The 57,671-nt window shown below is 52.0% G+C and carries 50 protein-coding genes (1 of these 50 cut by a window edge); 34 read left to right on the top strand and 16 right to left on the bottom strand.

The window, feature by feature from the left end:
• Positions 1-755: the 5' portion of a BaiN/RdsA family NAD(P)/FAD-dependent oxidoreductase gene (locus NOG13_RS00865; protein ID WP_283110437.1), read on the bottom strand. Its footprint begins 475 nt before the window's first position; 755 of the gene's 1,230 nt are visible here — the first part of the coding sequence; its start codon is at positions 753-755; the stop codon falls past the left edge of the window.
• A gap of 315 nt (positions 756-1,070) precedes the next feature.
• On the opposite strand from NOG13_RS00865, the gene NOG13_RS00860 reads away from it, so the two are divergent.
• The 3 genes from NOG13_RS00860 (at position 1,071) to NOG13_RS00850 (ending at position 5,112) form a co-directional block, all read left to right on the top strand.
• A complete protein-coding gene (locus NOG13_RS00860) occupies positions 1,071-2,147 on the top strand; it encodes an LCP family protein (RefSeq protein WP_283110436.1) in 1,077 nt (358 codons plus the stop codon).
• A gap of 124 nt (positions 2,148-2,271) precedes the next feature.
• Entirely contained in the window at positions 2,272-4,212 is a 1,941-nt protein-coding gene (gene metG, locus NOG13_RS00855) for a methionine--tRNA ligase (RefSeq protein WP_283110435.1), read from the top strand.
• A 114-nt stretch (positions 4,213-4,326) separates the two neighbouring features.
• On the top strand, positions 4,327-5,112 hold the full coding sequence (locus NOG13_RS00850; RefSeq protein WP_283110434.1) for a TatD family hydrolase: 786 nt from the start codon (positions 4,327-4,329) through the stop codon (positions 5,110-5,112).
• A gap of 4 nt (positions 5,113-5,116) precedes the next feature.
• On the opposite strand, the gene NOG13_RS00845 is transcribed toward NOG13_RS00850, so the two are convergent.
• On the bottom strand, positions 5,117-7,441 hold the full coding sequence (locus tag NOG13_RS00845) for a SpoIIE family protein phosphatase (protein ID WP_283110433.1): 2,325 nt from the start codon (positions 7,439-7,441) through the stop codon (positions 5,117-5,119).
• Between the two features lie 277 nt (positions 7,442-7,718).
• Between NOG13_RS00845 and NOG13_RS00840 the strand changes: the two genes are divergently transcribed.
• From NOG13_RS00840 to NOG13_RS00825, 4 genes are all read left to right on the top strand, one after another.
• Positions 7,719-8,906, top strand: coding sequence for an aminotransferase-like domain-containing protein (locus NOG13_RS00840; protein WP_283110432.1), 1,188 nt, complete (start codon positions 7,719-7,721; stop codon positions 8,904-8,906).
• 30 nt (positions 8,907-8,936) lie between these two features.
• Complete coding sequence (trpS, locus tag NOG13_RS00835; protein ID WP_283110431.1) at positions 8,937-9,959, top strand: tryptophan--tRNA ligase; 1,023 nt, start codon at positions 8,937-8,939, stop codon at positions 9,957-9,959.
• Positions 9,960-10,049: 90 nt separating this feature from the next.
• Positions 10,050-10,910: a dockerin type I repeat-containing protein gene (locus NOG13_RS00830; RefSeq protein WP_283110430.1), complete on the top strand. Its 861-nt coding sequence runs from the start codon at positions 10,050-10,052 to the stop codon at positions 10,908-10,910.
• A 27-nt stretch (positions 10,911-10,937) separates the two neighbouring features.
• A complete protein-coding gene (locus NOG13_RS00825; RefSeq protein WP_283110429.1) occupies positions 10,938-11,606 on the top strand; it encodes an acyltransferase in 669 nt (222 codons plus the stop codon).
• 49 nt (positions 11,607-11,655) lie between these two features.
• Here the strand turns inward: NOG13_RS00825 and NOG13_RS00820 are convergent, their stop codons facing one another.
• Positions 11,656-13,194 (bottom strand): ClC family H(+)/Cl(-) exchange transporter, encoded by a 1,539-nt coding sequence (locus NOG13_RS00820; protein ID WP_283111197.1) that lies wholly within the window; start codon positions 13,192-13,194, stop codon positions 11,656-11,658.
• 126 nt (positions 13,195-13,320) lie between these two features.
• Complete coding sequence (locus NOG13_RS00815) at positions 13,321-13,503, bottom strand: hypothetical protein (RefSeq protein WP_283110428.1); 183 nt, start codon at positions 13,501-13,503, stop codon at positions 13,321-13,323.
• Positions 13,504-13,731: 228 nt separating this feature from the next.
• Here NOG13_RS00815 and NOG13_RS00810 point away from each other — a divergent pair, with 228 nt between their 5' ends.
• The gene (locus NOG13_RS00810; protein WP_283110427.1) at positions 13,732-14,901 is read left to right on the top strand and encodes an iron-containing alcohol dehydrogenase; all 1,170 of its coding nucleotides are present in this window, start codon (positions 13,732-13,734) and stop codon (positions 14,899-14,901) included.
• A gap of 127 nt (positions 14,902-15,028) precedes the next feature.
• Here the strand turns inward: NOG13_RS00810 and NOG13_RS00805 are convergent, their stop codons facing one another.
• The 5 genes from NOG13_RS00805 to spoIIID form a co-directional block, all read right to left on the bottom strand.
• Positions 15,029-15,886, bottom strand: coding sequence for an FUSC family protein (locus NOG13_RS00805; RefSeq protein WP_283110426.1), 858 nt, complete (start codon positions 15,884-15,886; stop codon positions 15,029-15,031).
• Complete coding sequence (locus NOG13_RS00800; RefSeq protein ID WP_283110425.1) at positions 15,879-16,568, bottom strand: HAD family hydrolase; 690 nt, start codon at positions 16,566-16,568, stop codon at positions 15,879-15,881. Before NOG13_RS00800 ends, NOG13_RS00805 begins: the two co-directional genes overlap by 8 nt.
• Positions 16,569-16,739: 171 nt before the next feature.
• On the bottom strand, positions 16,740-18,329 hold the full coding sequence (locus NOG13_RS00795; RefSeq protein ID WP_283110424.1) for an ABC1 kinase family protein: 1,590 nt from the start codon (positions 18,327-18,329) through the stop codon (positions 16,740-16,742).
• Complete coding sequence (locus NOG13_RS00790) at positions 18,316-18,651, bottom strand: phasin family protein (protein ID WP_283110423.1); 336 nt, start codon at positions 18,649-18,651, stop codon at positions 18,316-18,318. The genes NOG13_RS00795 and NOG13_RS00790 overlap by 14 nt, the downstream gene beginning before the upstream one ends.
• A gap of 224 nt (positions 18,652-18,875) precedes the next feature.
• Positions 18,876-19,154, bottom strand: a complete 279-nt coding sequence (spoIIID, locus tag NOG13_RS00785; protein ID WP_283110422.1) for a sporulation transcriptional regulator SpoIIID — start codon at positions 19,152-19,154, stop codon at positions 18,876-18,878.
• A gap of 229 nt (positions 19,155-19,383) precedes the next feature.
• Between spoIIID and NOG13_RS00780 the strand changes: the two genes are divergently transcribed.
• From NOG13_RS00780 to NOG13_RS00765, 4 genes are all read left to right on the top strand, one after another.
• A complete protein-coding gene (locus tag NOG13_RS00780) occupies positions 19,384-22,536 on the top strand; it encodes a glycoside hydrolase family 2 TIM barrel-domain containing protein (RefSeq protein WP_283110421.1) in 3,153 nt (1,050 codons plus the stop codon).
• 205 nt (positions 22,537-22,741) lie between these two features.
• Positions 22,742-24,502: a methyl-accepting chemotaxis protein gene (locus NOG13_RS00775; protein WP_283110420.1), complete on the top strand. Its 1,761-nt coding sequence runs from the start codon at positions 22,742-22,744 to the stop codon at positions 24,500-24,502.
• A gap of 126 nt (positions 24,503-24,628) precedes the next feature.
• Entirely contained in the window at positions 24,629-25,171 is a 543-nt protein-coding gene (thpR, locus tag NOG13_RS00770; RefSeq protein WP_283110419.1) for an RNA 2',3'-cyclic phosphodiesterase, read from the top strand.
• On the top strand, positions 25,168-25,932 hold the full coding sequence (locus NOG13_RS00765) for an SDR family NAD(P)-dependent oxidoreductase (protein ID WP_283110418.1): 765 nt from the start codon (positions 25,168-25,170) through the stop codon (positions 25,930-25,932). Before thpR ends, NOG13_RS00765 begins: the two co-directional genes overlap by 4 nt.
• Positions 25,933-26,175: 243 nt before the next feature.
• Here NOG13_RS00765 and NOG13_RS00760 read toward each other — a convergent pair whose 3' ends face one another.
• The 3 genes from NOG13_RS00760 to NOG13_RS00750 form a co-directional block, all read right to left on the bottom strand.
• On the bottom strand, positions 26,176-26,313 hold the full coding sequence (locus tag NOG13_RS00760; RefSeq protein ID WP_283110417.1) for a hypothetical protein: 138 nt from the start codon (positions 26,311-26,313) through the stop codon (positions 26,176-26,178).
• A gap of 225 nt (positions 26,314-26,538) precedes the next feature.
• A complete protein-coding gene (locus tag NOG13_RS00755) occupies positions 26,539-26,679 on the bottom strand; it encodes a hypothetical protein (RefSeq protein WP_283110416.1) in 141 nt (46 codons plus the stop codon).
• 177 nt (positions 26,680-26,856) lie between these two features.
• The gene (locus NOG13_RS00750) at positions 26,857-27,444 is read right to left on the bottom strand and encodes a hypothetical protein (RefSeq protein ID WP_283110415.1); all 588 of its coding nucleotides are present in this window, start codon (positions 27,442-27,444) and stop codon (positions 26,857-26,859) included.
• A 260-nt stretch (positions 27,445-27,704) separates the two neighbouring features.
• Between NOG13_RS00750 and NOG13_RS00745 the strand changes: the two genes are divergently transcribed.
• A complete protein-coding gene (locus NOG13_RS00745) occupies positions 27,705-28,058 on the top strand; it encodes a hypothetical protein (RefSeq protein WP_283110414.1) in 354 nt (117 codons plus the stop codon).
• Positions 28,059-28,064: 6 nt separating this feature from the next.
• Complete coding sequence (locus NOG13_RS00740) at positions 28,065-28,307, top strand: phage holin family protein (RefSeq protein WP_283110413.1); 243 nt, start codon at positions 28,065-28,067, stop codon at positions 28,305-28,307.
• A 68-nt stretch (positions 28,308-28,375) separates the two neighbouring features.
• Here the strand turns inward: NOG13_RS00740 and NOG13_RS00735 are convergent, their stop codons facing one another.
• The 3 genes from NOG13_RS00735 to NOG13_RS00725 form a co-directional block, all read right to left on the bottom strand.
• Positions 28,376-31,018, bottom strand: a complete 2,643-nt coding sequence (locus NOG13_RS00735; RefSeq protein ID WP_283110412.1) for a hypothetical protein — start codon at positions 31,016-31,018, stop codon at positions 28,376-28,378.
• Positions 31,019-31,071: 53 nt separating this feature from the next.
• The gene (locus NOG13_RS00730; protein WP_283110411.1) at positions 31,072-33,153 is read right to left on the bottom strand and encodes an efflux RND transporter permease subunit; all 2,082 of its coding nucleotides are present in this window, start codon (positions 33,151-33,153) and stop codon (positions 31,072-31,074) included.
• Between the two features lie 106 nt (positions 33,154-33,259).
• Positions 33,260-33,850 carry a TetR/AcrR family transcriptional regulator gene (locus NOG13_RS00725; RefSeq protein ID WP_283110410.1) on the bottom strand — a complete coding sequence of 197 codons (591 nt, stop codon included), beginning with the start codon at positions 33,848-33,850 and terminating at the stop codon, positions 33,260-33,262.
• Between the two features lie 274 nt (positions 33,851-34,124).
• On the opposite strand from NOG13_RS00725, the gene proC reads away from it, so the two are divergent.
• From proC to NOG13_RS00625, 20 genes are all read left to right on the top strand, one after another.
• Positions 34,125-34,925 (top strand): pyrroline-5-carboxylate reductase, encoded by an 801-nt coding sequence (gene proC, locus NOG13_RS00720; protein ID WP_283110409.1) that lies wholly within the window; start codon positions 34,125-34,127, stop codon positions 34,923-34,925.
• A 48-nt stretch (positions 34,926-34,973) separates the two neighbouring features.
• Positions 34,974-35,507, top strand: coding sequence for a transcription repressor NadR (locus NOG13_RS00715; RefSeq protein ID WP_283110408.1), 534 nt, complete (start codon positions 34,974-34,976; stop codon positions 35,505-35,507).
• 160 nt (positions 35,508-35,667) lie between these two features.
• Positions 35,668-37,155: an arabinosylfuranosidase ArfA gene (arfA, locus tag NOG13_RS00710; protein ID WP_283110407.1), complete on the top strand. Its 1,488-nt coding sequence runs from the start codon at positions 35,668-35,670 to the stop codon at positions 37,153-37,155.
• Between the two features lie 196 nt (positions 37,156-37,351).
• On the top strand, positions 37,352-38,950 hold the full coding sequence (locus NOG13_RS00705; protein ID WP_283110406.1) for a peptide chain release factor 3: 1,599 nt from the start codon (positions 37,352-37,354) through the stop codon (positions 38,948-38,950).
• Positions 38,951-39,370: 420 nt separating this feature from the next.
• Positions 39,371-40,396, top strand: coding sequence for a LacI family DNA-binding transcriptional regulator (locus NOG13_RS00700; protein WP_283110405.1), 1,026 nt, complete (start codon positions 39,371-39,373; stop codon positions 40,394-40,396).
• Between the two features lie 33 nt (positions 40,397-40,429).
• A complete protein-coding gene (locus NOG13_RS00695) occupies positions 40,430-41,059 on the top strand; it encodes a DUF4867 family protein (protein ID WP_283111196.1) in 630 nt (209 codons plus the stop codon).
• Between the two features lie 14 nt (positions 41,060-41,073).
• Positions 41,074-42,588, top strand: coding sequence for a xylulokinase (gene xylB / locus NOG13_RS00690; protein ID WP_283110404.1), 1,515 nt, complete (start codon positions 41,074-41,076; stop codon positions 42,586-42,588).
• A gap of 59 nt (positions 42,589-42,647) precedes the next feature.
• Complete coding sequence (locus tag NOG13_RS00685) at positions 42,648-44,135, top strand: L-fucose/L-arabinose isomerase family protein (protein ID WP_283111195.1); 1,488 nt, start codon at positions 42,648-42,650, stop codon at positions 44,133-44,135.
• Between the two features lie 216 nt (positions 44,136-44,351).
• Positions 44,352-45,074, top strand: coding sequence for a lytic transglycosylase domain-containing protein (locus tag NOG13_RS00680; protein ID WP_283110403.1), 723 nt, complete (start codon positions 44,352-44,354; stop codon positions 45,072-45,074).
• A gap of 31 nt (positions 45,075-45,105) precedes the next feature.
• The gene (locus NOG13_RS00675; protein WP_283110402.1) at positions 45,106-45,672 is read left to right on the top strand and encodes a response regulator transcription factor; all 567 of its coding nucleotides are present in this window, start codon (positions 45,106-45,108) and stop codon (positions 45,670-45,672) included.
• 117 nt (positions 45,673-45,789) lie between these two features.
• Positions 45,790-46,149, top strand: a complete 360-nt coding sequence (locus NOG13_RS00670; protein ID WP_283110401.1) for a sensor histidine kinase — start codon at positions 45,790-45,792, stop codon at positions 46,147-46,149.
• Between the two features lie 97 nt (positions 46,150-46,246).
• Positions 46,247-47,332: a PucR family transcriptional regulator gene (locus NOG13_RS00665; protein WP_283110400.1), complete on the top strand. Its 1,086-nt coding sequence runs from the start codon at positions 46,247-46,249 to the stop codon at positions 47,330-47,332.
• Positions 47,333-47,523: 191 nt separating this feature from the next.
• Entirely contained in the window at positions 47,524-48,204 is a 681-nt protein-coding gene (gene ftsE, locus NOG13_RS00660) for a cell division ATP-binding protein FtsE (RefSeq protein WP_283110399.1), read from the top strand.
• A complete protein-coding gene (ftsX, locus tag NOG13_RS00655) occupies positions 48,201-49,112 on the top strand; it encodes a permease-like cell division protein FtsX (protein WP_283110398.1) in 912 nt (303 codons plus the stop codon). Before ftsE ends, ftsX begins: the two co-directional genes overlap by 4 nt.
• On the top strand, positions 49,102-50,259 hold the full coding sequence (locus NOG13_RS00650; RefSeq protein WP_283110397.1) for a C40 family peptidase: 1,158 nt from the start codon (positions 49,102-49,104) through the stop codon (positions 50,257-50,259). The genes ftsX and NOG13_RS00650 overlap by 11 nt, the downstream gene beginning before the upstream one ends.
• A 77-nt stretch (positions 50,260-50,336) precedes the next feature.
• Positions 50,337-51,584 (top strand): murein hydrolase activator EnvC family protein, encoded by a 1,248-nt coding sequence (locus NOG13_RS00645; protein ID WP_283110396.1) that lies wholly within the window; start codon positions 50,337-50,339, stop codon positions 51,582-51,584.
• Between the two features lie 108 nt (positions 51,585-51,692).
• Positions 51,693-52,991 carry a S41 family peptidase gene (locus NOG13_RS00640; protein ID WP_283110395.1) on the top strand — a complete coding sequence of 433 codons (1,299 nt, stop codon included), beginning with the start codon at positions 51,693-51,695 and terminating at the stop codon, positions 52,989-52,991.
• Between the two features lie 120 nt (positions 52,992-53,111).
• Positions 53,112-53,597, top strand: coding sequence for a transcription elongation factor GreA (gene greA / locus NOG13_RS00635; RefSeq protein WP_283110394.1), 486 nt, complete (start codon positions 53,112-53,114; stop codon positions 53,595-53,597).
• Positions 53,598-53,708: 111 nt separating this feature from the next.
• Positions 53,709-55,217: a lysine--tRNA ligase gene (gene lysS, locus NOG13_RS00630; RefSeq protein ID WP_283110393.1), complete on the top strand. Its 1,509-nt coding sequence runs from the start codon at positions 53,709-53,711 to the stop codon at positions 55,215-55,217.
• A 241-nt stretch (positions 55,218-55,458) separates the two neighbouring features.
• A complete protein-coding gene (locus tag NOG13_RS00625) occupies positions 55,459-56,406 on the top strand; it encodes an SGNH/GDSL hydrolase family protein (protein WP_283110392.1) in 948 nt (315 codons plus the stop codon).
• A gap of 139 nt (positions 56,407-56,545) precedes the next feature.
• Here NOG13_RS00625 and NOG13_RS00620 read toward each other — a convergent pair whose 3' ends face one another.
• The gene (locus tag NOG13_RS00620; protein WP_283110391.1) at positions 56,546-57,472 is read right to left on the bottom strand and encodes a DUF7916 family protein; all 927 of its coding nucleotides are present in this window, start codon (positions 57,470-57,472) and stop codon (positions 56,546-56,548) included.
• Positions 57,473-57,671 lie beyond the last annotated feature (199 nt).

Genomic DNA, 57,671 nt, shown 5'->3' with positions numbered 1-57,671 from the left:
AGAAAGCGGGCAAACTCAAAAATACAGATTCCGGAGAGAGAGTTTTCCGTAAACTGAACTTCTCCCCGCGTCGTTTTGATTTTGCGGCCGCCCTGCATCAAAGCAGCCTCTGCCATGCAGCGCACGCCCTTGAGAGGTCTTACGAGTTTTGGGTCAGTACGAACCTGCGTCAGCGCAGGGCTGAGCCGACTCACTGTGTGGCCATACGGTCTGAGCAGCGCATACCCGTCTCCGTCTGAACCGGACTGCGGGCAGGCCTTTCCGCCGCAGGCAACAATGACTCGTTTGGCCTTCACGCTCTTTTTTTCGGAAATCAGTGCAAATCCGCCGTGGGTAGCCTCAATGCTTCTTACGGCAAAATCGCAGAGTGTTTCTACCCCTGCGGCTTCAAGGCTCAGGCGAAGAACATTCAGCACAGAGGAAGCCTGAAGGCTATATGGATAAACGCGGCCTTCGTCCAAAGTCCGGCAGAGAAGCCCGTGGCTTTGGAACAGGCGGATAATCTTCTCCGGCGGGAAACGGTGCAAAATTCCCGCGGCTGCGTCTGTGTCGCCGTAATACCGTCCCGGCCCAGCGTTGCGGTTCGTGAGGTTGCAGCGTCCGTTGCCCGTAAGCAGCAGCTTTTTTCCCACCCGAGGATTTTTTTCCAAAACAGCGATTTTGAGCGTCCTGCCCGCTTTTTCAGCCGTTTCTGCAGCGGCTAACGCTGCGGCAAGGCCGGAGGCTCCTCCTCCGACGACCGCGATGTCGTACATTCTTTTCTCCTTTCAACCCAGTGAATCTACGCTCAAATTCAAAAAAACAAGAACACAAATGCCGAAGCGGCAATCAGCAAAGCACATACGAGTGCCACAATGCGTGCAGCCAGCGTATATGTTCTGTTATTCCCTTGTTTGAATTTTTGTTTATTTTTCATAATTAGAAATTTGCCCTCTACAAATTAACTTACAATATACGTTATAAACATTATAACAAACTGCGGTAGAAATACAACCGCGGGAGTCTTGATTTAGACGCCCTTTCTCCACGATGGGGATTCAATGGGGATTCATTTATCAGAGGTAAAAAATATGAAAAAGCGTAGCAAACTAAATTCCGGTAACTCCCTTAATGACGGATATACTTTTGACAGTTCCGAACGAAAAAATTCAGACAGTGTGAAATCTCACAGCAAGGCTGTAAAAACAGTGATCCTTACGATTGTCTTTCTGATTCTTCTCTTATGCGGCATCGGATTTATCTATGTGAGTATGATGATGTCGCGTCTCAACCGATCGGATCCTGTGAACAGCGAGGCTCTTCAGCAATATGAGGAACAGCCTTCAGAAGCGCCGCAGTGGGCCGTAAAAACGCAGCAGGGCGTTATGAACATCCTCCTGCTGGGTGTGGACGAGAACGACGACGGTTCCGACGGCCGGTCCGACAGCATGATGTTGATCTCCATTGACAGTGATTCAAAAGCGATTCGGCTCGTTTCCTTCCTGCGCGACTCTTACCTCGAAATCCCCACCATCGGCAAGAAAAAGCTGAATGCCGCCTATTCAAACGGCGGTGTCGCGTTGACCATGCAGACGCTCGAAAACAATTTCCGCATAGATGTTGACCACTACGTTTCTATCAATTTTGAAAACTTCGCGGCAGTCATTGACAAGATGGGCGGGCTGGACGTGCCGATGTCTAAGGCGACCTGCAGGGAAATGAACAAAAATATCGGCACCCACTTTAAAGAAGGCATTAATCATTTGAACGGAGCGCAGTGCCTCTACTACGCGCGTATCCGTCATGCCACCGATGAATTCGGCCACGACGATTATGGACGGACAAGCCGGCAACGTCAAATTATTCAGCTTATGATTCAAAAAATTAAAGGCATGAATCTGCTCCAGTCCAGCCAAATTCTTTATGATTATCTTCCGTATGTTAAAACAAACCTCAACGACAGTGAAATTCTCTATCTTGCTTCGATAGGCGTGGATCTTTCCTCCTACAAAATAGAATCCATGCAGATACCTGCGCCCGATACGTTCACGGACAAATCAGACGTTCCCGGCGCTGGCGACGTGCTGGTGCTTGACTTGGAGAAAAACTGCGCGCTGCTCCGCCAATTCCTCTATGGGGAAACAATCCCCTCAGAATCTTCCGATTAAACGGATTTTTGCCTAGAGAAAATCATTTTATGCGAATTCTTCTCCGCGGATTTCATTTTCCGCGGAGAAATGATATACTAACAAATTAGCGTAGAAAAAATCATCGTTCCCGGAGGCAGAGAGAATGGAGAAAAAGACTTTTTACATCACAACGCCGATTTACTACCCGTCCGGCAAGCCGCATATCGGCCACTGCTACTGCACCCTTGCGTGCGACGCAATAGCGCGCTACAAACGAATGCAGGGCTACGACGTGATGTTTCTGACCGGGACCGATGAGCACGGTCAGAAAATTGAACTGAATGCTGAAAAAGAGGGTATTACCCCGAAGCAGTACGTCGACCGCGTGGCGAAGCAGTTCCAGGACCTTTGGAAGCTGCTGAACATCTCGAACGACAAATTCATCCGCACAACGGACGATTACCATGTTGCAGCGGTTCAGAAAATTTTTAAGGAGCTTTACGACCGCGGAGACATCTATAAAGGCGAGTACAAAGGCTGGTACTGCACACCGTGCGAATCCTTCTGGACAGAGACACAGCTCAAAGACGGCAAGTGCCCGGACTGCGGCCGCGAAGTGAAAATGGCAAACGAAGAGGCCTATTTCTTCCGCCTTTCCAAATACGCCGACCGCCTGCTGAAGCTCTACGAAGACCAGCCGGATTTCATTCAGCCCGAAAGCCGCAAGAACGAAATGATCAGCTTCATCAAGCAGGGGCTCGAAGACCTCTGCGTCTCGCGGACGAGCTTCTCGTGGGGTATTCCGGTTACGTTCGACCCGAAGCACGTTGTCTACGTGTGGGTGGACGCACTGACAAACTATATCACGGCGCTCGGCTATGGTTCCGACGACGATTCGCTGTACCGCAAATTCTGGCCTGCCGATGTTCACTTTGTCGGCAAGGAAATTGTTCGGTTCCACACCATTATCTGGCCGGCCATGCTGATGGCGCTCGACCTTCCGCTTCCGAAGCAGGTCTACGGCCACGGCTGGCTGCTGTTCGGCGACGGCAGCAAGATGAGCAAAAGCAAAGGCAACGTGGTTGACCCGCTCATCCTCTGCAACCGCTACGGCGTAGACGCCGTCCGCTACTTCCTCCTGCGCGAGATTCCGTTCGGCGCAGACGGCCTGTTCACCAACGAAGCTCTCATCAACCGCATTAATTCCGACCTTGCGAACGACCTCGGCAACCTGCTCTCGCGCACAACGGCGATGGTGCAGAAGTATTTCGGCGGAAAAATCCCCGCACAGCGCGAAAGTGCTCCTATTGACGACGAACTGATTTCCATGGCGCTTGACCTGCGCAGAAAATGCGACGAAGCTGTGGACAGCTACCAGTTCTCCGTTGCTCTGACGGAAATCTGGAAGCTCATAGCCCGCGCCAACAAATATATTGACGAAACCGCCCCGTGGGTTCTCGGCAAAGACGAGACAAAGCAGGCAAGGCTCGCGGCAGTGCTTTACAACCTGTGCGAAGTGCTCCGCATTGTCTCCATCCTGCTCAAGCCGTTCCTGCCGGACACCGCTCCGAAGATTCAGCAGCAGATCGGCGCCGGTGCAGATGTGCTGACCTATGAAGCCGCAGCAAAATGGAACCTGCTGCCGGCTGACACGACAATCGTGAAAGGCGACGCCCTCTTCCCGCGCATCGACGTGGCAAAGGAAATCGAAGAACTCAACCGCCTGATTCCGAATCCGGCGGAAAAAGCCGCGGAAAAGCCTGCCGAAAAGCCGGAAGGCGTTGCGCAGATCGGCATTGATGATTTTGCAAAGGTTGACCTGCGCGCGGCTGTCGTAAAGGCCTGCGAACCCGTGAAAGGTTCCAAGAAGCTGCTCAAGCTGACGCTCGATGACGGTATGAACGGGCGCACCGTTGTTTCCGGCATTTCTCAGTGGTATAAGCCGGAAGACCTCATCGGCCGCACCGTGGTGCTTGTCTCGAATCTCAAGCCCGCAAAACTCTGCGGTGTTGAAAGCCAAGGCATGATTCTTGCCGCGGATGTGGGTGAAGGTGCAAAGGTCATTTTCCTCGAAGGCGTTCCCGCAGGCAGCAAGATTCGGTAACACATTCGTGCGGTTGCAGACCGCAGAACAGAAATCGATCGCTCCGGCACTGCCGGATGATTTCAAAACGCGGTCCCTTTATAGGGGACCGCGTTTTGCATAGGGAGGAAAAACATGAAATATAGCAATATCTTCGACAGCCACGCACATTACGACGACAAGTCCTTTGACGAGGACCGTGAACAGCTTCTCGTCGAACTTCCCAATCTCGGCGTCTCCCGCGTGCTCAACTGCGGGGCTGACCTTGCGTCTTCCTGCAAAGCGGCAGCCCTCGCGAAAAAATACCCATATTTTTACGCCGCTGCGGGAATCCACCCCGAAGAAGCACACGACCTTCCCGCAGACTGGGAGGAACAGCTCAAAGCGCTGCTCGCTCAGCCGAAGATGGTGGCTGTCGGCGAAATTGGCCTTGATTACCACTTTGAAGAAAATCCGCCGCACGAAGTGCAGCGGGATGTTTTTGAAAAGCAGATTCTGCTTGCGAACGAAATGAACCTGCCGATTATTGTCCACGACCGCGACGCGCACGGCGACACGATGGAACTGCTCAAAAAGCATCGGCCGCGCGGCGTGGTGCACTGCTTCTCGGGCAGTGTGGAAATGGCAAAAGAGGTGCTGCGGCTCGGCATGTATATCGGCCTTGGCGGTGCAGTTACCTTCAAGAACGCGCGCGTGCCTGTTGAGGTCGCAAAAATGGTGCCCGCCGACCGTCTTCTTCTCGAGACGGACTGCCCCTATATGGCGCCGGTTCCATTCCGCGGGAAGCGCAACGATTCGTCACTGATTGCCTACACGGCGGAGCGCATTGCGGAAATTCGTGAAGAAGATACGCAGGAACTCATTTTCAAGGCGCATCGCAACGCCTGCCGGCTGTTCCTCGGCTCCGAAGAAGCCGAGTAAGCGTTCACTCCGCTTTGCACAGCATCAGCACAAGCGCGGTGATGTCGTCGTCATGTCCGTCGGAACGGCGGGCAATCGCCTTGGAGACAATGGTCTCCGCAAGCTCCTGCGGAAGCGTGCCGTCCCATTTTTCGACTTCCTCGCAAATCCAGTCGCTGCCGGAGCTGAGAGCACCGTCGGAAAGCATCACGAGCAAATCTCCGTCTGAGAGCGAGTCGGCGGAGCGGTTGAAACTGGCTTCATTCAAAATTCCAATCGGCAGACCGGGCGTGTCGCGAACAACGGCATGCCCTTTTTTGCGCAGAATTGCCCCCGGCGCACCGGCCTTGAGCAGGGTTACCTCACCGGTGTAGAGGTCAATTACGGAGACGTCCATGGTGGAAAGCGACTCATCGCCCGATTTCGCGACGAGCGCCGAATTCACAATGCGCAGGCCGGTATCGAACCCGATGCCCGCTTTGACGAGGCGTTCCATAATTCCGCTCGCCATTGCGCCGTCCACCGCCGCACGGCCGCCCGTACCCATTCCGTCGCACAGAATGGAAACCACGCGTCCGCTGCCGTCGGGAAAGCTCGTCCAGCAGTCTCCGCAAAGTTTGCCGTTGCCGCAGATGTGCTGCGCACAGCCTGTTTTTACCTTGTAGGCAGCCCGCTCATTGATTTGAATTCGGCATTTTCCCGCTTCCGTTGTGATGGCGGGGACGTCGAACTCACGCCCGCATGCGCGGGAGAGTTCCTCTCTGAGCTTCGAGCGGTTGATTCTGCCGGACTGCGGCAGCGCCGCGACTGCTTCGGCAGACATGTGCCCGAACCGGTCGATGCGGCAGCTCACGCTCATGGGCTGGATTCCTGCCAGACGCAGGACTTCCGCAGTCTTCTGGGTTGCGGCCGGGTCGTATTTTTCACACATCTCCATGTCGGAAGCCATGTCTTCGAGCATACTTCCGGTGATGGTGAACTGCTCGGCCACCATGCTGCGAATCTGCTTTGCGCGCTTTTCCGCCGCCTCCATAGCGCAGAAATCGGCATAGTACTTATTGATGGATTCCGCAAGCCTGTCCACTCTGCTGCAGTGCGTGCGGAATTCCTCACGGAAATCGTCGTGTTCCACCTTCCTCTTTTCGCGCAAGGTAGGGGTCAGGTTGTTGAATGCATCCATCGTCTTGTTGTAGCTTTTCTCCCAGCAATAGCCTTTCAGACCGCAGGTGCGGCAGACATGCTCGATTGTCTTGTTGTAAACGTCGTCAATATCCGGCGCGGCTGTTTGCTCCAAACGGCGGGAGACCTCCTCCACGGAGGTGGCTACCCCTTCGAGCGCTTTGGCGGCAAAATCGAGCTTCATCACGATGGATTTGCGAAGCCCCTCTGCACTCTCACTGTCATCCCGGCGGGAAAACACGCCTACGAGAAAACTGCCGGTTTTCGCGGGCAGTAAAAGATAAATCACCGTCGCAGCCGCGACCTCATAAAGCCCAACGATAACCGCTTTTTGATTTCCTACCTGAAGGGAGGCGATTCCGTTTGCCAGCACGAAAGCCGCAGCGGAAGCAAGCCGCCCGAGCGGTGAAAACAGTCCGGCAACGAGGCCGCCGAGCGCATAGGCTCCCGAAACATAGTTAAGGCCCGATGTCGCAAGGCTGAACGTAAGCCCCGCCGTTACGCCCGCAATGCTTCCGCCTGCAACGCCGCCGTAGCGCGCCGCGAACAGCACCGCAAGAATGGCAAGGACTCTGCCCACCGAAACGCCCCAGAGCGTAAGCTCGGAAAAGGATAGCAGAAGCACGCTGATGGTGAACGCCGCGCAGGCTATCTCCTGCGGAGTCCACTCTGCGGCGCTGCGCTCCGACTCAGCCGCCGTAATGCTTCTCCGGAAGAAATACGCCGAGACGCCCGCGAGCAGAGATTCGGAAACATACATCACCGTTTCGGAAAAGGTCGCACTGCTGACCGCCGCGACCGCAATTGATGTCGTTAAAAGCGGAAGAAATGCAGCCGACGGCGCAAAAATCGGGTGCATCCGCAGTTTTACTAGGTCGTTGAGCGCCCAGCGGATTGCCGCTGCGGCAATGACTGCCGCAAGGTAATGCACCGGCACAACCATGCCGGACGGCAGCATATATCCAATCGCGCTGCCGAGGGTCAGGCTGAACAGAACCGAATACGGCCCTGCAGCGACCACGGCAACTCCAAACGGGGCATACTGCCCGAACACAACCCCTCTCGAACAGAGCAGACCAATTGTAAAGGCGGCAAGTTGCCTTGCCGCCAGCTTTGCGGGAACGGCTGCTGCCTGCGAGAAACGGATTCGCTTTGTTTTCTCCGCTATCATAGTTCTTTTATCACATCCGTAATTTTTCCGTCCGCGCGGCGGTTTTCAAGCCGCCAGTCTGGTGCGAAATCTTTCTGAATTTATTATACATTCTGGATATTGAACAGATTGTCATAACTTGGAGTAAAAAAATCGACGGATTAGCTCGAAAGCGGATGGATTGAAAAGAATTCGGGTCATTCTGTTCAAGTGGGCAATTGTGTGTTACAATAATTAGCAATCACTTGGAATATTGCCTTGCGGAAAGCGGCATTTTATGGAAGGAAGGAAGAACCCGATGAACTATGTGTTTTCTGACCGCGTGCAGACGCTGAAACCGTCGGCGATTCGAGAGATCTTCAAGTACGCGGCGGACCCGGCTGTTGTTTCACTTTCTGCCGGCAACCCGGCGCCGGAGGCTTTTCCGGCAAAAGAGATTGCCGAAATCTCCGCAGAAATCTTCCGCAGCCACCCCATTGACGCGCTCCAGTACGGCCTGACGGAAGGCTACACGCCCCTGCGTGACTACCTCACGTCGTACATGAAGGAGAAGCACAATATCGGCCGCAGCTTTGATAATCTGATTATCATGAGCGGCGCCCAACAGGTCATGGACCTCCTTTCCAAATCCGTTCTGAACGAAGGCGACACCGTTCTCTGCGAAGCGCCGAGCTTCATCGGTTCGCTGAACACGTTCCGCTCCTACCGTGCGCATTTGCGCGGCGTGCCGGTGGAACCGGACGGAATGAACATGGACGCACTTGAAACCGCGCTGAAAGAGGAAAAAAACGTCAAGTTCATTTACACCATTCCGAACTTCCAGAACCCAACGGGCGTTACCATGAGCGCCGAAAAGCGCCGCCGTATGTATGAGCTTGCGAAAAAGTACGGCGTCCTGATTTTGGAAGACAATCCGTACGGCGACATCCGCTTCGCCGGCGAACACATCGAAGCCATCAAATCTTTGGACGAGGACGGCATTGTTGTCTACGCGGGCACGTTCTCCAAGGTCATCTCCCCGGGCATCCGCGTCGGCTACTGCATTGCTCCGCAGCCGATTATTCAGAAAATGGTCGTCTGCAAGCAGGGGGAGGATGTTCACACGACAATCTGGAGCCAGATGATCTGCTATGAATTCATGACAAAATACAACTACGAAGCCCACTTGGAGCGTCTGCGCAGCATTTACCGCAAGAAGGCAAAGCTCGCAACCGACGCCATGGACCAATACCTCTCCCCGAAAATCAGCTACCTGCCTATTGAGGGCGGCTTGTTCTTCTGGTGCACGCTGCCGGAGGGCACCGACGCGGCAGAGTTCAGTAAGCAGGCTGTTCTGCGCAAGGTATGCGTCGTTCCTGGAAACGCGTTCCTCACGGACGAAAACGAGAAATGCTCTTCGTTCCGCATCAACTACACCACGCCGACGGATGAAAACCTTGTAAAGGGCATCCAGATTCTCGGCAAGGTTGCAGATGAAATCCTCTGATTACCCAAATAAAAGGAGAAAACGACAAACATGACAGAACCGGCAAATATGGAAGACCGTAAAAAAGTAATATTCAGCGCCATTCAGCCGAGCGGCACCATTACGCTCGGCAACTACCTCGGCGCCCTGAAAAACTGGATTAACCTTCAGGATGAATTTGACTGCATCTATGCGCTCGCAGACCTGCATACCATCACCGTGCGGCAGGACCCGGCGTCTTTTCGCCGCAACACGCTGGAAGCCTATGCGCTTCTGCTGGCCTGCGGCATCGACCCCAAAAAGAGCATCTTCTTCGTCCAGAGTCATGTGCCCACGCACGCTCAGATGGCTTGGATCCTCGACTGCTACACTCAGTTCGGCGAGCTGCAGCGCATGACGCAGTTCAAGGATAAATCCGCCAAGCACCCCGAAAACGTCAACGCCGGCCTGTTCACGTATCCTCCTCTCATGGCCGCAGACATTTTGCTCTATCAGGCTGACCTCGTACCGGTGGGCATCGACCAGAAGCAGCACTTGGAGTTGACCCGCACGATTGCCGAACGCTTCAACGGCATCTACGGCCAGACCTTCACCGTGCCGGACGCATATATTCCGAAACAGGGCGCAAAAATCATGTCCCTGCAGGACCCGACAAAGAAGATGAGCAAATCGGACGAAAACACAAATGCCTACATCGCCATGCTCGACAAGCCGGAGGATATCATGCGCAAATTCAAGCGCGCTGTTACCGACAGCGAAGCCTGCGTGCGCTATGCCGAGGGAAAAGACGGCGTGAACAATCTAATGAGCATCTACTCCTGCGTGACGGGCAAAACGTATGAGCAAATCGAGAACGAATTTGCGGGCAAGGGATACGGAGAATTTAAGGCCGCCGTCGGCGAAGCCGTCGTCGAGCATCTGCGCCCCATCCGCGAACGCTTTGACGACTACATGAAGAACCGCGATTACCTCGAACAGTGCTGGACGGAAGGTGCCGAAAAGGCATACTCTATTTCTATTCGCACTCTGCGAAAGGCTATGAAGAAAATCGGTTTTCTTCCGATGAAGCGTTAATATTCCAGTGTAAAATTTTTCTTGTGAATTATCGCCACAATTTACAGTTTTGCAATTTTCCGTTGCTACGCTGAATTGCGGTGATACTCCATGAGACAAAATTCGGCAAAAAAACTATTTTTCTCCGTTTTGTTTTTTCTACTGATTTTTCTTTGCTGCCTTCCGGCTGTGTCACGTGCAGTACAGTCCGGCTCACTGCCGGAGGTAACCGATACCTTCGTGGTCTCTGCCGACACTACCGTAGCAAAGCTCGGCAAGATGCTGAATATATCCAAGTCCTTAAAACTTACCGTTTATAAAGCTGACGGGAGCATCCGCCCCTCTGGTCCTTTGGCTACCGGCGACCGTGCCGTCATCCAAAATCCCAGCGGAGATGTAATCGGCTGCATCCTGATTACCGTGGAAGGCCAGTCATCACCATCGTCTGCAGGTTCGTCCGCTGTGTCGTCCGAAGTATCGTCTGAGGTTTCTTCAGCACCGGCAAGTGAAAGTTCCGAGCCGGAAGCACCATCCTCGCAGCCGGAATCTTCTGAAACGACCTCCTCGGCGCCGCAACCAGAGATACAGCAGGAGTTTGTTCTGGAAAATTCCATTCCGGTATCTTCCGCTGTGCAGCTCCTTTCGGGCATAGCAAGCCGAGTCACGGTGATTGCACCCGACGGTTCGGCGCGGAAAGACGGCCTCATCTGCACCGGAGATCAGCTTGTGCTTCAGGATGAAAACGGAAACGTATTCCGCACCATAAACGTGACGGTTCTCGGCGACCTCACGCGATGCGGCAGGCCAACCGAAAGCGCCTGCTCTATCCTTTACGATTATCTGATCGGCAACACATCCCTTCCGGCAGATCTTTCGGCTGCTGCCGATGTCAACCGCGACCAGCGCATTGACACTGCCGACCTGCTAAGACTAAAACAAAAGATACTGGAGAATTCCTCCTCGGGGGAATAACTTCGTGCAAAAGGAGTCTGCTTTACCATGTTTGAACCTGCTCTTGTGAAAAATCTCTATGACCTCAGCCACACGGCCGCAAAGCCGCTTTTGGAATCCGTCGATTATCCGTGGGAGGCTCTTCCGAAAATTTCTGAGTTTATTCTTCAACTCGGCGAAACGCTTTCCCCCGATGAATATGAACTGCGCGGTGAGAACGTCTGGGTCGCAAAATCGGCAAAAGTGTTTGATTCCGCCTACCTGAACGGGCCGTGCATCATCGGCCCGGGAACGGAAGTACGCCAATGCGCTTTTGTCCGCGGAAGCGCTCTCGTCGGCGCCGGATGCGTTATCGGAAACTCCACGGAACTGAAAAACGTCATTATCTTCGACAATGTTGAGGTTCCGCACTACAATTACGTTGGTGACTCCATCCTCGGCTACAAGTCGCACATGGGGGCCGGCTCCATTACATCGAACATCAAGTCGGACAGAACGCTCGTAAAAATCCACACCGGAACCGAGGACATTGAGACCGGTTTGAAGAAAATCGGAGCCATGCTCGGCGACCACGTTGAGGTCGGCTGCAACTCCGTGCTGAACCCCGGCACGATAGTCGGGCGCGGAACAAATATCTATCCGCTTTCCATGGTGCGCGGATACATACCTGCCAACAGCATTTATAAACGCCTCGGCGAAATCGCACAGAAGCGCTGAAAGAAATAGAAAAGCCGCTGCCTTTTTTGGCAGCGGCTTTTTTTTGCCTTCAGATATTGAAATGACACAGCTTCCAAATCTCTTTCCGAACCTCGCGGCTCTTACTCTGCGGCGCAAGCACCAGCAGGTAATCTCCCGGAAGAATCTGCGTATCTCCCTTCGGAACAAGCTCGTCGGAACCGCGGCGCAAACCGACGACCAACGAACCCTCCGGCCAGTCGATTTCCCGCAGAAGCTTTCTGGAAAGTCCGCTTCCCGCTTCAACGGGGAATTCAATGAGTTCGCCGCGTTTGTCCGCTGCGGGAATGGCATAGCCGTTCTTCTCAATGTAGCGGTGAAGAAGGGCTTCATAAATCGGCTTTGTTTTCAGCAGATCGGAAACGAACAGCGCGACAAATGAACAGATGGCAACCGGAAGAATGTGCAGGAACGAACCGGTAAGTTCCGCCGTCAGAAGAATACTCGTAACCGGCGCCTTCACGCAGGAAGAAAGTCCGCCCGCGATTCCGCAGACCACGCAAACCGGAAGATAGGCCAACGGCATGCCGAGCTTCTGCGCTGCGAGACCGAAGAAGCAGCCGGAAAGCGCGCCGACGGAGATAATCGGCATGAAGATGCCGCCCGGAGTGCCGCTTCCGAAGCTGGTGCCGGAATACACGATTTTGACCACAAGCAAAACAGCAATCAGCGAGAAGGTGACATTGGCACTTTCCGTCAGCGCTATGAGATTCCGCCCACCGCCGAGAACCTGCGGCAGCAGAAATCCGCACGGAAGGGCCAGAAGCAGCGCCACAATCGGGCGCAGTTTGCGGGGTATTTTTCCGTATGCTGTCTGGAACAGCAGAAGCGCGCGGTTCATGGCGACACCGCAGAGACCCACAAACGCTCCGAGCGGAAACAGCCAGAGGTACTGCGTGAGCGGAAGCTGCGGAATGTTTTGAAAATACAGCACAGGCTTCAGACCGAAAAAGTATTTGGAAATAAAGTCCGCCATAAGTGAGGCGGTTGTCGCCGAGACAAGGACCGTGGGCGAAAAGCTCCGCTGAATCTCCTCAAGCGCAAAAATCATACCCGTCAGCGGGGCACTGAACGCCGCAGAAAGACCGGCGGCAGCGCCCGAAGTGAGCAGATGATTCTTTTCGATTTTCGTTTCGGCAATCTTATTGGATACGCCTTCGCTCACGGCAGCGCCCAACTGAATCGACGGCCCCTCTGGGCCGAACGAAAGTCCGAACAGCGAGCCGAGAATTCCCGCAATATAGCGCACCGCGATGACAACATACCACCGCATTTTTAGGCCGTAGAGGATAACTCCCTCCACTTGAGGAACTCCTCCGCCCGACGCCATCGGCTCAATGCGGATTAACCAGGCAATCAGGAGTCCGGCACCTACGGCTGCCGCAGCCCACACGCAAATCATCACCGGGTGGATTTTGAGGTACTGATAAAGCTGCGTGGCAGCTTCAGTTCCTCTTTCGGTGGCAAGGCGGTAAAGAACGGCAAGCATGCCCGCCAGCGTGCCGGTCAGCAAAGACTTCAGGGCAATATTCCATTGAAAGCGTTCCAGTTTGGAAAGAAAGCGATACATTCGGGACACGAGACAAAACCTCCGGAAATCGGTACTTCCATTATATGCGCTCTTTCGCCGCTTTTCAAATTTCTTCGCAACCCCACTTCTTTCTCCCGATTCCGCTGCGCTCAATAATCAACCGCGTCAGTCGTTTTTCGGTTCTTTCCAGATGGCGGACACCCCTTTGGCAGTTAAGGCGGCAACCAGCCAGATCACCCAAGTGATCATAAACGCCAGCAAAAGAACCACAAGGAAAATATCAACGTAGTCAGGCGTATTCAGGATTCCCGTAATAATCAACGGCGCCGCGCAGAGAATCAGAAGCATATCACCCGCTCCCGCCGCTGAAAAGGGCGCGGAGATTTTTTTGGGGGGGGTAGAGATTGCACGGGACGCTCTTCGCTTGGTGTATTTTGGTTAAAAACGGGGAATATGAATCGTAAAGGTTTCCTAAAATTTACTTATTATATTTCTCTATAGAAATTATAACAAGAGACAGCATGATAAAATATTATCAAAGTTTGAATATTTTTTAACAATCTAAGGAGGATTTTTATGGCACGTTTCACTTTACCGCGCGACATTTATTTCGGTTCCGGCGCAATCAATGAACTCAAAAACCTGAAGGGCCACAAAAAGGCTTTCATCGTCACCGGCGGTCAGTCCATGCGCAAGACCGGTTTCCTGCAGAAAACAGAGGATGTCCTGAAGGCTGCCGGCATGGAGACTAGAATTTATGAAGGTGTTGAGCCGGATCCGTCCATTGAGCGTGTTTTCGACGGTGCAAAGGCTATGCGCGAGTTCGAGCCTGACGTAATTGTCGCCATCGGCGGCGGTTCCCCGATGGACGCTGCAAAGGCTATGTGGGTGTTCTATGAGTATCCGGAGAAGACCTTCGAGGACATTAAAGATCCGTTCACAATGCCGAAGCTCCGCAAAAAGGCTATTTTCGTCGCCATTCCTTCCACAAGCGGCACGGCTTCCGAAGTAACGGCTTTCTCCGTTATCACCGACTACTCCACCAACATCAAGTACCCGCTTGCTGACTTTGAAATTACTCCGGACATTGCGGTTCTCGACTCCGACATTGCCATGACAATGCCGAAAAAACTGACCGCACACACCGGCATGGATGCTCTGACCCACGCTATTGAAGCTTATGTTGCAAGCAACCGCTCCGGTTTCTCCGATCCGCTTGCTCTGCAGGCAATTTCCGATATTTTCGACAGCCTCGTAGATTCCTACAACGGCGACGCGAAAGCACGTGAAAAAATGCACATCGCCCAGTGCCTCGCCGGCATGTCCTTCTCCAACGCACTGCTCGGCATTGCGCACAGCATTGCTCACAAGACCGGCGCTGTGTTCCACCTTCCGCACGGCTGCTGCAACGCCATCCTCCTGCCGTATGTCATTCAATATAACTCCCGCGTCTGCATGGATCGCTACGCAAACATCGCCCGCATCCTCGGCCTGCCCGGCAACACCGACAAGCAGCTCACCGATTCTCTCGTCGAAGCAGTCCGCAGCCTGAACAAGAAGCTCGGCATCGCTCAAACCTACAAGGACAACGGCGTCAGCGAAGAAATGTTCAAGGCAAATGTAAAGACCATTGCCGCCAATGCGGTTCTCGACCCCTGCACCGCTTCCAACCCGCGCCCGACTGACGCAGAAATGATGGAAAAGATCATCAACTGCGCTTACTACGGCGAAGACGTGGCATTCTAATCAAGCGAATTTTGTTTGAAAATTCTCCTGCTGCGCACTCCGGAAACGGAGTGCGTATTTTTTTACCGGCTGGAGCACAAAAAAGCGGCACATGCCAAATGGCGTGTGCCGTTTCTTGTTCGATTCGTTATGGGTTTGATGTCTTTTCGTTTGTTTCATTGCCCATCAGGCTTTCCTGAAGATTGCGGGCGCGCTCCAGATGATACTCATAAATCGGCAGCATCCCTTTCGGAACGGTTTCCTTCTCGCTGAGGTGCATAAGTTCAATGGCTTTCAGCTCGTCCAAAAGCTCGCGATAGCCGGCGACCTTGCAGGAAATGGCGAACACTTCGTCGTCGGCGTTGCGCAGGAGCTTCGCTTCCGACACATAAAGCCGGATGTTTGTGCAAAGGCGTTCGAGGATACCCTCGATTTTCTTGACTTCGATTTCTTTACGCCCCGCTGCACAGAGAAGTGCAGTCTCGATGTTTTCTTTCAGGCTTGTATAGGCAAGCTCGATTTCTTCGGTATAATTCGGCGGAATGACTAGGAGATTGACGACAACCGCCACGGCAATGCCGAGGAGGGCATTTTCCGCGCACATGATTGCGGGGTTCCACGGGTTCTTTCCGCCGGCGGAAAACATGACAGCGGCAAACGCAAAGCAGGTGAGTGTCGCGGCCTCTGTGAGGTGCAGCAGCTGGCAGAGGTAAAGCAGGAGGATAACCCCAACGCCGCAAAGCCCCGCATTTCCACGGGAAATCATGGCAAGTCCGCAGCCGAGCGCAGATCCAATCAGCACACCGATCATCTTGTTCTTGCCGGCACGCACCGAGGTATCCACCGATTTTTCCATGGAAAGCACGGTGGCAATAACAGCGAGGTAGGGCTGGTCGAGCTTCAGAAAAGCGGAAGCCGCAACGCACACCGTAACGGCGATACCCGTTTTGATAATGCGCAGACCGAGCCTCTGCTCTCTGCGAAGCTTATGAATGATTCTATTCATTTTCACCCCACTGCTTTCCGCTTAAAGCAATTTGAGCCACCTGTTCCGGCCGTTCGGCAAGGTAATGCGCACCGTTCTGTTCCAGCTCGGCGCGCGTACGGAAACCCCAAAGCGCACCGACAGTGTCCATTCCGGCAGCGGAACCTGTTTTCATATCCGTATTGGTATCCCCAATGTAAAGACATTCTTTTGGGGATACACCGAGTTTTTCTGCAATGAGAAGCGCACCATCGGGTGCCGGTTTGCGGGGAATATCCGGTTTTTGCCCGAAGCAAACGTCAAAGCTGCCCTGCGGAAAAAGGGTCTCGATAATAGCCGTAACCCACTCATGCGGCTTGTTGGAAAGTACCGCTGTACGAATTCCCGCGCCCTTGAGCCGGCGAATGGTTTCCGGCATACCGGCATAGTTTTTCAGCAAGCGGGTTGGTTCTGCACCGTAAAGGCCGCCGTAAACGGTGCGAACTCTACGGAAATCTTTCTCAGCCCATTTGCCCTTTCCGGCAACACGGTCCAGCATACGTCTTACCTGCATATCGGCTCCGTCGCCTACGATTTTCTTGTAATCCGCTGTGGGGATTACAGGGTATCCGCACTGTTCCAGAGCACGATTGGAAAAATATGCGATGGATTCCAACGTATCTGCCAAAGTGCCATCCAGGTCAAAAATACACGCTAGGTACAAATAATCACCTGATTGTTTTTCGATTCTCGGATTTGCCTTTCTATCATACCCATTTCTACGGTAATTTGCAAGATATCGCTTTAGCAAAGGCTCCGCCTCACAGGCGGAGTCTTGAATTTAAGGGCCATGCAGGTTTTATGCGGTCGGAGCGCGAATGAAAGCGACTTTTTTTCACTTCTTTCGGCGCAGGACGTCCCACGCAAGGTAACCTCCAAGCAGAGCCGCCATGCAGAAGCCAACCGCACCCGGAACCGTAACACCGGGGAGGCACTGCGGCGCGGCTGGAACCGTGCAGAGAACAGCCGATGCGATGAGCAGGCCGCACTCGGCAAGCCCTGCGACAATAAGGCCCGCCGTGTGGCTTATCACATGCTCGCCGCGCGGCGAAACCTGAAGCTCCACATTTGTTTTGACCTGACCGCGTATTCCCATTTTCAGAAGCTCGGAAAGCTGCGAGGGAATGTGCGGCATGCGCCTGCCGGACTGGTACAGCGCGGCAAGCGCCTTTCTTAATTCCTTGCGGGGGTCCATGTAGTCCAACACACGGTTGGAAAGGTGGTTCACCATGACCTGCATCATGTTGATTTCGGGGTCGAGCGAGCTAAGAACGCCTTCTATGGTGACAAGGCCGCGGCCGAGAACCGAAAATCCCTTCGGAAAGGCCAGTCCATTTCGCTCCGCTGCCGCCACCACATCATCCCGAATCTCCAGCAGGTTCATGCTTCCTATGTCAAGGGATTCATAGCGATTCATCAGCGCGTCTATATCGGTAAACAGGCGAGAACGGTCAAGCGTTCTCTTCGGCTCGCAGAAGACGAGCAGAAGGTTGCAAAGCTCATTCACGTCGCCGCGGACAGCCGCACTGATGGCACTTCGGAACAATTCCCTGTCCCGCTTTGTAAGGTGGCCCATGAGCCCCATGTCGAGCCAGACAATCTTTCCGTCCCGAATCCGCAGATTGCCCGGGTGCGGGTCGGCGTGGAAAAAGCCGTCGTCTACAATCTGTTTGACGTAATTCTCCGCCAGCTTCTCGCCGATTTCCGTAAGGTCGTAGCCCTCCGCTTCCAGTCTGTTCTTTTCATCAATCGGAATCCCTTCCACATACTCCATGGTCAGCACGGATTCCGTGGAGTACTCCCTCAGAATACGCGGGCAGCTCACGCAGGCAATATCCGCGTTGAGGCGGGCAAACTCCTCCGCTTGGGCGGCCTCGTTGCTAAAATCCATCTCGGCCAGCGCTGCGGCCCAAATCTCGTCGATGACTTGGTCGAAGTCGACGGCGTCTCCCGTCCCGCCTACGATTGGCAGCAGGCCCGAGACGCGGTGCAGAAGAGCGGTGTCACGCTCCATCACCTCTCGGATGCCGGGCCGTCGTACCTTCACGACAACGCGTTCTCCGTTTTTCAGTTCGGCATAATGGACCTGCGCGATGGATGCCGAACCGATCGGCTTCCTCTCGAACTTCCGAAACATCTCGTGAATCGGGCGTCCAAGCGCACGTTCCACTTCGCCCGCGGCCTCTTCGTATTCCATCGGGCGCACATCCATGCGCAGACGGCTTAACTCCTCGCAGTAGCTGCGGGGCAGCATATCGGTGCGCATGGACATAATCTGACCAAATTTGACAAACGTGGGGCCGAGGTCTTCCAGAATCATCCTCAGCTTTTCGGGCGTCATGCCCCTCGTAGCCCGGTACTTACGCAGTACCGCGAGGATTTCCCTCAGGCGCTCATGGCTGCCTGAGGGTTTAATCTTCTCCATCGGATTCAACCTCAGGTTCCTGCAGTGCCTTTTCCCGGCGTGCAATATCGGCCTTAAGGTTTGCCAGCTCCTCGCTGGTCATTTTGCTGATTGCTTCCGAGATGCCCGCGCCATCCCACTCGTGTGTTACATTTACGGTGACATGCTTTTTGATTTTATCGCAAGCATCGTGCTTTAATTCTTCGTTTAGCTGTTTGCCCTGTTCCAGAGTCAGTTCGCCCTTCTTGACGAGCTCATCCACAATCTGTTTGGATTTCTCGGCGGTAATGGCAACTGCTCCCAGACCGGCAAGAAAAATTTTCTTTAATTCTTCGCTCATCATCCTGCATGCCTCCCAATATTTTGATTTCCGCCCTTATTCTATCCAGCAAAAGCGGAAAAATCAACAATTCGGGAACAGTTTGCATCCAAAACAACAAAAATTTTGGCAGAAACAAACGGACCTACGCTTTCTGCGAAGATCCGTCCGATTGGCAGAAACGTCTGCCTGCGTATGCTTCCGGGGTAACCCGGTTAAGCGTTTCCGGTGCGGTACCCGAAAGATTTTCAATTTGCGCGGCCTTCTGAACGGCTTTCTGCGCATTTTTTATACTTCATCCGCGTTGCAATTCCCCCGCGGATGTGCCGCTGTGCTTTGTTGTAATCCAAAACGACCTTCACTTTTCGGTAAAGCTGAGGGTCAATGTATTTCAGCCTCTGTGCCACGTCTTTATGTACCGTGCTTTTGCTGACTCCGAATTTTCCGGCGGCTGCGCGCACAGTCGTCTTGTGCTCAACGATGTATTCTCCGAGTTCCACCGCGCGCTCCTCAACGATGCCTTTCACTGCCCCACCCTCCAAACGATCCGATTGCTAAATACGTATGCGAAGTACCGGATAATTAGTACAGGTGAACAGAAAACGCCGTGTTTTACAAGAAAGTTTTGTTTTGTCATTCTTCGCGCTTTTGCGCGCATTCCTTTTCTTGCTTTCGCGGTGATTTTGTGATAGCGTATGAATGTTAAAAAGATGCGCCGGGAATTTGCCCGGCTGCTTTTTGGGCGGAGGTGTTGAAATGGACTCTCAAATCGCGCGTATGTGGGATTGTGAAAATCCGCTTGTACTTGGCATCAGCAAGGAGCCTGCTCATACCATTTGGGCGCCGTATGACAGTGTGATGGAAGCTGCTGCACGAAAAAAATCGAAGTATACGGTAAGCCTTGACGGCGAATGGAATTTTAAATGGATTCAGGGCACCCGGGGGCAAATTCCCGATTTTTATAAACCGGATTATAGCACCGTCGGATGGGACCGAATTGAAGTGCCGTCCGTCTGGCAGTTGAAGGGCTACGGCAAACCGTATTACTTAAGAGACTCCTATCCGCCTGCCGTCTGCGCAAAGCGGGGACATGTTCCCGAAATTGACCGCGAACGAAATGAAACAGGTTATTACCGCCGAACCTTCACGGTACCGAAATGCTTCGGCGGCCGTGAGGTTTTTCTCTGTTTCGGCGGGGTAAAATCTGCTTTTTATGTGTATATCAACGGCGAACAGGCCGGCTTTTCCAAAGGTTCCATGACACCTGCGGAATTCAACATAACGCAGTACCTCAAGCCCGGCACAAACGTGATTGCGGTGGAGGTGCTCCGCTTCAGCGACGCTACCTATCTCGAAGGCCAAGAGATGTGGTATTTCAGCGGCATCTTCCGCAGTGTAACCCTGACTGCGGAACCGCCCCTATATCTGCGCGATATTTACGCTCACGCCATTCCTGACGAAACCTATGAGAACTGGCGGCTCGAGACGGAACTGAACTTAGTAAACAGCGGCGAAACGGCCCTCGCCGCGGAGATGGAGCTGATTCTCTACGGTCAAGAAAACGAGGCTCCCCTGCACTTTACCACACGCACCGCCGCCGGAGCGTTTTCTACCAAAAAAGCAGTAATTTCCGGAGATGTTCCGCACCCTCGCCTATGGAGCGCCGAGGAACCGAACCTTTACACGCTCGTTGCGGTGCTGAAATCTTCCTCGGGTGAAGTGTTGGAGGCAAAGAGCATCCGCTTTGGCTTCCGCTCGTGCGAGATTCATAACGGGCAATTTCGGGTAAACGGAAAGCGCGTAGTGCTTTGCGGCGTCAACCGCCATGAATTTGACCCGGACGGCGGTTGGACTTTGCCGGAGGAGCGCTACCGCCAAGATGTGATTCTGATGAAGCAGGCAAACATCAACGCTGTGCGGACAAGCCATTATCCCGCCGACCCGCTGTTCTACGACCTGTGCGACGAATACGGAATCTATGTCATGGATGAGGCCGACCTCGAATCCCACGCCGTGCGCAAGCAGGGGATTCCGGGCAACAACCCGCTGTGGAAGGATGCCGCCATCGACCGCGTAACGCGCATGGTGCGGCGCGACCGCAACCACCCGTGCGTCGTCTTCTGGTCGCTCGGCAACGAAGCCGGATTCGGGCCGAACTTCGTCCGCATGAAAAAGGCGCTTCTGGCGCTTGACACGACAAGGCCCATCCACTATGAGGGCGACCCCGATAACACCGTAAGTGACGTCATTTCGCGCATGTATCCGAGCCTGGAAGAGATGCAGAAGATGAGCCGCAAGGAAAGCGTTTCCGTCGGCTTCAACGGAAGGATTTCCAACCTCAGGACAGGGGACAACAAACCCGTTCGAGCGGAGCAGTATAGCGGCCGGCCGGTTTTGCTCTGCGAATATTTAGGGGCAATGGGCAACAGCCTCGGCGGGATGCTGGATTATGTAGAGTTTTTCGATCAATATCCCCACTTTGCGGGCGGCTTTCTGTGGTCTTTCCTTGACCTTGCCATTCACCGCGTAACGCCAGACGGGGAGGACCGCTGGCTCTACGGCGGAGATTTCGGTGAAGGTGTGACCGACGGCAACTTTTGCTCCTGCGGCATCGTGGGGGCCGACCGCATTCCGCACCCATCTTATTATGAGGTAAAACGGGCATACCAGCGCATCGCCCTCTCTCCGGTCGATTTGCAGAAAGGCATCTTAAAAATTGAAAACCGATACAACTTTCTGAACCTTTCCAGCTTTGCGATGCTTTGGCAAATTACGGAGGACGGCCGCATCGTGGAACAGCACCGTCAAGATGCTCCGGTGGTAGCTGCGGGCGAAAGCATTGAATTCACCCTTCCTTACAAAAGCAAGCATTTTAAGAAAGGCCATGAATATCTGCTGACTGTCTTTTTTGTGACAAAAGGCTGTGCCAACTGGTACCGCGACGGCTTCCCGATTGCTTTCGAGCAGTTTGTTCTTCAAGCGGCTCCCGACGCCGACCCTGCGCTTCATCCGCGCCTTTCCGTCAAGCTCACCGAGTCGGATGACCGGTTTGATATTCGGGCTAAGAATTTTCACATGAAAATTTCACGCAGCACCGGAGAAATCATTTCGCTGAACTACGGGTTCGGTGAAGTCCTTGCGGCGCCGCTTCATCTGAACTACTGGCGTGCTTTGACCGACAACGACCTCGGCTACGCGAACTACAACAAAACATTCCGCGAACTCCTGATGATTCCTTCGCTCAAGTGGCGCAAGGCCACGGAACGGCGGCGTCTGAAATCCATTACGGCGGAAACCGACGAAAAGACAGTAACGGTAACCGTGCAGCACCGCGTTCCGCTTTGCCGTGGAACGGCTGTTACCGTTTACTCCATAGACGGCGAGGGCAACATTCTAATCCGCCACACCGTGCGCCCAAAGCGGGAAATGGTTCGCGTAGGCCTTACGATGGGAGTTTCCCCCTCACTCGGCAATGTCACCTGGTACGGCAGAGGCCCCCACGAGAATTACAGCGACAGGAAAGCCGGCGCTCCCATAGGGCTTTACAGCTTTTCCGCCGAAGAAATGCCTCACAGCTATGTGCGGCCGCAGGAAAACGGCACGCGCTCCGATGTTCGCTGGATGATGCTACACGATTCCTCTGGCAACGGGGTGCGCGTAACGGGTAAAACATTTGGCTTTAGCGTCTGGCCCTACACGCAGGAAAATTTACAGAACGCTCAGCATCGCCATGAGCTTCGCGACTGTGGACATCTCACGGTCAACATTGATGCTTTGCAGAAAGGTGTTGCCGCCCGTGTTCCCGGCATCGGAACCGTTCAAAAGGCATTCCGCATCCCGCGCGGGCGTACTTATGAAATGCAGATTATGATTTCCGGCGTCAGCAAGACCAGCAGCCAAAAGGGATAACCCCTTGGCTGCGGGTCTTTTTTTATAAGAAATTTATAAAATTTAACTAAAAAATCTTTATTGCTTCCTTTATTGACATGTATTTCTACAAAGTTATAATAGATTTTAGTAAAATTTAGTGCTTTTCCTTATAGTTGCACTAATTTTGCCAGTTTAGGACGCTATCTTCGTTCAAATTTAACGACATTACAGAGGAGGATGTTTTATGAGAAAAGCAAAACCAAACTGGCTCAACCGGTTTGCAAACCGGTTTTCCAGCGTGAAATTATCTCGCAAAAAACGGGGCGGTCGCACGATTCGCCAACGGCTCTTGGCCGGATTCCTTCTGAGCTCGTTCATTTGTCTGGTCGTCGCGGGATTCGGGCTATATTCGCTCCAGAATGCCGTTCAGACTTCTAGGGAAATCGAAGACAGATTGGAATCAATGCCTACTATTTCCAATGCAATCTCGACGCTCTCAACAATGCAGTCGCTGGTCGCACAGGCCGTGCTAAATAACTCCAATTCCTCTTACTACGAGCAGACGAAGGCAACGGTTAAGACCTACGATTCCTCTTTGCAGAACTACATGAAGAAAATTAAAAATGAGGTAACCGACAAAACATGGTCCAAAAAAATCGATGACGCAATAACCGCCTATAACGATACTTATCTAGATGCAATAGACGAAGTTTTAAACGCCGGAATCGACGGCGACGAAGGTTTGGCCAGATCGCTGCTTCGCTCGGCCAATTCCAAGAACTCTTTCCTCACTTTAACCTTCACGGAGTATATGACTTACCGCATCAATCTTTCAAAGGCGGCGTATGAGGCAGAAGAGAAACAGGAAACCATATTCTTTATTGTAATGATTGTTTTGGCCGTAGCCGGTATTGTGATATCTATTTTTATTGGCCTGCGCATTTCCGTGTCTATCAGCAAGCCGCTTTCCGAGCTTGTTGCTTGCTCCGATGAAATGGCAAAGGGCAACCTGCAGGTGCGTTCGACCTACGAATCCGGTGATGAGATTGGTATTCTTGCCACAGCTCTGAATGAATTCTTTGCAAGGCTGCAAAATATGGTTACTACCATCTCAAAGGTTCTCACCGACATGGCAGCCGGAAATTACAATACCGAACCCGTTCCGGAACTGGCAGGAGATTTCCGCCCGATTTCGGATGCAACAAACCAGGTTCTCGACCAAATGAACCGAGTGTTCAAAGTTGTCCGCGATTCCGCCGACCTTGTGGCCTCTAACTCCGAGCAGGTTTCTTCCGGTGCCCAAGCGCTGGCGGCCGGCTCATCGGAACAGGCTTCGGCAGTGGAAGAGCTTTCGGCTTCCATTTTGGACGTCTCCGAAAAAGTCAAACAAAACTCCCAGAATATCGCCAAGGTTTCTCAGGCCATGGCTGACGCTTCGGCAGCCGCTGCCAACGGCAACGAGCAGATGAAGAATATGCTGAGCGCCATGGAAGCCATCTCCAAATCTTCTGAGGAAATCAGTAAGATTATCCGTGTGATCGACAATATTGCTTTCCAGACAAACATTCTTGCGCTGAATGCGGCTGTTGAAGCCGCCCGTGCCGGCGCTGCCGGAAAAGGCTTTGCCGTTGTTGCAGACGAAGTACGGAATCTCGCAGGAAAGTCGTCGGAGGCGGCAAAACAGACTTCCCAGCTCATCCAGAATTCTATCGACAAGGTTAAGGCTGGCTTTACGCTGGCGGAAAACACGGCAAAATCTTTCGACAACATCGAAGAGAGAATCAAGCGCATGGATGCATCCATCCAGCAGATTCGCGAAGCATCTGAGGCGCAGGCAACCGCCGTCACGCAGATCACTTCCGGCGTGAACCAAGTTTCGGGTGTCGTTCAGTCCAACTCGGCAACGGCGGAGGAAAGCGCCGCTTCGAGCGAGGAGCTTTCTTCGCAGGCAGCCCGACTCAGAGAAGAAATCAACTGGATTTCTCTGCGCGGTGACAGTAAATAAGAAAACGCCTTCCTCTTTTCTTCAGGCCCGTTTTCGGACGGGCCTCTTTCCTTTTCCGCAGTTTTCTTTTTCTTCTGTGAATGTTATAATGACTATGATTGAACGTACAGAAGGGGGCTGCTGAAATTGAGGCTATTTTTTTCCGTCACATTTCGTGAATCGGTTAAAGACACACTCTGCGAGGCAATCGAGCGGATCCGAACATGCTGTGAGCAGGGATCTTTCACCACACGTGACAACCTCCACCTTACCCTTGTGTTTCTCGGAGAAGTATCCTCTTCGGCTCTGCCTACCCTAAAAGAAGCTATGGAAGAAGTCAACATTGCGAGCTTTCCCCTGCAAATCGGCGGAATCGGCTGTTTTCATCAGCGTTCCGGTTCTCTTTACTGGGCTGGAGTGGAAGCTTCCGACCCTCTCTGTTCCCTGTATGAATCGCTCTGCGAGGCTCTCATCAAGCGCGGCTTTGCCATAGAGAAGCGGGACTATCGCCCGCACATTACACTGGCGCGCAGGGCTGTTTTGAAACCGGACTGCGACCGCAGCGTGCTTTCCGTTCCTGTTTTCTGCACGCAGGCAGACTGTTTCAGTCTCATGTTGTCAGAACTGCAGAACGGACGCCGTGTCTACACTGCACTCGCGACCAAAGCATTGAAAGGCCTTCTACAATGAAAGCTCTTGTAACAGGTGCAAGCTCGGGTATCGGCCGAGAGTTTGCCCGTCAGCTTAGCGAACAGGGATATGAATTGATTCTGACGGCTAGGCGAGTCGACCGGCTGGAACAGCTGAAAAAAGAACTGAAAACGCCTTGCGTAGTGATTCCTGCCGACCTCTCGAAAAAAAGCGATTGCTTTCAATTATACGAGCAGACAAAAGACAGCGGAGTAGACATTCTCATCAACTGCGCGGGCTTCGGTGTTTTCGGTCCGTTTCTTGAAACCGACCTGCACCGCGAGCTTGAAATGAACGATGTCAATATCCGTGCGCTTCATATTCTCACGAAGCTGTTCTGCCGCGATTTCGTTGCGCGCGGTTCCGGACGGATTCTGAACGTTTCCTCGTCCGCGGCTTTTCAGCCCGGGCCTCTTCTTTCCTCTTACTATGCTTCCAAGGCATACGTTCTACGCCTCACCGAAGCCCTTGCCGAGGAACTCCGGCGCAGCGGAAGCCCTGTAACGGTAAGCGCATTCTGCCCCGGCCCGGTGGACACGGAATTCAATGATGTGGCAGGCGTGAAATTCAGCATGAAGGGCCTTTCTGCGGAGCAGGCCGCAGCCTATGCCCTCAAGGGAATGTTTGCCGGAAAAACCGTCATCGTTCCCGGTGCTCTGATGAAAACGGCTCTGTTCTTTGAACGTTTTCTTCCCGAAAAGCTCATCGTCCGAGCAGCTTACCGAATTCAACGGCGCAAGGAAGGTCCAAGCGCCCGCTGAACCTAACTATCCCGCAGAAAAGCCGTACCCAAAGTGGACTGTTCCCCAATGAACCGACAAAGAAATAAAAGCCCTGTCGCAGAAGAACTAAGATTTAGGCCTTGCTTCGGATTCCAAACGGAGTGAGGCCGTTTTTCATGCTGATACTCTCATAATTGTAAAATTGCCTTTGCGTTTCAACTTTACAGCTAGTCTTAGATTTGGGCAAAAAAATACCCGCAGCTGTTTGCCACGGTTCTTCCTCTACTTTTCTGCTTTGTTCTGCAGCGCATTTTTTCCTTGTACTTTCATTTTTTCGGCAGATTCCTGCCGCTTTACATCGTCTAGGAATTTCTTCCGTTCCGTTTTCGGCATTTTCAGTAATTCGTAAATCATACCCATAGGCATCACTCCTTTCCTATAAATATGGTACTCTGGTCTGTGCAGAAATGCAAGCGGGTTTATGTCAACTTTTTGCAAGATTTTGTCCTCAACCGGTTTTGCACATATTCAACTGGGTTTTCAACATATTGTGTTCTGCAAAGCAGAAGCACCTATATATTACCTAGATAGCCGAATTTTGTCGAATTCATGGATTCCAGAAAGCCTTCCCGGTGAGGCGGGTTTTCATTTTTTTGTGCCATCTTTTGAACTGTCGTCGCACTGCTGACGCTTTGCCGCAATGGTGGAGAGATTCTGGCCGAGTGAACTGTAAAAGGAACCAAGCAGATTGAGGGTATCCGTGTCCACGTCGCGCGAGATTGGCAATCAGTGCTGCTAGCAGAACGAGATCATCTCCCGGGCAGCACGGCATACCAAATCACCTCACTGAAATATCGTACGCACAGACGGGCAGCGGCATACCAAAAAATTAAACTGCGCGCAAAATCCCCGCGGAAGAGAACGCTCCGCGGGGATTTTGATTTTAGACAAAGAAACAGACGGCTATGCCTGCTCGGTTTTTTGGAAAATGCGTTTCACACTGACGGGGAAGCGCACCGTGTGAACGACGGGCTTCCAAACGGCAAGCGAAATGCTGAAGTCCACAAGGCTGTGAATCATTCCGCCGAGGCCAACAAGCAAGAACACGCTGATAAAATATCCGCTTTGGTATGTTTCCGGCGAGAGCTGATTGCCAAAGAAGAAGAAAGTTACAATAACCAGTTCGCAGGCTGCGTGAAGAGCGGAAACAGCAACGGCGAACAGTGTTGTTCCTTTAACAGAAGCGAGAGTCTCCGGAGACTTGCGAAGCCACAGCGCTCCCACCAGCGCAAACACAACATGGCTGAGCGCGCGCAGCACAACAACGGGGTGGAATCCGGCAACGAAGAATCCGAGGGTCGTCCCGAGGGAAACGGTTACAGCCGCGGCAGGCGAAATGAACATGGCCAGGAACACCGGCACATGGCTCGCCAGCGTAAACGAGGCAGGCCCAATCACGATCTTCGGGCAGAACATCGGAATTGCAATGCCAATGGCACAAAGCAGCGCTTCGGCAATCAGAACCTGAAGTTTGGCTTCCTTTTTCATCATCGGTTGCTTCTTCCTTTCTATCAACAATATGTAATAACATATGTAAAGACATATATCAAGACTAATTATAGCGAGGGAAGTTGGGTCTGTCAACACAATGCCAGTCATAAAAATATTTTTGGAAAATTGCCTTAAAAAGAGCAACAAATGGGCCTGAAAAGCGGGTAGATGAAGGTCGGAAAAAGATTGAAGCGCGCGAAGAAGCAAAGCGGACCGCTTGCCACACGGGGACATAAAATGAATGGAAGGGGGCGTGCAATTTGCAGGAATGGCTCAGAGCCGTTGTCACCGCATTTGCCGGTGCTTTTGTGGCGGGTCTGACGGCGGCGGTCAAATATTTGTATACAAGAATGAAGCGACAAAATGCCCGCCAAGATGCAATTGAGGAAGGCCTGCGAGGTCTGCTGTACGATCGGATACAAGAGCGCTACCTTCAATGTGAAGCAAAAGGCTATGCCGATGTGTGTGACCGCGAGAATATGCAGCTTCTCTATGAGCCATATCATGCACTTGGCGGGAACGGCACGGGCACGGATCTTTACAACAAATTGCGTGAACTTCCGACTGCACCGCGCCAGGAAAACTCTCAGCCGGTCAATCCGGCAGAAAGGTGATTTATCATGGGTAAAATTAACTGGTCGCAGAAACTGTCTTCCAGAAAATTCTGGGTAGCCCTGTCGGGTCTTGTCATTGGCGTGTTGGCCCTGTTTGGTGTGAATTCAAACACAACGCAACAGATAAGCGGCGTCATCATGGCGCTTGGTTCCGTGATTGCGTATATTGTCGGCGAGGGCCTTGTGGACGCCTCTGCTACCGGCACATCTACACCGGAAGAGACGGAAAACTGCGAAGTGAAAAAGTAAACGGTTGCGTCAAAAAGGAAAACGCCCGGCGGCCTGTAAGGTCGTCGGGCGTTTTCTATCTTGAAGAATTAGAAGTGGAACAGGTTGCGGATATTTTTGAAGAGGTTCTGGAACCAAGCGCCAATTCCGCCGGACTGGGTCTCATTGGAGACTTCTGCCTGGGTTGCTTTCTCAGTGGTCGGCTTCTTGATTTCCGCGGTCTTGTAGACGAATTTCACCGAAGTGGTAGCTCCGTCGGCAGCTTCCGTGAAAATCTGATACTGATCGGCGAGCTTCAGGTATTCGTCCTTGCGGGCAAGAAGTTCTTCGGCGCTGTCGATCTTATCGAGATAGCCGTTGGTTTCGGCGTCGCTCATAAGGCTGTCTGCCTGATTCAGAGCATCACGGAACACGGAAACCGTGTCGTCGGAGGTCGCCTTGCGGCAGATGTTCATAACATCCTTGCTGTTGAGGATATCCGTGCGCATCTTCAAAAGTGTTGACATTGTGCCGGGTAATTTGCGGCGGTCAATTCTGGAGAAGTCCTTCTTCATCGACGACACAAGAGAGGAAACGCTGTTCAGGTCACTGCTGAGGGAAGGCAGGGAAGCCAGCGACTTCTTGAGTCTGGTGTCCTGTGTTACCTGCATGAGCTGTTTCAGGGCGGCAATGTTGCCGCTGTTTGCTTTCAGGTCGTTCTGCATGGCCGGAAGCTTCTGTGCCCATGTTCCGAGATAAGCGAGCGTCTGCTTGTCGGCGAGAAGTGCCTGTGCGTCCTTCATCGTGGCAACAACCTTGCCTTGATCCTGCGCGGGAAGCGTTGCAAAGTCATAGGCAAGGGTTTTCAGAGAAGCGGCGGATGACATCGCGCTTTTCAGTACGTCAACATAATTGCTGCCGAGGGCGTTTGTGAGGTCATTCTGAAGCTTATTGCTGTTTGTCAGGAGGTTATTTACCGAGGCAGTGAGATTATTCGCCAAGCTTGCGGCAAGCGGGGAGACCAACGCTTTGAGTTGACTTTCGGACATACCGGCAAGAACCGTGCCGAGAGCTGTTTCAACGTCTGCTGCGGAAACAATTGCATTAGGGTCGTTTTGAGCGAACGCAGCTCCGAGTGTTGTCGGTTTGATTGTGCACATAGCAGTAACCAAATTCTGCTGCTGATCTGCGCTCACTCCGAGACCTGTCATAATGCTGCTAAGGCCGCCAACGGTAATCATACCATTTACGGCATGAGAATCAATTGCCTGCACAGCAAGGTTTCCGAGATTCCGTGAGAGATAGGATTCGAGGAATGCTTTAACATCCTGCTGGTCAAGCGAAATGTTTGCGGAACCGCCCGTCAAACTTGCAACGGTTCCTTTCAGCGTGTTGAGGCCGGTGAGCGTGCAAATAAGGTCATTCTGAATGTGGGGGTCTGAAAGAGCACCGAGAACTTTCAGGGAATTTGCGTCCACATGCGTCACAAGGTCCGAAGTATCGGAGAGGAGCTTGGAAAGGCTGCCGGAAGCCGCGGAGCTGTCGGAAAGAAGCTTTGCGGCGCCGTTGAGCTTGGAAGCATCAAACGTGCTGAGGGTTGCATAGTCGTTCATCAGCGCGTTTGCCTTTTTCATGTCGATCTTGGAAAGAGAAGTGGAAGTCTTGCCGATCACGTTGCTGTCAAAGAGATATTTCAGGTCAGACTTGGTCAGGTCAGATGTAACCTTGTCGGCAAGGGAGAAAGTATTGTCGTTGATATATTTGGTAAGAAGAGTGACGTCGCTGGTGTCAAGATTGTAGAAATCGAAGACATCGTCAATCAGTAGCTTTACAGCGGCTGTGTGGTCCGGATTCGTAATCAGCGAGCTAATGTCCTTATCCGGGTCCACCTTGTTCAGGTCGTTCTGCAGGTCTTTCAGGCTTTTCAGGCTGTCGACCAGTTTGTCGATGTCATCCGAGGTCGAAAGCTTGTCGGAGTCCACGAGCTTCGGCGTTGCTCCAATCATAATGGAAGGCAGGGAGAAGTCCTTCGCATCCGCGGTGATGGTAAGCGTTTCGGGCAGGTCAAGGCTGCTCAGCTCCGTGAAAGCGGAGTCTTTCAGACCGAGGCTTTCCGAGAGGCCCGGCATAGAGAGGAACGTAACGAACTGGTTGTTTCCGTCCGACAGAATCTTGCCGGAGTTGACGGTGACATTCTTGAATGTGGAGGAAGGGAGAATGGCAACGGCAATTGCGGTCATGGGAGTGTACATGGTAACGTCTTTGCCGTTCACATTCACGGTCTGAGCCGAAGTGTTCTTCAGAGTGAGGTTGATGGTGACCTTGCCGCTTTTTCCGGCAATTTCGGAAGCTGTTACGGTTTTGCCGTCCAGTGTATAAGACATAGAAATTTCAAGCGGCGTTTTCTTATCGGTTTTTCCTTGATAGTAAATGTTTTTGCCGGTGTTGTCGGTATCAAGGACCCAAGTCAGGGTGTCGCCCTGCTGGATGGATTTTTCGTCCGATTTGACGTTCTGAATGTCTTTCAGGTCGGATTTATCCGTAATGCGCTGTGTGGCATCGTCGGAATGGAGCCAATCCGAAACAATGGTTTCCTGCACATTTCCGGCGGAGTCAAGGTTGACATAGACGGTTTCGTCTTTATTTGTTCCTGCGGCACTGGCGTAAACCGAAGAGGGCGCCGTCAGTGCAACGGCTGCCGCTAGGCAGAGGCACCCTACGCGGCCGCATCTGCGAAGTGTTTTCTTTTTCATGGTGAAATTCCTCCGTTTCCATTGGGTAGTATCAAATTTATGTTCGCGAGAAATCAGCCTGCGGTGGCACCGCTTTTCTTCCGCTTGAAGCTCAGTTTTTCAATTACCGGCTGCAGGATGTAAAGCAGCGGCGGCAGGAAGAGCACGATGACGACAACGCTCACGAGCGCGCCGCGCGCCAGCATGGTGCAGATACTCTTGATGATTTCAATGTTGGAGACAACGGATACACCTGAGGTCGCGCTGAACAGTACCAGTGCACTTGTCACGATGGCCGGGAAGGAAGTCGTCATAGCGATGCGTATTGCCTCGCCGCGTTCGCGGCCGTTTTGCATCTCTTCTAGGAACCGTGAGGTGATGAGGATGGAGTAGTCCACCGTGGCACCGAGCTGAATACAGCTGACGACGGTCGGCGAAATAAACGGAATCACCGTTCCCATGATCGGTGCGACGCCGATATTGATGAAAATGGAACACTCAATGATGCAGATGAGGAGAACAGGCAGCGCCAGCGAACGGAAGGTGAATGCCACAATTAGGAAGATAAAGGCAATCGAAATCATGTCCGATACCTTGAAGTCGTGGCTGGCCACATCAATGAGGTCTTTGGTCAGTGCGCTTTCGCCAGTCACCTTGGAAGTGGGGTCATACTTTTTGGCAATTGACGCTATCTCGCTGATTTGCTTGTTTGCCGCATCGGTTGCCGTGTTGTATTTCGTGGTGACGAGAATGATCTGCCGGCCGTCCTTTTTGAAAATTTCACGAACATCGGAGGGAACGATATCGTCTGGGATGGCTGGGCCGAGGATATCGCTGTAGCATACGACCGAATCAATGCCGTCTAAGTCGCGGATGTCAGATGTGATGGCCTGCACCTTGCTGACGGGCAGGTTGTCGTCGATAATGACGAAGTTTGTTGAGGTCATGTTAAATGTGCTTTTCAGCTTATTGGAAGCCGTAATAGAGGGAAGGCTTGACGGCAGCGACTTCTGAAGGTCATAGTAAAGCTGAGTTTGGTTGCGGATGAGCGCCGCCGGGATGATGATGAGAATGAACGCAATGGCAAATCCCTTGCGGTGCCTCATGATGAAGTTTGTGCCGCGGTCAAACGGCGGAATGAGCGTTCTGTGGGTGAAGCGGTAAATCGGTTTGTCAAATACCAACACGAGCGAGGGCAGAATCGTCAGGGTGGAGAGAACGCCGAGAATGACGCCCTTCATCATGACAATGCCGATGTCGCGTCCGAGGGTGAGTTCCATGAAGCAGAGGGCGGCGAAGCCTGCTACCACAGCGGTTGAGCTGCTGATGATGGCGACGAACGCTTTTTGAATGGCTATGGCCATCGCGTCACGCGGGTCGTCATATTTCTGCCGTTCTTCGTCGTAGCGGTTCAGCAGGAAGATGGAAAAGTCCATGGTAACGCCGAGCTGCAGCACCGCCGCGATTGCCTGCGTAATGTAGGAAATCTCGCCGAGAAAAACGTTGGAACCGAAGTTGTAAGCCACCGGGAACAGAAAGCCCAGCATAAAGACAAGCGGCAGCAGCCATGAGCGCATGCACAGCGTCATTGCGATGATGGAGAACAGGAAGGCGAACAAAACATAATAAGGAACCTGAGTGGTGACGAGGTCGCAGGTGTCCTTTGTGACGGCGGATAATCCGCTCAAAAAGCACTGTTTGTTCAGAAGCTTCCGTACATTGGTGAGTGCTGTGAGCGTCTCGTCGGAAGATGCCGCTCCGTTGTAGGTGACAAGCATCAGCGTGGAATCTCCGCTGTATACCGTGTCACGCAGAAGGTCGGGAAGCATATCCTTCGGGATGGTGATATCGGCGATGTCGTCAACCCACAAAGCCGAATTGACACCGGGCACTTCCTTAATTTTGTCCTTCAGGGCCACGACGTCTTTTGCCGGCATATTGTCAATGACAATAATCGATGTGGCCGCGTCGTGGAAGGTATTCTCTAGTTCGGCCTCGCCCTTGGTGGAGTCGAGCGTCTCAGGCAGGTAGGAAAGAATGTCGTAATTGACGCGGGTATGTGCGTAGCCGATGAGGCTCGGAATCAGCAGCAGCACGGCGAGTGTAATAATGAGGACGGGGTGGTGAGTCAAAAACCTTGTTATTTTGGAAGGCAAACTCGTTTCCTCCTTTGAATTAGTAAAAAGGGTACAAAAAAGAAAGCCTCTCTCATCCACGTTCTTCCGAAAAAGGCTGTATGAGAGATTCTGGCCGCCTTTCAGGTCAGGTGAGAATCTGCCTGACGGAACGGTACAGCTCCGGCTTTATCTGCTCGAACGTATAAGGCATTTTCTGAACAATGGAATTGTAGCAAACGATGCTCACCAAGCAGACGATGAGGTAAAGGCGTTTGCCGGCATTCTCACTGCTTCCTCCGTTCAGCATGAAGTTTTCCACGAAGATCTTTCGCGTCGGCTCAAGCTCTTCGCACCGGAACAGCTTTTGGTACAAGCTCTCGGAGAAGTTTTTTACGATTAGCTCGAGGAATCGGGTGTCGCCGCGAAAATAATTTATTAGATAGTCGGCAAAGAAAATCACGCTTTCCTGAAAGTCCAACTCTTCAGCCTTTTTCTTTTCGGAAAGAGCTTTCATCGCATTGTTGATCACAAACGACAACTTGCGGATAATTACGCGGTCAACTAGATCATATTTATCCTTGCAGTAGAGGTAAAACGTACCCTTTGCCACGCCTGCGTGCTTGACGATATCGTCGATGACAGTGTTATGCACGCCTTTCGATGTAAAGAGTTCGTAAGCTGCATCGTAGAGCTTTTTCATTTTTAAAGCCTTGTTTCCAAGCAGCTTTTCGCCCACGGAACGACCCTCCTTTCCTAAAAAAATGACTATTAGTCATTCTTGCAGCAAGCAGTATACTTCAAAAATGACTATTAGTCAATATTTTCGTGACGATTTGTTGATTAGTATAATAATTCACAAATATTGGAAGGCAATTCTAGGCAAATTGAAAATTGTGTTTCTTACAAATATGTACTTTTGTCGGGTTGGCAGCGCCCTTTGACGAGTGCGGCAAATACGTTTATAATTGAAAAAAACGAAGCACCGCAGTCGGGTGCAGGGAGGATTCGCAATGACAAAGAAGATTGGATTTATTGGATGCGGAAATATGGCGAACGCCATCATCGGCGGAATTCTCTCCGCCGGAGCGTTGAAGCCGGAAGATATAATCGTTTCAAACCACACATCCCCGAAGCTGGAGCAGGCCAAGGCAAAATACGGCATCGCCACAACGCTCAGCAACAAAGAAGCGGCTGCTCAGTGCGAAATCCTCGTGCTGGCGGTGAAACCTCAGTATTTCAGCGAGGTGATTGAGGAAATCTCGGACGATGTGCCGGATTCCACTGTTGTTGTCAGCCTTGCACCGGGAAAATCCCTTGAAAAAATAAGCGATATGTTCGGGCGCGATCTCAAACTCATCCGCACCATGCCGAATACGCCGGCACTTGTGGGGGAGGGAATGACCGCCCTCTGCCCCAACCAACTCGTAACGCCGGAGGAACTCAAGGAAGTCCGCCGTTTGTTTGATTCGTTCGGAAAGACAGAGGTTGTCAGCGAATCCATGATGGACGCCGTAGTCGCGGTCAGCGGAAGCTCCCCGGCCTATGTATTCCTGTTCATCGAGGCGATGGCAGACGCGGCCGTCATGGGCGGACTGCCGCGCGCACAGGCCTATACGTTTGCGGCACAGTCGGTTCTCGGCAGCGCCAAGATGATGCTGGAAACCGGCAAGCACCCCGGTGAGCTCAAAGACATGGTCTGCTCGCCGGCCGGAACGACGATTGAGGCGGTAGCTTCACTGGAACGCTCGGGGTTCCGCGGTGCCGTCATGGAAGCCATGCGCGCCTGCATGAAAAAATCGGCTTCCATGTAATTTTGCTACGGTCAAGATCTGAACGGAATCGACTGGGGAGGAAATCGAATGGATGCAGCACAGAGAAGAGAAGGAATTCGGTGTACCTTGCATGCGAGCAGTGCACCGATCAGCGCAAGTGCGTTGGCAAAGAAGTTCGGCGTCAGCCGCCAGGTGATTGTGGGTGATGTAGCACTTCTGCGCGCGGCCAATGTGCCGATTTCCGCTACCCCGCGGGGCTATGTGATGCAGAAAGACACCGAGAGGCGCGGCTTAGTCCGCACCATTGCCTGCTGCCATGACAAAGAGAATATTGCGCAGGAGATGTATACCATTGTTGACAACGGCTGCGGTATCCTCGATGTAATTGTGGAGCATGCTGTTTATGGGCAGATTTCCGGTCAGCTTCATGCCTTTTCCCGCTATGATGTCGACTGTTTTCTAAAGAAGCTCGAAGGAAGCGAGGCGCTGCCGCTGTGCAACCTCACTGGCGGAGTTCACCTGCATACCATCGTCTGCCCGGATGAAGATGCTTACCAACGTGTGCTCGACCAACTGAAAGAAAAAGGGTTTCTTTTTGAAAAGGATACGCCGGAGGGATGATTCCCTCGTGCCGTCTTGCCGTGGTTTTGCGGCGGGCGGCCTTTTTCTTTTCCGAAGACAAAGATTTCGTGCTTGTGAAGAGGTGCTTTTTTGATTATAATGGACGCATATCCATTTTTGCTGAAGCAAGCCGCACATTCTATTAAAGGGAGGATTTATCATGAAAGAAGCAAAGCTTCACATTGAAAAGGATTTTGAAATTTCCCACACCGATGATAGGTTGTTCAGCTCCTTTCTCGAGCACTTGGGCCGCGCCATTTACACCGGCATTTATGAACCCGGCCATCCCGAAGCGGATGAGGACGGTTTTCGCACGGATGTTCTGAAGCTCGTCCGTGAGCTGCATGTGGACCATGTGCGTTACCCGGGCGGCAACTTTCTTTCCGGCTACGACTGGAAAGACGGAATCGGCCCGAAGAAAGACCGCCCGCGCAGACTCGACCTTGCATGGAAAACGATTGAAAGCAACCAGTTCGGCATTGATGAGTTCTATGACTGGAGCCGCAAGGCGGGTACCAAGATTATGGCGAGCGTCAATATGGGTACCGGAACGCCGAAGGATGCAGGCGAAATGGTGGAGTACTGCAATTTCCCCGGCGGCACATACTGGAGCGACCTGCGCGCAAAGAACGGCCACAAAGACCCGATGAACATCCACCTGTGGTGCATTGGAAACGAGATGGACGGCCCCTGGCAGATTTGCCACCTCGACGCTGACGACTACGGCAAGAAAGCGCGCGAAGCGGCAAAAATCATGAAATGGGTCGACCCGAGCATTGAGGTTGTCGTCTGCGGCAGCTCAAGCCGTGAAATGCCTACGTTCCCGGAGTGGGACCGCAAGGTTATGGAATACACCTATGAGCACGCGGACTACCTCTCGATGCACCGCTATTATGAAAATCAGGGCAACGACCTAGATTTCCTCGCTTCCTTCGTCGATATGGATTCGTTCATCCGCACGCTCGCGGCAACGGCAGATTACGTCAAGGCGGAAAAGCGCGGTAAGAAAGACTTCAAGTTCTCGTTCGATGAGTGGAATATTTGGTATCAGAGCAAGGACGAGCCCCATGACTGGATGGAGGCTCCGTCCATTCTAGAAGATAACTATTCGCTTCTGGATGCCCTCGTGTTCTCCGGCCTCGGAATGACGCTTCTGAACCACGCCGACCGCATAAAGATTGCCTGCCTCGCTCAGCTTGTCAACGTCATTGCCCCAATCAGCACGCAGAAGGGCGGAATCGCAATCCGTCAGACCATCTTCTACCCGTTCCGTTATCTCTCTCAGTACGGGCGCGGCACAGTGCTGCAGCCGGTCGTGAAAACGCCGAAGATCGAAACAAAGCACGGCGAAACCCCGCTGCTTTACACCACGGCGGTACACGGTGACGATGACACGGTTACGCTGTTCTGCCTAAACATCGGCGACGAAGAGATGAAAGTGGACATCGACCTTGCTTCGTTCGGCAGCCTGACCATGACAGAGCATCTCTGCATGGACGGTGACGACTTGAACGCGAAGAATACGTTCGACAACCCCAACCGTGTTGTCCCGCGTGAAATCGCACCGGTTGCCGGAACTTTCAAAACCTGCAGCGTCCTCCTGCCGAAGCAGTCTTGGAATATGCTCCGCTTCAAGGTTGAGAAATAATTCTTTTCAAAAACGGAATGTCGGTTTTCGACATTCCGTTTTTTATGGTTCAAAACAGAAGTATTTTGCCGATTCCATCCTTCGGGCGGAGACATGAAATCTTATTGATTATTTCTGCTGAAAGACTTACAATAATCATATTGCGGCCTTTTTCACGGAAACAATATTTTAATTGGTAATATAAGTTGGAGGAACTATGGCAGACACGCGCACTGAGATTGAAAAACGGCGAACTTTCGCGATTATTTCGCACCCGGACGCCGGTAAGACGACATTGACGGAGAAACTGCTTCTTTACGGCGGGGCCATTGCGCTGGCAGGCTCCGTAAAAGGCAAAAAAGCACAGCGCCATGCTGTTTCGGACTGGATGGAGATTGAGAAGCAGAGAGGAATTTCCGTTACCTCGTCGGTCATGCAGTTCAACTACGACGGCTACTGCATCAATATTCTCGACACACCGGGCCACGAGGACTTTTCGGAGGACACCTACCGCACGCTTATGGCGGCGGACTCCGCCGTGATGGTACTGGACGCCTCGAAGGGCGTCGAGCGGCAGACGCGCAAGCTGTTCAAGGTCTGCACGCTGCGCCATATTCCCATTTTTACTTTTATTAATAAGATGGACCGCGACGCGCGCGACCCGTTTGACCTGATGGAGGAGATTGAGAATCTGCTCGGCATACGCACCTGCCCCATGAACTGGCCGATTGGTTCGGGCAAGGAATTCAAGGGCGTCTATGACCGTGCAAGCAAAAAGATTCTCGTGTTCCACGCGAACAGCGACACGGTCTTTGAACAGAAGGAAGTCAAGGCGACCGTCGTTTCGCTGGACGACCCCGCAACCGAGGAGCTTATCGGCAAAGATTTCGCCGAGCACCTCCGCGACGACGTGGAACTGCTCGACGGCGCGGGCGATGCACTCGATATGGAAGCTGTCCGCGCAGGAAAGCTATCGCCTGTGTTCTTCGGCTCGGCGCTGACAAACTTCGGCGTGGAACCGTTCCTGAAGGAATTTCTGCGCATGACGACGCCGCCGCTCCCCCGCGAATCCGACGCAGGCATCATTGACCCGTTCAGCCCCGATTTTTCGGCGTTCGTGTTCAAGATTCAGGCGAACATGAATAAGGCGCACCGCGACCGAATCGCGTTTATCCGCATCTGCTCGGGTAAATTCGAGAAGGGCATGGAGGTCTACCATGTGCAGGGCGGCAGAAAAGTGAAACTGGCCCAGCCGCAGCACCTCATGGCGCAGGACCGCGAAATTATTGATGAAGCCTACGCTGGCGACATCATCGGTTTGTTCGACCCGGGCATCTACTCCATCGGCGACACGCTCTGCGGAGCGTCAAAGCCGTTTAAGTTCGGGGGTATCCCCACCTTCGCGCCGGAGCATTTCTGCCGCGTGGAACAGGTTGACACCATGAAGCGCAAGCAGTTCGTCAAGGGTATGACGCAGATTGCGCAGGAAGGCGCCATTCAGATTTTCCATGAGCCGGATTCCGGCATGGAAGAAGTCATTGTCGGCGTGGTCGGTGTGCTGCAGTTCGATGTTCTGGAGTACCGCCTGCGCAACGAATATAATGTAGAAATCCGCAGGAGCCCGCTGCCGTTTGAGGAGATTCGCTGGGTGAAGGACACCGGCCTCGACCTCAAAAAGCTGGACCTTACATCAGACACGAAGCTCGTTCAGGATGTACGCGGCCATTATCTCCTTCTGTTCTGCAGTAACTGGAGCATCAACTGGGCGCTCGAACACAACGAGGGTTTGGTGCTGGAAGAATTCTCGCAAGAGTAAGATATATGGCTCAAATCGAAATACAAGAAAGACCGGAAAACGTATGTTTTCCGGTCTTTTTGCATAGCAAAACCACATGTTCCCAGAACATTTGACACAAGAACGCAAGTGAGGAAAATTCTCACATAGAATTGCGGGGCGAAGAAAACCCCCTGATTCATGCGGTAAGCGGCGACCTGCTTTTTGCAGGCCGCCGCTTTTGTGTGAAGAATAATCTCTTGTTGCATGGTTACTACCTTTTTCTGGAAAAACACGAAAATGCAAATAAGAAAATGTTGCATTATTCATAAAAAATTGAAGAAATATTATGATTTTGTTCATTGACTTTCCAACTCAAAACAGTATAATTTTAACTGAGAAAGCAATGTGCCCGTGCACTTTCAAGATGTGCTCGTGCACGAGAAACCCGGAGGTGGGAAATTGCCGGTTACCATCAAGGATATTGCCAGTGCGGCAGGAGTTTCACGCGGAACCGTTGACCGGGTGCTTAACAACCGGGGCGGGGTATCGCCCGAAGTGGAACGAAAAATCCGCAAGCTGGTTATTGACTTGGACTATAAGCCGAACCGAGCGGGAAAAGCTTTGGCCGCGCTGAAAAAGCCGATGAAAATTGGCTGCTTCTTGCCCGGCGTTGGCAACCCGTTCTTTGATTCCATCATTCGGGGATTCCGTCAGGCGGAGCAGGAACTTGCCGATTTCGGCGTTTCGCTGGAGATTTCCCTTGTAAAGGGATTTGACCCGGAGGTACATATCCGCGAGATGAAAAGCCTTGCGCAGAAAGACCTTTCGGCTCTTTGTGTGGCAACGGTAGATGTGCCCGAGGTCCGTCAAACGGTGAATGAAATCATTGCTTCCGGTACGCCGGTTGCGGCGGTAAACTCCGACCTCAGCGGCACGGGCAGACTCTTTTATGTAGGGTGCAATTACCCAGAGAGCGGCCGGACTGCGGCGGGCATCTTTTCGATTGTGCGTCACGGGCCTTTAAAGCTTCTTGTGATTACCGGTTCACTCAAGATGCAGGGCCACATTCAGCGCATTGACGCGCTGAAAGACGAGCTGAAAACTCTTGGACACGATTTCAGCATTGTGCAGATTATCGAAGCCGGCGACGACGCGGAGGTCGCCTACCGCAAAACGGCGGAGGCACTGAAAAACAACTCCGGCATCAACGGCGTTTACATCACCAGCGGCGGCACCGAAGGCGTGTGCAGAGCCATCTGTGAAGCTGGCCTTTCCGGGAAAATCCCCGTCGTTTCGTTCGACGACATCCCCACAACACGCCGGTACCTGCGTTCGGGAGTCATTACCGCAACCATCTGCCAAGAACCGTTCCAGCAGGGATACCGCTCCGTGAAAATGCTGGCCGATTACCTCATGAGCGGCACAGCACCGAAAAATGACCTCAATTTTACGGACACCGTAATCAAAATCAGAGAAAATTTGTAAATCAAATAACAAGGGGGAACTTCAATGTCAAACATCAAAATCCATCGTGTGACGGACCCGGAATTCCGCCGTTACGGCAGAGTCGTGGAGGGTTACGACCTGTCTGAGATGCTGGAAGCGCTCCGCAGCACCCCGCTTCCGACCGACGGAACGGTCTACGTCCCCTCTGACAAGAACTTGGAGGCTACGCCTGCTTTCGCGCAGCTGCGCGACGCCGGATTCGGCGGCTTGCCGATTGAAATCGGCTACTGCAACGGCGTAAACCATGTTCTGAATGCGCTGGAATATCACCGCAGCTCAGAGTTCAACGTGGCTTTGGACGACATGATTCTTCTGCTCGGCGCTCTACAGGACGTTGACCCGAAGGACTTCAGCTACGACACTTCCCGCGTAGAGGCTTTCCTTGTTCCTGCGAGAACCATGGTGGAAATGTACGCCACAACGCTCCATTTTGCACCGTGCAGCGTAGACGAAAAGGGCTTCCGCAATGCGGTAATCCTGCCGCGCGGAACCAACGAAGCACTGAAAGCCGCTCCCCGCAAAGAGGGCGAAGAGAAGCTGCTGTTCGCCGCAAACAAGTGGCTGATTGCACATGAAGATTCCGGCCTGCAGAAAGACGGCGCATACGTCGGTTTGAAAGGCGAAAACATCACATTGAAATGAAATGAGGGAACGACATGGCATATCGCTGTGCATTAGGAATTGACGTCGGCACATCGGGATGCAAAATTCTCGCAGTCGACGAAAATGGTAAGATCCTGGGCTCTGTCGTAGAGGAATATCCGTGCTACGCACCCAAGGAAGGCTGGTCGGAACAGGACCCGGAGGACTGGTGGAACGGTGTTGTGCGCGGCCTGCGCAAAATCACCGCAAAGCTGAACGGCGCGGAAATCGGCGCGGTAGGCTTTTCCGGCCAGATGCACGGAATGGTCGCGCTGGATGAAAACATGAAGGTCATCCGCCGCGCAATTCTATGGAACGACCAGCGCACGGGAAAACAGTGCGATGAAATCACCGAAGCTGCCGGCGGGCTGGACGCTCTGCTCGCCATTACAAACAACCGCATGCTGACCGGCTACACGGGCGGCAAGATTCTCTGGATGAAAGAAAATGAGCCGGAGAACTACGCTCGCACGAAGGTGATTCTGAATCCGAAGGACTACATCCGTTACCGCCTTTCCGGCGAAATCGCAACCGATGTTTCCGACGCTTCCGGCACCGGCCTGTTTGACGTAAAGAACCGCTGCTGGGCAGTCGATCTGATTCAGAAATGCGGCCTAAAGCCGGAGTTCTTCCCGAAGGCCGTGGAGTCCACCGACGCTGTGGGCCGTGTTACCAAGGAAGCTGCCGAGGAAACCGGCATCCCCGAGGGAACGATTGTCGCGGGCGGCGGCGGCGACGCCGTTATCTCCACCACAGGCCTCGGCCTCATCAAACCGGGCCGCGTGGGAATTACGCTCGGCACTTCGGGCGTTGTGGCAATGGGCCTTGCGTCCTTCCTGCCGAACCCGAACGGCATGCTGCAGGTATTCTGCGGCAATGCGCCGGGAACCTTCAATGCCATGGGCGTAACACTTGCAGCCGCAGGTTCTTACCAGTGGTTCCGCAATGCGCTGGGTGACTATGAAGTCGAGCGCGGCAAAGCAGAGGGCAAGAGTGCGTTCCACATCCTCGACGAAGAAGCGGCAGCAACACCGCCTTGCGCCGACGGACTGATCTTCCTGCCTTACCTCACCGGCGAGCGCGCTCCCATCAACGACCCGAATGCAAAGGGCGCATTCCTCGGCATCACTTCACGCCACACAAAGGGACATTTCGCACGTGCCGTCATGGAAGGCGTTGCATTCTCGCTTCGTCAGGTCTATGACCTCATCCTGAGCGTCGACCAAAATGTGTCTTCCGACGAGATTGTTCTTGCCGGCGGCGGCGCAAACAGCCCCATCTGGAGAAGAATTTTTGCCGATACGTTCAATCTTCCGGTGCGCACCGTTTACGGAAGCGCCGAGGGCGGCTCGTTCGGCGCGGCACTTGCCGCAGGCGTCACGGCGGGAATCTGGCCGAACCTCGAAGCCACCGTTCCGCTGATTCGCCCCGAAAGCAAAACAGAACCGGAAGCCGCCAATGTTCCGCTCTATGAAGCGCAGTATCAGAAATATGTAAAGTTCTATGATGCGCTGAAATGGAGCTATTGAGAAACTTCCATCGAACCTAATTAATTTTCAGGCTATGCCTGAGGAGGAGAATACATATGATGAACAATATTCCTGAAGTCAAGCTTGGCATCATCGCTGTCAGCCGCGACTGCTTCGTAATCTCCCTGTCCGAAAGACGCAGAGGAGACATCGTAGCAAGCTGCAAGAAGAAAGGCATTTCGGTCTACGAGGCAAAAACCACCGTTGAGAACGAAGTCGATATGCTCAAAGCTGTCGACGAAGTCAAAGCTGCCGGCTGCAACGCCCTGTGCGTATTCCTCGGCAACTTCGGACCGGAGACTCCGGAAACGCAAATCGCTCAGTACTTTGACGGCCCGTGCATGTTCGCTGCTGCTGCCGAAGAACATGGCAACGACCTCATCAACGGCCGCGGCGACGCTTACTGCGGCATGCTGAACTGCTCTTACAACCTCAACATGCGCCACATCCCCGCAGTCATTCCGGAATACCCGGTTGGAACTGCCGATGACATTGCGGACATGATTCAGGACTTCATTCCGGTCGCCCGCGCAATCATCGGCATCAAGAACCTCAAGATTATCACTTTCGGCCCGCGTCCGCAGGATTTCTTTGCTTGCAACGCTCCGATTCAGCCGCTTTATGACCTCGGCGTGGAGATTCAGGAGAACTCCGAACTTGATCTGCTGGTTGCCTACAAGCAGCATGCGAACGACAAGCGCATTGCCGATGTCGCTGCCGACATGGCAAAAGAGCTCGGCGTGAAGGGCAACACTTATCCGGACCTTCTGCCGCGCATGGCTCAGTTCGAGCTCACTCTGCTTGACTGGGCGGAAGCCAACAAAGGCTCCCGTAAATATGTGGTGTTTGCGAACAAGTGCTGGCCGGCATTCCCGAAGGAATTCGGTTTTGAGCCTTGCTATGTAAACAGCCGCCTCGCCAGCCGCGGAATTCCGGTTGCCTGCGAAGTTGACATCTACGGCGCACTGAGCGAGTATATCGGCGCCTGCATCACCGGCGACGCTGTCACGCTGCTCGATATCAACAACAGCGTTCCGAAGGACCTCTGGGAAGAGGACATCAAGGGCAAATACAACTATCAGCTCAACGAGACCTTCATGGGCTTCCACTGCGGCAACACTCCGTTCTGCAAGCTTTCCGACGGCGCTATCAAGTATCAGCTCATCCAGAACCGTCTGCTTGAAAACGGCGGCGAGCCTGACTTTACACGCGGAACCCTCGAAGGCGACATCGCTCCGGGCAAGATTACTTTCTTCCGCCTCCAGAGCAGCTCCGATGCTCACCTCAAGGCATATGTTGCACAGGGTGAAGTTCTCCCGGTTGCAACACGTTCCTTCGGCGGCATTGGTATCTTCGCCATTCCGGAAATGGGCCGCTTCTACCGTCATGTCCTGATTGAAAAGAACTATCCGCACCACGGCGCGGTTGCGTTCGGCCATGTCGGTGCAGCGTTGTTCACCCTGTTCCGTTATCTGGGCGTTACTGACATTGCGTTCAACCAGCCGAAAGGTATGCTCTACAAAACGGAGAACCCTTTCGTTAAATAATTTTTTTACCACTGTGCATTGCGCGGGAAAGAGCAGACGGCTCTTTCCCGCGCATTTTTCTGTAATTTCGCCTGTTCCCGCGTGTTACTTCGCTAATTTGACAGAAAAAAGGCATTTTTGTGTTTCAAACTGTTGCGTCGGTTGATTTTTCCATCAAAGAAGCGTTATAATAAATCTGTATATTTGCATCTGAAAAAGATACGGAGGGACGGAGTTATGGTAACGGGTGTCACTTCCGCAACAGCGGTACAGAAGCCGGTTCAGGGACAAGCTTCCCCAGAACGGACGGCGGCTTTTTCGGAAGCATTGAAAAAAGCCTGCGTTCCAAACAGCACAGATTTGAACGATATCTTTGAAAGAGCGGCGGCACGTTACAATGTTCCCGTGAATCTGCTCAAAGCAGTTGCCAAGGCAGAGTCAGGTTTTCGCGCCGACGCGGTATCCCGCTGCGGAGCGCAGGGCATCATGCAGCTCATGCCGTCCACAGCCGCGGCACTCGGCGTAAAGGATTCCTTCGACCCGGAACAAAACATCATGGGCGGCGCAAAATATCTCGGACAGCTGCTTTCCTCCTTTCATGGGGATGCCAAGCTTGCGGTAGCAGCCTATAACGCAGGCAGCGGTGCCGTGCGCAAATACGGCGGCGTTCCTCCGTATGCCGAGACGCAGAACTATGTGAAAAAGGTGCTCCGTTACGCAGGCATGGATCTTTCCGTGCCGGAAACGGCGTATACTTCCGGCACGCAGAATTCTTCTTCCACCGTGCTGAGCTCGAAAGCGGAAGAGGACACCACTCTTTCAATGGATATGCTGAGTGCGGAGTTCTTCCACACATTCGCGAAGATGTATGTGCAGCGTTTGGAGCAGGATACTCTTGAAGAGTTGACAGAACATTCCAAGGAAAATATATCAGCGCAATCAATGCAATCAACGAAGTGATAGTTCTCCGCATGGAAAGGCGATGGACTGATTGGCAAACGGTAGGATCCTGGTTATTGATGACGACCGCAACAGCGTGCGCTTTTTGGAGCTGGAGCTTTGTCACGAAGGGTATTCGGTGGAAAAGGCCTATGACGGCGTGAGCGGCCTGAAGCTTGCGCAGCAGAATCTGTTTGATCTTATCATTCTCGACATCATGATGCCCGGAATGGACGGAATGGAAGTCCTCAGGAGGCTTCGCCTCACCAATACAACGCCGGTCATCATGCTGACGGCCAAGGATTCTGTGGCGGATAAGGTCAATGGATTAGACAACGGTGCGGACGATTACCTGACAAAACCGTTTGCCATTGAGGAACTTTTGGCGCGCATACGCGTCCTGCTGAAAAAGCATGGAAACGACAGAAACCGTGAATTGCAGGAGCTTCACTGGGGAGATTTGACCGTAAACTGCAGCGCACGCAGCGTTACATACGGCAGTGTTCCGATTCAGCTGACAAAAAGAAATTATCGAAGAGGCCAGCGACATGCAGCACTTGGTGGAGAACCTTTTGTTTCTGGCCCGTGCCGACGGCCACAGCCAACAGGTGCACCCTGAGCTTTTCAGCGCGTCGGATATGATGAAGGACCTTGCCGAGGAAACAAGGCTCATCGACAATACCATAGAATAACGGAGTCCATTGAACCGAACGTCATGCTGACGGCTGACCCCGCGATGATGAAGCAGGCAGTGCGCGCTATTGCCGAAAACAGCCGAAAATATACGCCGGAAGGCGGGAGCATCACCTTCTTGTGCAGGCGCGAAAAAGATCATGTCGTTCTCGCGGTGGAGGATACCGGCATCGGAATTTCGAAACAGGACCTCCCGCATATATTTGACCGCTTTTACAAGGCAGACGTCGCGCGCACGCGCGGAAAGACCAGCTCCTCGGGCCTCGGCCTTGCCATTGTGAAATGGATTGTTGAGAACAACGGCGGCACGATTGTGGTAAAAAGCGCACTCGGCGAAGGAACTTCCATGGCCTTCCTGATGCCGGCACAGGCAGGGCCGAAAGAACCGATAGTAGAAAATTGAGGGAATTAGGTTGAATTTTGTTTCGGATTTATGTAAAATGTATATTGGCGTATGATATATATTTTTTCTATAGATTCGTAAAAAGTGAGGGATTGCCATGTCAAACAGGTTATTTCAGGGCGTGATTCATCAGATGCGCGATGCCATTGACCGCACCATCGGAGTTGTGGATGAAACATGCGTTATCATTGCGTGCAGTGAGCTTGGCCGTATCGGTGAGGTAAATGAGAGCATCACGCAGGAGGCTTTTGTGTCGCCTGGTACCTTTGTTGTGGACGGCTATACCTATAAATCATTTGGAAATCGTCCGCGCCCGGAATATGCCGTGTTTGTCTCCGGCAGTGACCCTGAAGCGAGCCGTTACGCTTCCCTTCTTGCTGTTTCGCTCAGCAGCATTAAACAGTACTATGATGAAAAGTACGACAGAAGCAATTTCATTAAGAATGTAATCCTCGACAACATCCTGCCGGGCGACATTTACCTGAAGGCGCGCGAGCTTCACTTTAACACCGATGTTTCCCGTGTGTGCATGCTTATCAAGGTTACCAATAAAACCGACATTTCCGCTTATGACGTCGTGCAGAACCTTTTCCCGGATAAGAGCAAGGACTTCGTCATCAACATCAACGAGACGGATATTGCCCTTGTTAAGGAAATCCGCCCCGGAATCGAGTCGAAGGACCTCGACAAGCTCGCAAGCTCAATTGCAGACACGCTCAACAGTGAATTCTACACGCACTGCGTCGTCGGCATCGGCACAGTCGTCACCGGAATCAAAGACCTTGCACGTTCCTTTAAAGAGGCACAGGTTGCACTGGAAGTCGGCAAGGTGTTCGACACCGAACGCACCATCGTCAGCTACGACAACCTCGGCATCGCCCGCCTGATTTATCAGCTCCCCACAACTTTGTGCGAAGCATTTTTGAAGGAAGTCTTTAAGCGCGGTTCAATTGATTCGCTGGATCACGAGACGCTGTTTACCATTCAGCGCTTCTTTGAAAACAACCTGAACGTTTCCGAGACTTCCCGTAAGCTGTTTGTACACCGCAACACGCTGGTTTACCGCTTGGAAAAGATTAAGAAGATTACAGGTCTCGACCTCCGCGAATTTGAAGACGCCATCGTGTTCAAAGTAGCGCTTATGGTTAAAAAATACCTTGCTTCCAATCCTGTAAAATTCTGATTGTTTGGAAATGTCAAAAAGTGTTACAAAAATATTACAAAAATATTCTTTTATAGAACAATAAATTGTATACCCATTGGTATGATGGAAACATACCAATGGGTATCGCTTTACGTTTCGCTATTTAGGGGCGAAGCGCGGTTGGAAAAATGGGGAATGAGTTGTGAAAAAAATATGGAGCTGCTGTACGTATGATAGAGTTTCGAAATGTGTGTAAGGTATACCCCAACGGGACACAAGCTCTCAATAACCTAAGTCTTACCGTTGAAGACGGTGAATTCGTGTTTATTGTGGGACAATCCGGCGCGGGGAAGAGTACTTTTCTCAAGATGATTACCTGCGAGGAGCGCCCCACATCCGGCGAAGTGATCCTCGGGGACCAGAATCTCTCTCAAATTAAGAAAAGCGAAGTACCGTATCTTCGCCGCATGATGGGCATGGTCTTTCAAGATTTCCGTCTTATCAACAAGATGACGGTGTTTGAAAACGTGGCGTTTGCCATGCACGTTGTCGGGGCCTCCAACCGGGAGATTCGCCGCCGCGTGCCGTATATCCTCAGCCTTGTCAACTTGCAAGACAAAGCCAACTGCCACCCGCGTGAGCTTTCCGGCGGTGAGCAGCAGCGCGTTGGCCTTGCAAGGGCGCTGGTGAACAGCCCGAAGCTCCTGATTGCGGATGAGCCTACGGGTAACGTTGACCCGGCTCTTTCGTTTGAAATTGTAGACTTGCTTACGCAAATCAATAAACGCGGAACCACGATACTGATGGTCACGCATGAACAGTCGCTGGTGAAGCATTTTCAACACCGTGTGGTTGAAATCAACCACGGCAGGGTCGTATCGGATACCAGCAACATGGAGGTTCACGCATGATTAGAAGTTTCCGTTATCTTTTTAAGGAGGGCGTGCGCAATATCTGGACCAACCGCACCATGTCGCTCGCTTCGATTGGTGTTTTGGTCTCGTGCCTTCTGCTGACGGGCGCCGCTTACCTGTTTTCCCTGAACATAAATGCTGCCATGAAAACCATTGAAGGCAACAACTCTGTCAAAGTATACATGCAGCAAGGCCTCCCGGTTCTTTCTGCCGTGAAGGCCGGGCAAGAGATCAAGAAACTGGACAACATTAAGAGCTGCAAGTTTGTTCCGAAGGACGAAGCCATTGAAAAGGTCATGCAGATGCTCGGGGAAAAGGACGCGAATCTGCTGGCCGGCCTTTCCGGCAAAGACAATCCGCTGCCGGACGCTTATCAGGTTTCGTTCAAAGATCTTTCCAAATATAAAGCCACCGTGGAACAGATTAAGAAAATCAAAGGCGTTGGAAGCGTTAACGATTATTCCGACATTGCAGCCAAATTGACGAAGCTTGACCGCATCATTACCACGGGCGGCTCTTGGATTATCCTTCTGCTGAGCCTTGTGTCTCTGTTCATCATTTCAAATACCATTCGCGCAACCATGTTCTCGAGGCGCCTTGAAATCAGCATCATGAAGTCAGTCGGCGCAACGAACTGGTTCATACGCGTTCCGTTTATTGTGGAAGGCGTCATCATCGGCTTGATTTCCGGTTTGATTTCGAGCCTGCTCCTGCAGCTCATTTACGGAAAGCTGACCGGAATGCTTACTTCCATTACAATGTTTACTCCGATATCAATGAGTTCGATTTCAGGGGCTCTTACCGGTGTGTTCCTGCTTGTCGGCGGCGTTTTCGGTGCGCTCGGCGGTGTAATTTCCATCGGCAAGTACCTGAAAAAAGAGGGAGGAGACATCGTTGACTGGTAAACGACTGTTCAGGATTACTGCCGCAATTGTACTTTCGCTTGCAATCGTTTTTTCCATCCCCCTAAAGCCCGTTCCGGCTCAAGCAGACACCTTGAGCGAACTGCAGCAAAAGCAGGCTGCTCTTCAGCAGAAGAGTAAGGAACTCGATTCCCAGCTTCAGAAGCTGAAAAACGACAAGACGAAGCAGCAACAGTATTTAAACACGATTAAGGAACAGGCGTTGAATCTGGAAGATCAGCTTGAAAGCCAAAACCAGTTGATTCAGCAGCTCGACGCTGAGATCCTTAAGAAGCAGAACTCAATTGCCGCAAAACAGAAAGAAATTGACGCGGATTTCCAGAAACTGAAACAGCGTGTTTATGCGCTTTACCTGACCGGGGAAGCCTCGAATCTTGAGATTATTCTCAATGCAAAAAACATCATGGACCTTGCGGACAAGACGCAGATTCTAAAGACCATTTCTGAGCATGACACGGCCCTGATGAATTCAATCAAGAGCGACATCGACAGCATCAAGGAAGAAAAAACAGCGATTGAGAATAAGCGCAAACAGGCAAGCGCAACGAAAACGCAGTTGCAAAGTACGCAGCAGAAATTAAATACCTTGGTAAAAGAGCAGGAACAGATTCTTGCTACTATGACGCAGAATGAGCAGGCGGTCGCTGCGGAACGGGCAAAGAACAAAGCCGAACAAGCAAAAATGGCATCCGCCATTCAAAGCTACCTCAGAAGCTATAATAGCGATGGAAAAGGTATGTCTACCGGTGAGGTATCGCGGATATACAGCGTGGCTTCAAAATATTTAGGGGTCAAATATGTTTATGGCGGCTACTCGCCAAGCGGTTTTGACTGCTCGGGCTTTGTGTCCTATGTCCTGAAAAAATGCGGCTGGAGTTTGAATGGCGCGCCGAGGATGACTTGTCACGGCTTGATGCGTTATTGCACAAAAACTTTTACTTCCCGTTCCGAGCTCCGTCCGGGTGACTTGATATTTTATCACCATTGTGACCATGTGGGCATTTATATTGGCGATAACAAGGCGATTCAGTGCGATGGGGATATCGGCAAACCGTATCCGGGAGTCGTGGTGGTCGACATAAGGGGATATTGGCTGAACTGCGATCAGGTCTATGGCAGACTGCCATAAGTGTACGATAGGATAAAACGAACGGCTGGTTTGGGAAGCCTGTCCATGAGATTGTACTAGGGGAAAGGAGAATTCTCTTGAACGGAAGACGATTTTTTAAGAAGTTGGCGGCAGCAGTGCTTTCGCTGGCCATCGTCTTTTCGGTTTCCGCGGGAAATGTTCCTGTGAAGGCTGCGTCCATGGATCAGCTGCGCAGCAAGCAATCTGCCTTGAAACAGCAACAGAAGAAGTATGAATCGCAGATTGCAAAGCTGAAAAACGACAAAGCAAAACAAGTAGAGTACAAGAATACCCTTGATTCTCAGATAAAGGGGCTGGAGGATCTCATCGACAACGAGCAGGAGCAAATTGATACGCTCAATGCCGAAATCCTCCAAAAGGAGCAGGAAATCTCCGACAAAGAGGCGGAGATTAAGGCTGACTTTCAGCGGTTGAAACAGCGTGTTTACGCACTTTACCTGACAGGCGAAGCTTCAAACCTTGAGATTATTCTGAACGCAAAAAATATTATGGACCTTGCGGACAAAGCAGAAATTCTCCGGGCCATTTCCAAGCATGACAACGACCTCATGAATCAGCTGCGAACCAACATCAACAGCATTCAGGAGCAGAAGAAACAAATCGAGCAAGACCGCAAAGAGGCTTCGGCGAAAAAGACCGACCTTGAGTCCAATCGTTCGCTGCTCAAGCAAAAATCCGCAGAAGTCCAAAAAGTGATTGCGGAGATTGCAAAGAACCAATCACAGGTGGAGGCGGCCAAAGCGCAGGTAGAGAAAGAGTATCAGGCCACAACGGAGGAACTCAATCGGGCAATCGCTCAGTATAAGGCCATAATGGCGAAGCAGAAAGGCGGCGGAAAAACATATACCGGCGGAAAGTTCCTCTGGCCTGTTCCGGGACATACGAGAATTTTTAGCGGCTACGGATGGCGAACGAGTCCAAGAGAATTCCATGATGGAATCGATATTGCAGACGGCGGAATTCGCGGCGCCGCGGTTGTGGCGGCGGCAAACGGAGTTGTCGTCGTTTCCGAAACAGCACCTTCGAGAGGAGATGCTTTTGCCAAGTACGGGAATGTTGTCGTCATCAGCCACGGCAGCGGCCTTGTCACCCTTTACGGACACATGAGCAAACGTGACGTCAGCGAAGGTCAACATGTTTCGGCAGGACAGATTATCGGCTATGTCGGTTCAACCGGTAATTCCACCGGTGATCATCTTCATTTTGAAGTACGCGTAGATTATCCAAATGTCTATACCAATAAAAACGGTACATCGAAAATGGGGAAAGCTGTTAGCCCAATGTCTTATTTGGGCGCTGGTTAGTCTGTAAAATCTTTCGGGCTGCTTCCAAACGGAGGCAGCCCAATGCCATGTCAGAAGCAAAAAGAAAGCGGCAGCCCGAAAAGCGGGCAGCCGGAAGGGTGAAGGTGAATGAGGAAAAAGTTCTCTCTCGGTGCGGTGGTGTCTGTTGCGGCGCTTTCCGCGGCGGTGACGGTGACACTGACGTATAACTTTGCCATGGACAGCTTTAACGCAAAGGTCGCCGACGTAAACGAGCGCCAAGCCATGTACACCAAACTGAGTGAAATCGACCGGAAGGTTCGGCAGGACTATGTCGGCCATATTGACGAAAAGACTTTGACCGACGCAATCTGCGCCGGGTATCTTTCCGGACTCGGCGATTCCCGTTCCCAGTACCTTTCGGCAAAGAAATACAAACAGTATCGCAACTATACCGACGCCAAAAGTATCGGCGTCGGCATTGACACGGTTCAGGATACCGACGGCAACATGAAGGTCATTTCGGTGGCCTCCGGTTCTCCCGGTGAAAAGGCAGGCATCAAGAAGGGCGACACCATTATCCAGATTGACAACAAGGAAGTCGTGCGAATCACATACGCCGAAGCTGTGCAGGAGCTGGAAGGCGCTGCCGGCACGCAGGTTTCATTCAAAATTCTTCGTTCCGCTTCCGGCGGGTCAACGTCCTCGTCCTCTAACGGAGTAAATGTGATCACCGTAACGGTAACCCGCGGGGAATACACGCAGCACATGGTGGAATCCAGCATCATCAACGGCAACGTGGGCTACCTGCGTATCCGCCGGTTTAGTGAGAACACGCCGGATGACTTCAACAGCGCGGTTGCCAACCTTGTCAACAAAGGCGTCTGCGGCCTTGTTATTGATCTGCGCGGCAATGCCGGAGGAAGTATGTCCGCCGCGGCTTCTGTGTTGGATACGCTTCTGCCTGCGGGAACGATCGTTTCCGTTCGCGACCGCAGCGGTAAAACCACCGTAGAATACACCTCGAAGGCCAACGAAATCAGCCTGCCCGTCAGCATCGTAATCGACAGCGGCACCTCCGGCGCATCAGAATTGTTTGCGGTGGATATCCGCGATTTCAACAAAGGGCTGCTCATCGGAGAAAAGACAGCCGGCGTTGGAACGAAAGAAACAGCCGTGCCGCTTTCCGACGGTTCCGCGATGATTCTGGCAACAGGTGAATATCTAACTTCAGGCGGGAAAACATTTGATGGTGCAGGTGTTCAGCCGGATATTATGAAGAGTCTGAGTGCTGAGGACCATGAAAAATTTTACAGCAATAATCTTCCGGTTTCTTCCGACCCGCAGGTGCAGACCGCCGTGACGGGCCTCCAGCGGCAGGGAGCAAAGGTGCAGCAGGCACCCGGCACAGCACCCACGAGCGACGTTTCCGAAGCGGCGAAGGACTGAGCGGAACCGCAAAACCTTTTCCCGGAATGATTGACAGACCGGGCTGCGTTTACTATAATAAGATTTACTATCTAGAATTTTCGGCCGCGTACAGCGGCTTTCAAAAAAGGCGGGGTTCCATTGGCAAAGGAAATTCTTTTAACACAGAAGGGGCTTGAAAAGCTCGAAGCAGAACTCGAAGAACTCAAAAGTGTCAAGCGAAAAGAAGTATCGGAGAAAATCAAGGTTGCTCTTTCATTCGGCGACCTTTCTGAAAACAGTGAATACGACGAAGCCAAGAACGAACAGGCAATCGTAGAAGCTCGCATTGCGGATATTGAAGCAATGCTCAAACGCGTGAAGGTTATTGACGAAAGCGAACTGAGCAACGAGAATATCCACATCGGCTCAAAAGTAGAACTGCGCGTTACCAATCCGGCAACGGGTACGAGCCAAATTGTGAATTACAAAATTGTGGGTTCCAATGAAGCAGACCCGCTGGAAGGCAGCATCTCGGATGAATCTGCCGTCGGCAAGGCACTGCTGAACCACAAAACGGGTGATGTTGTCGAAATTGAAGTTCCTGCCGGCACAATGAAATATGAGGTTTTGGCAATTTCCAAGTGATGAGAAGGGCAGGAGTGGTGTTTTACCACCCTGCCAATATTTTTATTAAGAAACACCGCGTTCCTTTTGTTTGGGAGCAGGCGGATAACAATTGATCGGGATGTGTAACAGATGAACGAAGAAAAGAAGGAAACAGAGCGCACGGAAGAAAAGAAAGAATTAGGGGAAATCGAAATCCGCAGGAAAAAGCTCGAAGAGCTTTACCAAAGCGGGAAAGACCCGTTCCAAATTACAGTTTGCCCGCGCGACATTTCAGCGCAGGAGATTCGCGACCGCTTTGAAGAGCTGGAAAACAAGGACGTCTGCATTGCGGGCCGCATCATGAGCTGGCGCGACATGGGCAAAGCCAGCTTCATGGACATCTATGACCGCAGCGGACGGATTCAGGTTTACATTAAGATTGACCAGGTCGGCGAAGAAAGCTATGCCGAACTCAAGAAGTACTGGGACATCGGCGACATTATCAGCGTAAAGGGATATGTGTTCAAAACACGCCGCGGGGAAATCTCCGTCCATGCCCGCGAGATTCGCCTGCTTGCGAAGTCGCTGCTTCCGCTGCCGGAGAAATTCCACGGCTTGAAGGACACCGACCTTCGCTATCGCCAGCGCTACATTGACCTCATTGTCAACCCCGAGGTCAAGGAAACCTTTATCCGCCGCAGCAAAATCATCAAGACCATCCGTCAAATGCTCGACGACATGGGCTACATTGAAGTGGAGACCCCGGTGCTCAACACCATTCCGGGCGGCGCCGCGGCTCGTCCGTTTATCACGCACCACAATACGCTTGATATTGATATGTACCTGCGCATTGCAACGGAGCTTCATCTGAAGCGCCTCATCGTCGGCGGTATGGAGCGCGTCTATGAAATCGGACGCATTTTCCGCAATGAAGGCATGGATGTCAAGCACAATCCGGAGTTTACCACCATTGAGATGTATGAAGCCTACACCGATTATTTCGGCATGATGGACCGCACCGAAGCCATGGTTCGCGCCTGCGCGCGCGCAGCCTGCGGCACGGAAGTCGTAACCTACCAGGGTGAGGAGCTTGACTTCTCTGCGCCGTTCCGCCGCATTACCATGAATGATGCAATTAAGGAATACACAGGAATCGACTTCCTCTCCTTCAAGGGAGACACGGAGAAGGCACGCGAAGTCGCGAAGCAGCTTGGCCTGGAGCCGAAGGAAACGGATCTTTGGGGCGACATTATGGCGCTCACCTTTGACGAAAAGGTGGAAGACAAGCTGGTTCAGCCGACATTCATTTACGATTACCCGGTTGAGGTATCTCCGCTTACAAAGCGCAAGCGCAATATGCCGGAGCTTGTGGAACGCTTTGAACTGTATGTTGCGCGCTGCGAGCTTGCCAACGCTTATTCTGAGCTGAATGACCCGATTGACCAGCGTGCGCGTTTTATACGCCAGATGGAACTGCGTGCAAAGGGCGACGAGGAAGCAAACATGATTGACGAAGATTTCCTCACGGCTTTGGAATACGGTATGCCTCCTACGGGCGGCATGGGAATGGGAATCGACCGCCTTGTGATGCTGCTGACCGACAGCGCATCCATTCGCGACGTTCTGCTGTTCCCGACCATGAAGCCTCTGGAGAAATAAACCTATTAAAGGCTATACTCAAGTAATATATGGAGAACAGTACAAGGGGGACAGAAGGAGACTTCTATCCCCCTTGTTGCATAGAGGAGAAAATCTAGCGGCAGATATTCCTAAGCAAAAAGAGACCTCGATGAATCATTTTCATAACCAAGTAGAAGTTTCACGTAAAGTGTGGTATAAAGAATAAAGATTGGAATTTATAGGCAGTAAAAATTTTGAACTTGGCGGAGGAGAAAATGATATGGTTTTAAACAATGAGCAGCTGAAAAAAATATACTACGGAGCATATTCGTTTGCCGAAACAGAGGACGGATATCTTCAGGCGTTTCAGTATAGTAAGGCGCAGATGGACTATTTTGCGAAAGCATCAATTATTTGGTACGAAAGATGTTCGGCGAGTGCGGCGAAAACACTGGAGTTTGTTACTGAGGCAACTAAAATTTCTTTTGATTATAAAATAATATGGATGGGTTCACAGGATTCTTTTGAATTATGTGTGGATGGACTGATTACCGATATTGTATATGTAAAAGACATCAAAGAGGAGGGAACGATTTCATTTACTTTGGAAGGGAAAAAGAAGAACGTCATCATTTACCTTCCGGCAGACGCAACGGTTGTAATCAAGAATTTTGAAATTAATGCTGATATTATGCCTGTAAAAAAGGGCCCAAAGGTTTTGTGGCTTGGGGATTCGATCACACAGGGATATGGACCGTTAAGGTCAGGGAATACATATGTCAGCGTAGCGAACCGATTGCTTGGATACGACATTATCAATCAGGGCATAGGCGGATATATCTATGATAAAAACTCACTGATGAAGATGGAAGGTTATAAGCCGGACAAAATCATCGTTGCGCTCGGCACAAACCAGTATGGAACCGAGACCATGAAGGATATTGAAGAGTACTATGAAGTGCTTACCGAGATTTATAAGGATACCCCGATTCTGTGCATAACCCCTATTTGGAGAGGCGATAATCTGGAAGGCATTCCGACTCTTATTCGATTTTGTAATAAGATAAAGGATATTGTTAAGAAATACAAATCGGTTTCTGTAGTTGACGGATTTGAATTGGTACCGCATCTTCCGGAATATTACCTTGATAATCTTCATCCGAATCAGTTGGGTTCAGAGGTATACGGTCGGAATCTTGTAAGGGCTATTGAAAAACTGGGGTTCTAATTGTACGGAGCTACGAAGATCGAAAGAAAGGCTGAAACAGGCAGTCAATATTTCTGCATAAAGCAAGGCGGGAAACGTGTGTTTCCCGCCTTTTACGCTTTTCCGCTATTTTAATATAACAGCCTGATTCGCCGAATTTTCAGCGGTTCACCGACCGGACCATGCGGCGGTAAGTGTGGCGCACACCCTTTACGGCAATGGAATATGCCATAATGTTTTCCGGAAGCGCCATCCCCACATAACCCGAGTCACCAAGATGGTGAATATCTGTTCCGGTCATTTTGCATAGCAGAGCAATCTGCCGAATGGTATTCCGGTCGGCCCCTTCCTGCGATGTCCCTATTGCCGTCATCGTCAGTGCCCCCAGACTGTGGGCATACTCGACAAGACTGCGGATATATTCCATCGTAATTCCGGGAACGGTTCCCGGCGCCGGAAGCAATATAATATCTGCGCCGGCATTTACAAATTCCTCGATGTCGTGCCGTGTAATCAGATTTTGACCCGATTCGGAGAGAATTCCGGAAGCATGCATCTTTCCAGCGGCGAGAATTATGCGGTCTCCCAATTCCTGAGAGATTGCTTTCAAAGACTCTGTAATCGCGTGGTTCTGAACGCCGATCCCGGGATTGCCGGTCAGCAAAATCATGTCCGCACCCATCTCGCACAGGGTACGGGCGTTGGAAACGGTTGCCCGACGACCTTCAGTCAGAGCCCACACCTGATTTTCGGTGCCCGCGGCACATCCGGGGTCGGCCGGTTCCAGATTTACGGCGATGACCCTTCCGGTTAAACGCTTTAGTTCCCGGATGGTTTCGGACTTTTCTACGGGCGGCAAAGCGTAGATAAGTGGGTTGTTTACATCAAAAAGTTTCAAAATCAGCATATCCGCTCCCATGCCGGCGGCAAACTCTGCATTCGTCACCGTTTCCAGATAAGGGGGTACCGCACCGATTGTCTCACAAGCGATTACACGCCCCTCACTGAGTGCGATGGATTTCAAAAGATCGGCTTTTCCCATCTGGGCAATGTCTCCGCTGTTGCAGTCAATCAGACGTTTTACCATAATCAATCACCTTTCTTGTATCGGCGTTATCTGTGGCCTTAATGCCATCATTATAGAATTGTCCCCATAGACAGACAAGTGTAATTTTGCATTTTCAATAGAATTTTACTTCCTGAGCCGCAAAGACGCGGATGACCGGCAATTCAAACATTTTCATAGAAAGGCTTCCCATATCTAATTACTTTCTATCACTATTCCA

It is taken from the genome of Thermocaproicibacter melissae (assembly GCF_024498295.1).
GTDB classification, from domain to species: domain Bacteria; phylum Bacillota; class Clostridia; order Oscillospirales; family Acutalibacteraceae; genus Thermocaproicibacter; species Thermocaproicibacter melissae.
Note: the sequence above shows the minus strand (reverse complement) of the source record. Positions and strands in the feature narration are given on the sequence as shown.

Excerpts from the sequence above, each read along its gene's own strand:
- NOG13_RS00860 (WP_283110436.1), top strand. The coding sequence starts at position 1,071 with ATGAAAAAGCGTAGCAAACTAAATTCCGGTAACTCCCTTAATGACGGA.
- metG (WP_283110435.1), top strand. The coding sequence starts at position 2,272 with ATGGAGAAAAAGACTTTTTACATCACAACGCCGATTTACTACCCGTCC.
- NOG13_RS00850 (WP_283110434.1), top strand. The coding sequence starts at position 4,327 with ATGAAATATAGCAATATCTTCGACAGCCACGCACATTACGACGACAAG.
- NOG13_RS00845 (WP_283110433.1), bottom strand. The coding sequence starts at position 7,441 with ATGATAGCGGAGAAAACAAAGCGAATCCGTTTCTCGCAGGCAGCAGCC.
- NOG13_RS00840 (WP_283110432.1), top strand. The coding sequence starts at position 7,719 with ATGAACTATGTGTTTTCTGACCGCGTGCAGACGCTGAAACCGTCGGCG.
- trpS (WP_283110431.1), top strand. The coding sequence starts at position 8,937 with ATGACAGAACCGGCAAATATGGAAGACCGTAAAAAAGTAATATTCAGC.
- NOG13_RS00830 (WP_283110430.1), top strand. The coding sequence starts at position 10,050 with ATGAGACAAAATTCGGCAAAAAAACTATTTTTCTCCGTTTTGTTTTTT.
- NOG13_RS00825 (WP_283110429.1), top strand. The coding sequence starts at position 10,938 with ATGTTTGAACCTGCTCTTGTGAAAAATCTCTATGACCTCAGCCACACG.
- NOG13_RS00820 (WP_283111197.1), bottom strand. The coding sequence starts at position 13,194 with ATGTATCGCTTTCTTTCCAAACTGGAACGCTTTCAATGGAATATTGCC.
- NOG13_RS00815 (WP_283110428.1), bottom strand. The coding sequence starts at position 13,503 with ATGCTTCTGATTCTCTGCGCGGCGCCGTTGATTATTACGGGAATCCTG.
- NOG13_RS00810 (WP_283110427.1), top strand. The coding sequence starts at position 13,732 with ATGGCACGTTTCACTTTACCGCGCGACATTTATTTCGGTTCCGGCGCA.
- NOG13_RS00805 (WP_283110426.1), bottom strand. The coding sequence starts at position 15,886 with ATGAATAGAATCATTCATAAGCTTCGCAGAGAGCAGAGGCTCGGTCTG.
- NOG13_RS00795 (WP_283110424.1), bottom strand. The coding sequence starts at position 18,329 with ATGGAGAAGATTAAACCCTCAGGCAGCCATGAGCGCCTGAGGGAAATC.
- NOG13_RS00790 (WP_283110423.1), bottom strand. The coding sequence starts at position 18,651 with ATGATGAGCGAAGAATTAAAGAAAATTTTTCTTGCCGGTCTGGGAGCA.
- NOG13_RS00780 (WP_283110421.1), top strand. The coding sequence starts at position 19,384 with ATGGACTCTCAAATCGCGCGTATGTGGGATTGTGAAAATCCGCTTGTA.
- NOG13_RS00775 (WP_283110420.1), top strand. The coding sequence starts at position 22,742 with ATGAGAAAAGCAAAACCAAACTGGCTCAACCGGTTTGCAAACCGGTTT.
- NOG13_RS00765 (WP_283110418.1), top strand. The coding sequence starts at position 25,168 with ATGAAAGCTCTTGTAACAGGTGCAAGCTCGGGTATCGGCCGAGAGTTT.
- NOG13_RS00760 (WP_283110417.1), bottom strand. The coding sequence starts at position 26,313 with ATGGGTATGATTTACGAATTACTGAAAATGCCGAAAACGGAACGGAAG.
- NOG13_RS00750 (WP_283110415.1), bottom strand. The coding sequence starts at position 27,444 with ATGATGAAAAAGGAAGCCAAACTTCAGGTTCTGATTGCCGAAGCGCTG.
- NOG13_RS00740 (WP_283110413.1), top strand. The coding sequence starts at position 28,065 with ATGGGTAAAATTAACTGGTCGCAGAAACTGTCTTCCAGAAAATTCTGG.
- NOG13_RS00735 (WP_283110412.1), bottom strand. The coding sequence starts at position 31,018 with ATGAAAAAGAAAACACTTCGCAGATGCGGCCGCGTAGGGTGCCTCTGC.
- proC (WP_283110409.1), top strand. The coding sequence starts at position 34,125 with ATGACAAAGAAGATTGGATTTATTGGATGCGGAAATATGGCGAACGCC.
- NOG13_RS00715 (WP_283110408.1), top strand. The coding sequence starts at position 34,974 with ATGGATGCAGCACAGAGAAGAGAAGGAATTCGGTGTACCTTGCATGCG.
- arfA (WP_283110407.1), top strand. The coding sequence starts at position 35,668 with ATGAAAGAAGCAAAGCTTCACATTGAAAAGGATTTTGAAATTTCCCAC.
- NOG13_RS00705 (WP_283110406.1), top strand. The coding sequence starts at position 37,352 with ATGGCAGACACGCGCACTGAGATTGAAAAACGGCGAACTTTCGCGATT.
- xylB (WP_283110404.1), top strand. The coding sequence starts at position 41,074 with ATGGCATATCGCTGTGCATTAGGAATTGACGTCGGCACATCGGGATGC.
- NOG13_RS00685 (WP_283111195.1), top strand. The coding sequence starts at position 42,648 with ATGAACAATATTCCTGAAGTCAAGCTTGGCATCATCGCTGTCAGCCGC.
- NOG13_RS00680 (WP_283110403.1), top strand. The coding sequence starts at position 44,352 with ATGGTAACGGGTGTCACTTCCGCAACAGCGGTACAGAAGCCGGTTCAG.
- NOG13_RS00670 (WP_283110401.1), top strand. The coding sequence starts at position 45,790 with ATGATGAAGCAGGCAGTGCGCGCTATTGCCGAAAACAGCCGAAAATAT.
- NOG13_RS00665 (WP_283110400.1), top strand. The coding sequence starts at position 46,247 with ATGTCAAACAGGTTATTTCAGGGCGTGATTCATCAGATGCGCGATGCC.
- ftsE (WP_283110399.1), top strand. The coding sequence starts at position 47,524 with ATGATAGAGTTTCGAAATGTGTGTAAGGTATACCCCAACGGGACACAA.
- ftsX (WP_283110398.1), top strand. The coding sequence starts at position 48,201 with ATGATTAGAAGTTTCCGTTATCTTTTTAAGGAGGGCGTGCGCAATATC.
- NOG13_RS00640 (WP_283110395.1), top strand. The coding sequence starts at position 51,693 with ATGAGGAAAAAGTTCTCTCTCGGTGCGGTGGTGTCTGTTGCGGCGCTT.
- lysS (WP_283110393.1), top strand. The coding sequence starts at position 53,709 with ATGAACGAAGAAAAGAAGGAAACAGAGCGCACGGAAGAAAAGAAAGAA.
- NOG13_RS00625 (WP_283110392.1), top strand. The coding sequence starts at position 55,459 with ATGGTTTTAAACAATGAGCAGCTGAAAAAAATATACTACGGAGCATAT.
- NOG13_RS00620 (WP_283110391.1), bottom strand. The coding sequence starts at position 57,472 with ATGGTAAAACGTCTGATTGACTGCAACAGCGGAGACATTGCCCAGATG.